The sequence below is a fragment of the Planobispora longispora genome, assembly GCF_016863135.1.
GTDB classification, from domain to species: domain Bacteria; phylum Actinomycetota; class Actinomycetes; order Streptosporangiales; family Streptosporangiaceae; genus Planobispora; species Planobispora longispora.
Genome location: NZ_BOOH01000059.1, coordinates 1 through 42,853, shown reverse-complemented (window position 1 = coordinate 42,853; position 42,853 = coordinate 1). Strand labels below are relative to the sequence as shown.

The following is a 42,853-nucleotide window of genomic DNA, read 5'->3' as shown; positions in this document are numbered from 1 at the left end:
GCGGCCGTCGTCACGTCCTCACCCGTCGCCATGAGCCCGGGGACTCAGGTGCCGGCGGCGTCCTCCACGACCTGGGCCCAGCGTTCGAGGAGGGCCTGGGCGGAGTCCGCGTCGGAGGCCTCCGCCCACAGATGGGTGACGGCCTCGGCGGGGTCGGGCAGCACCAGCGCCCAGCTTCCGTCGTCGGCGACGACCCGCACGCCGTCCGTGGTGTCGATCCGGTAGCCCTCGGCGGCCTCGATGACCGACCGCATCACCGCCCCCTTGGCCGCCCAGGGCGTCGGCACCGTACGGCGCAGCAGCCTGGCCGCCGGGATCCTGGCGTCGATCTGGCTGAGCGAGAGCCTGGTCCTGGCGACCAGCCCCAGCAGGCGCAGGAACACCGCCAGCCCGTCCACCGCGGGCCCGAACTCCGGCACGATGAACCCGCCGCGCCCGTCCCCGGCGAAGACCATGTCCTGCCCCCGCGAGGCGGAGGTGAGCGCGTCGATCGCGGTGGAGGTCCACTCGACCTGGACGCCGTGGAACCGGCAGACCTGCTCGGCCACGCGGGTGGTGGTCACCGGCAGCGCCACCCGGCCGCCCCGGCGCTCGGCCGCGACGAGGTCCAGCACGACCAGCAGGGCGCGTTCCTCGCTGATCAGCTGGCCCGCCTCGTTGACCAGCGCGACCCGCTCCCCCACCGGGTCGAACCGCACCCCGAACGCCGCCCTGGAGGAGCTGACGAGCTCCGACAGGCGCTGCAGGTCGCGGCGGCGCTCGGCGAAGGTCTCGGTGGGCGAGGCCTCGTCCAGGCGGTTGTTGACGGTCAGCACGTCCACCCCGACCCGGCCGAGGAGGCTCGGCAGCACCAGCGCCGAAGTGCCGCCCGCGCAGTCGACCACGACCTTCATGTCGGCGTCGCGCACCCCGCTCATGTTCACGCAGCGCAGCAGCTCGTTCGTGTAGTCCTCGATCACCCGCGGGGGGAAGCTGAGCTCGGCGATCTCACCGGGGAAGGCGCGGCGGAACTCCTGGCGGGAGAAGACCCGCTCCAGCCTCCGCTGGGCGGACTGGGACAGGTCGGCGCCGCTCTCGTCCATGAAGACGATGTCCACGCTCTGCGGGTCGCCGGAGGTGGTGCGCAGGGCGATCCCGCCGACGGCCCTGTCCTTGGCGGTGTGGAAGCGGGAGACCGGCAGCGGGACGGCCTCCAGGTCGAGCACGTCGATGGCGCTGGCGTTCAGGGCGCTGATCACGGCCCGTTTCAGGGCCCGGGCGGCCCGGGAGGAGTCACGGGAGGTGACGACCGAGGTGCCCTTCTTCAGGGTGGTGGCGTAGGCGCTGGCCAGCCGTACGCACAGCTCGGGAGTGATCTCCACGTTGACCAGCCCGGAGACGCCGCGCGGGCCGAACAGGTTGCGCTGCCCCCGGGACTCCCAGATGACGCTGGTGTTGACCAGCGCCCCGGCCTCGACGGTCTTGAACGGGTAGATCTTGACTCCGGAGGAGACGTACGCCTCGGCCTCGATGATGCACTCGTCCCCGACGACGGCGTTCTCCTCGACCCGGGCGCCCGTCATCAGGTCGGTGTTCTTGCCGATCACGCAGCCGCGCAGGTTGGTGCTCGGCCCGACGTAGACGTTGTCGTGGACGACGGCGCGGTGCAGGAAGGCGCCCTCGCGGACCACCACGTTGCTGCCGAGCACGGTGTACTCCCGCAGCTCGGCCCCCGCCTCGACCTTGGCGTAGTCGCCGACGTAGAGGGGGCCCTTGAGGATCGCGTCGGGGTCCACCACGGCGCCCTCGGCCACCCAGACGCCGGGTGAGAGCTCGAAGGCCCCGATGTCCACCTTGACCCGGCCGGACAGCACGTCGGCCTGGACCCTCAGGTAGCTCTCGTGGGTGCCGACGTCCTCCCAGTAGCCGTCGGCCACGTAGCCGAAGAGCGCGGCGCCCCGCTCCAGCAGCTTCGGGAACACGTCCGCCGACCAGTCGACCGGCCCGGCGGCGGTGACCTCGTCGAGGACTTCGGGCTCCATCACGTAGACGCCGGTGTTGACCGTGTCGGAGAAGACCTGGCCCCAGGTGGGCTTCTCCAGGAACCGCTCCACCCGGCCCTGCTCGTCCACGATGACGATGCCGAACTCCAGCGGGTTGGGCACGCGTTTGAGCCCGATGGTGACCAGGGCGCCGTTCTCCCGATGGAAGTCGATCATGTCGGTCAGGTCGATGTCGGTGAGCGCGTCGCCGGAGATGACCAGGAAGGGCTCGTCGCGGAGACGGTCGGCGGCGTTCTTGACGCTCCCGGCGGTGCCGAGCGGCCTCTCCTCCGTGGCGTAGTACAGGTTCATGCCGAGCTCGTCGCCGTCGCCGAAGTAGTTGCGGACCAGGGCGGCCAGGAACTGCACGGTCACCACGGTCTCGGTGAACCCGTGCCGTTTCAGCAGGCGCAGCACATGCTCCATGATCGGCCGGTTGACCACTGGGAGCAGGGGCTTGGGCTGGTTCGCGGTCATCGGCCGGAGCCGCGTCCCCTCACCGCCCGCCATCACGACGGCCTTCACAAATCACCTCTTACGGCGTTTTGGCTCCTTTAAGGAGTTGCCGCACCTGTACCCAATACAGCACCCCGGACCACCAGTACAGCCCGACGCCCCAGATCGCCAGCGACCAGCCGACGATCCGGGCCGGGTCGCCGTACCACGCGTCGTGGTGGGCCAGGAAGAGAAGGGGGAAGGAGTAGAGCAGGTTGGCCGTGGCGGCCTTGCCCATGAAGTGCACCGGGAGCGCCGGGCCGTACCCGAGGCGGCGCAGGATCGGCGGGATGCCGAGGAGCATCACGTCCCGGAGCGGGATGATCAGTGCCAGCCACCAGGGGATGATGTCGCGCAGGGCCAGACCGAGCAGGGTGGCCAGGATGTAGAGCCGGTCGGCCAGCGGGTCGAGCAGCCTGCCGAGCTTGCTGGTCTGGTTCCACGCCCTGGCGAGCTTGCCGTCGAGCCAGTCGGAGAACCCGGCGAGCATCAGCAGCGCGACCGCCCAGCCGTCGGCCTTCGGGCCCAGCACGAGCCAGAGGAAGGCCGGCACGCCGAGAAGCCTGGCCAGGCTCAGCGCGTTGGGAACCGTCCAGATCCGATCCTCGGCCCCCGGCACTTCCACATTCACCCGTTTGTCTCCCTCCCGTACCTGATAGTGACACTACTGCGTTGATGGCGACGCCAACGCGTCGCGGCTCGGGGGGTGGTGATCGGGTGGGGGACGCGCTATGGTTTCCGCCGACCAACGCGGGAGCCCGGAGAACCGGGCTGAGAGGACGGCTGTGACAGCCGCCGACCGCCAGAACCTGCTCCGGATAATGCCGGCGAAGGGAGTTTGCGCGATGTCTGACGCGCGTCCGTCCAGCTCCAAGATCTACCAGGGTGACCTGCGCGTCCCCATGCGCGAAGTGCGGCTGAGCAACGGGGAGTCGGTCACGCTCTACGACACCTCGGGGCCCTACACCGATCCGGCCGTGACCGTCGACATCACCCGCGGCCTGCCGCGCCTGCGCGAGGACTGGATCCTCGACCGCGGCGACGTCGCGCGGTACGGCGGCCGCCCGGCCCGGCCCGCCGACGACGGCTACCGGGACCAGGAGTCGTGGGCGCGCGACCTGCGCTCCCTCGACGCGGTCTTCACCGGCGGCGACCACAGGCCGCTGCGCGCGGCCGGGGCGCCGGTGACCCAGCTCGCCTACGCGCGGCGCGGCCTGGTCACCGCCGAGATGGAGTTCGTCGCGCTCCGCGAGGGCGTGACGCCGGAGTTCGTCCGCGACGAGGTGGCCGCCGGACGGGCGATCATCCCGGCCAACGTCAACCACCCGGAGAGCGAGCCGATGATCATCGGCCGCAACTTCCTCGTGAAGATCAACGCCAACATCGGCAACTCGGCCGTGACCTCCACCATCGAGGAGGAGGTGGACAAGATGACGTGGGCGATCCGGTGGGGCGCCGACACCGTCATGGACCTGTCCACCGGGCGCAACATCCACACCACCCGCGAATGGATCATCCGCAACTCCCCGGTGCCGATCGGGACCGTCCCGATCTATCAGGCGCTGGAGAAGGTGAACGGGCGGCCCGAGGAGTTGTCCTGGGAGGTCTACCGCGACACCCTGATCGAGCAGTGCGAGCAGGGCGTGGACTACTTCACCGTGCACGCCGGGGTGCGCCTGGCGCATGTGCCGCTGACCGCGCGGCGCAGGACGGGCATCGTCTCACGGGGTGGATCGATCATGGCGGCCTGGTGCCTGGCCCACCACCGCGAGAGCTTCCTCTACGAGCACTTCGCCGACATCTGCGAGATCATGGCCGCCTACGACGTGGCCTTCTCCCTCGGCGACGGCCTGCGCCCGGGGTCGATCGCCGACGCCAACGACGAGGCCCAGTTCGCCGAGCTGCGGACGCTGGGCGAGCTGACGAAGATCGCGCACGCGCACGACGTCCAGGTCATGATCGAGGGCCCCGGCCACGTCCCCATGCACAAGATCAAGGAGAACGTGGACCTGCAGCGCGAGCTCTGCGACGACGCGCCGTTCTACACCCTCGGCCCGCTGACGACCGACATCGCCCCCGGCTACGACCACATCACCTCGGCCATCGGCGCGGCGATGATCGGCTGGTACGGCACCGCCATGCTCTGTTACGTCACCCCCAAGGAGCACCTGGGGCTGCCGAACCGGGACGACGTGAAGGCCGGCGTGATCACCTACAAGATCGCGGCGCACGCGGCCGACCTCGCCAAGGGGCACCCGGGCGCGCAGGCCCGGGACGACGCGCTGTCCGACGCCCGGTTCGAGTTCCGCTGGGAGGACCAGTTCGACCTCTCCCTCGACCCGGACACCGCCCGGTCCTTCCACGACGAGACGCTGCCCGCCGCCCCGGCCAAGACCGCGCACTTCTGCTCCATGTGCGGTCCGAAGTTCTGCTCGATGAAGATCAGCAGGGACATCGCCGGCACGTACGGCGCCGCCATGGGCCTGCCCGACGCCGAGTTCGAGGGCGGGATCGAGGCCGGGATCGAGGCGGGCCTGCGGTCCAAGGCGGAGGAGTTCGCCGCCGGCGGCAACCGCATCTACCTGCCCCTGGCCGACTGACCCGGCCGCCGGGCGCCGGGGTCCCTTCCGCGGGCCCCGGCCTCCGGGACTCTCAGGAGCGGCGCACGGCGGCGCGGGGCGACCAGGCCCAGATGAGCACGGCCACGGTGAGCCCGAACAGGGTCAGGCCGCTGGGCACGTGGGTGCCCAGCATCTCCCAGCTGAAGTGCTGGCCCATGCCGATCAGGAACAGGCCCAGGCTGGCGAGCGCGGGCCAGCCCGCGCCGCGGCCCGGCCGCCAGACGAGCACGGCGGCCACGATCTGCAGCAGGGCGATCAGGTGCACCACCATGCCCGCCCACACGTGGGTGTCGGACAGGGACTGATCGCCGTTGACGGCCTGGCCGGCGAACGAGGCCGCGACGATCAGCCCGGCCGCCTGGGCGACGACCAGGATGCGCAGGCCGTACAGGAGCCCGGTGGAGACGGGGCGGCCCTGTCCGGCGGAACCTGCGGAACCTGCGGTGACGACCTCCTGCATGGGACGTGTCCTTCCTTGCGGTGAGCGTTGGGAGCACACATCGTGTCCGCCGGCGGCCCGCCGCGTCGTCAGCCTGCGGGCTGACCCGCCGGTCCGCCCCTCGGGGGATTCCGCACCGGCCGGAACCCCGCGTCGACCAGCCCGATCCGGTGGGCGACCACCGCCGCCTGGATTCGGTTTCGCAGTCCCAGCTTGTCCATGGCGGTGGAGACGTGGGTCTTGACGGTGGTCACGCCGACGTGCAGGGCGTCGGCGATCTCGGCGTTGGACAGCCCCGTCCCGACCAGGGCCAGCACCTCCAGCTCCCGCTCGGTGAGCCGGGCCGGGACGCGCGGGGTCTCCTGCTCCTCCGCCGCCAGGGCCCGCTCCACCACGCGGCGCAGCACCGAGGGGGCGAGCAGCGGCTCCCCGGACGCGGCCCGGCGCACGGCGTCGACCATCCGCTCCGGTTCGTCGTCCTTGACCAGGAAGCCGATCGCCCCGGCGCGCAGGGCGGCGTAGACGTTCTCGTCCTCGGCGAAGGTGGTGAGGATCACGATCCGCGCGGCGGGCCAGGCGCCGAGGATCCGCCGGGACGCCTCCAGCCCGTCCATCACGGGCATGCGCAGGTCCATCAGCAGCACGTCGGGACGGAGCCGTTCCGCCAGCTGCAGGGCCTGCGACCCGTCGACCGCCTCGCCGCACACCTCCATCTCCCCGGCGGCCTCCAGCAGCATCCGCACGCCCGCGCGGACCAGGGCCTGGTCGTCGGCGATGACGACCCGGATCACCGGAGCCCCTCCACCGGCCGCTCGGTCCCCGGCTGGTCGCACGTCCTCACGACGTCTCCTCTCATGTCCCCCTTGTCCCCCTTCTCTTCCTCCCGCCGCCGGGGCAGGATCCTGCGCTGCAGCGTCATGCCGCACGACTGGCCGGCGCGCTCCAGCGGGAGCGTCGCGGCCAGCCGCCAGCCGCCGGCCCCGTCGGGACCGGCGGACAGGTCCCCGCCCAGCGCCCGGGCGCGCTCGCGCATGCCCGCGATGCCCTGTCCCGAGGAGGGCAGCGCGTCGCGGGGCCCGGCCGGGGACGGGGTGCCCGAACCGGACGCGTCGCCGGGCGGCGGGCCGCTGGACACGTCCACCTCGAGCGCGTCCCCGGTCACCCTCAGCTCCACCACCGCGGGGGTGCCCGGCCCTGAGTGCTTGAGCACGTTGGTCAGGCCCTCCTGGACGATCCTGGCGGCCGAGGCGCGGGTCACCAGGGGGACGAGCTCGGCCTCGGGGGCGGCGCGGAGCTCGACGTCGAGACCGGCGGCGTTCATCCGTTCCACCGCGTCGCGGACCACCGCCTCGGGGGCGGCGACGGGCAGGTGGGCCAGTTCCGGGTCGCGGAGCACGTAGAGCAGGCCGCGCAGGTCCTCCAGGACCTGGTGCCCGGTCGTGCGGATGTCGGAGAGCGCCTCGGCGACCGGTCCCGACGGCGCGGCGTACTGGGCGGCGCCGGCCCGCAGCACCATGGCGCCGACGTGGTGGGCGACGATGTCGTGGACGTCGCGGGCGATCCGCTCGCGCTCGGCCAGCAGGTCGGCCCGGGCGCGCTCGGCGGACAGCTGCCTGGCCTCCTCGGCCATGGCCAGTTGCAGGTCGGCCGCGTCCTTGCGGACGCCGACGTAGCGGCCGATGATGATCGGCGCGGCCACCATGGCCAGCAGCGCGGCGACCCGGGTCGGGGTCACCTCCGACAGCTTGTCGCCGACGATGTTCAGCGCGGTCACCCCGACGGCCAGGAGGTAGGCGACGGCGGTCCAGGACCACGAGGCGCGCGTGGCGAACACGCCGAGGGTCACCAGGAAGAGCCCCTGGAGCGAGTTCGCGGCGAAGCCCGCGTCCTGACCGGCCAGGAGCACCAGCACGCCCTGCAGGGCGAACGCCGTGCCCGGCAGCCTGCGGACCAGCCCGGCGGTGAGCCCGCAGCCGATCACGAACCAGCCCACCGCCCAGACGGGCCACGGGCCGTCGTTCCACTTCGTCCAGGTGTCCAGGACCATGAAGGCCACCCCGCCGCCGGCCAGGAGCAGGTCGAGGGCGGGCCAGCGCCCGACGTCGCCCACGGGCTCGATGGGGTTGCGCAGGTAGCGGCCGACGATGACGGGGACGGCGACCATCCCGACCGGGAAGTACCAGAAGCCGGTCGTGAACGCGGTCCCCGGGTCGGCGAGGTTGACGGCGGTGGCGGCCCCCGCCAGCACCGCTCCGGGAACGATCCACCTCCAGGGGCCGCGGTAGGCGAGGATTCCCACGGCGACCGGGAGCAGGGTCTGCACCGTGTCGGCGGCGAAGCTGCCGAACCGGTCGCACAGGAGCAGCAGGCCCGACTGGTAGAGGCAGACCGCCAGGGGCGCGTGCCGGACGAACCCCATCGGGATCCCGGCGAGCAGCGACAGGCCCAGCACGAGCGGCCAGGGCGCGGACCCGCCGGTCTTCCCCGAGATGACCAGGCCGAGGCCGATCCCGGCGAACGCCAGGAAACCCCCGGGCACCGGACGCGATCTCGTCCCCCGGTCCGCGGTCCCCGCCGAGCTCCGGTCGTCGGACCGTGCCGGTGCCTCCGGGCGCTCCCGGCCGGAGGGCGGCAGGGGGGACCGTAATTGACCGGAAGGCGGCACGGGCGGCGCGCCCGACGCCGGATCGCGGGACTTCATAGGCGAAAGGTATCCCGGCTCGCGTGGGCCTCCCTCCTTCCCCGGGAGGGGTCGGCCTCCTCCTAGTGGCCGGAAGATCGGCCATACGGCTGGGTCATAACCAGGAAAAGAGACCTTAACCTTCACTCCATGACCAACGACACCACGCTCTTCCTGGGGCAATGGATGCGCGCCCCCGGGACCATCGGGGCGGTGGCGCCGAGCTCGCGCAAGCTCGCCGAGATGGTGACCGCTCCGATCCCCCAGCGGGGCGAGCCCGTGATCGTGGAGCTCGGTCCCGGCACGGGAGCGTTCACCGCCGAGATCCAGCGGCGCCTGCGCGGGCGGGGGCGCCATCTCGCGGTCGAGATCAACCCGAAGCTGGCGGACTTCCTGTCCGCCCGCCACCCGCGGGTGGACGTCACGGTCGCCGACGCGGTGAAACTGCCGCAGCTGCTCTGGGAGCGCGGCCTCGACCGGGCCGACGTGATCGTGAGCGGGCTCCCCTGGGCCGCTTTCTCCGGCGAGACGCAGACCTCCCTGCTGGACGCGGTGACCGCGGTCCTGGGCCCGAACGCCGCGTTCACCACCTTCGCCTACAGCTTCGCCAAGCCGTTCCCCCCGGCGCGGCGCTTCCGGCAGCGCATGCGCGACACCTTCGAGGAGGTCGTCACGGGCCGCACGGTGTGGGGCAACCTTCCCCCGGCCTTCGTCTACCACGCGCGCCGGCCCCGCCCGTAGGCCCGCCGGGCGGGATCCCCGGGAGGGACGGGCGGAGCCCGGCGGAAACCCCGCCCGAACCCTCGCCCCGCGACCGAACTTCATTCTATTATTGCGCACGCAACGAGAATGGAGTTGATCACGGTGGACTTCACGCTTCCGGAGAGCGCCCTCGCCGTCCAGCGCGGCATAGCTGATATCTGTTCACGCTACGACCTGGACTACTGGCAGCGTTGCGAGACCGACAAGCGCTGGCCGGAAGAGGTGTGGGCGGAGCTGGCCAAGGGGGGCTGGCTGGGCCTGGCCGTCCCCGAGGAGTACGGCGGCGGCGGGCAGGGGCTGCTCGAACTGGCCGTGGCCACCGAGACCCTCTCCGCCTCCGGCTCCGCCGGAGGATCGGCGTTCACCTACGTCCTCACCCCCGGTTTCGGCGCGATGACCCTGGCCCGGCACGGGAGCGACCGCCAGCGCGCGGAGCTGCTGCCCAAGCTCGCCACCGGCGAGGTCGAGACCTGCTTCGCCCTGACCGAGCCGGACGCCGGCTCCAACGCGCTGGGCATCTCCACCTCCGCCCGGCGCGACGGCGACGAGTACGTCGTCAAGGGCCAGAAGATCTGGATCACCGGCGTGCAGCGCGCCACCTGGATGCTCCTGGTCACCCGCACCGTCCCGGCCGCCGAGGCCAAGCCCCGCACCCACGGCATGACCGTCTTCCTGGTGAACGTGCCCGAGGCGGTGGCCGCCGGCCGGCTCTCCTTCCAGCCGATCCCCAAGATGGGCGCCAACACCACCCCGTCGAACATGGTCTTCATCGACGACCTGCGCGTGCCGGCCGCCAACGTCGTCGGCGAGGTCGACGGGGGCGCCGCGGTGCTGTGGGACATCCTCAACCCCGAGCGCATCCTGCTGGCCGCCTCCGCCCTCGGCGGCGCCGAGGTGGCGCTGAAGGTGGCCGTGCAGTACGCCAAGGAGCGCGAGGTCTTCGGCCGCCCGATCGGCGCCAACCAGGCCATCGCCTTCCCCCTCGCCCAGGTCAAGGCCAAGATCGAGCTGGCCAGGCTGATGCTCTACAAGGCCGCCTGGCTCTTCGACAACCAGCGGCCGTGCGGCACCGAGGCCAACATCGCCAAGCTGACCGCCTCCCAGGCGGCCTGGGAGGCGGCCGACCACGCCTTCCAGACCCACGGCGGCATGGCCTACTCGCTGGAGTATCCGGTCGCCCGCCTGCTGGCCGACGCCCGCATCGGCAAGGTCGCCCCGGTCACCGAGGAACTGCTGCTCAACTATCTCGCCACCCAGGTGCTCGGGCTGCCCCGGAGCTTCTGAGCCGATTGCGTCGCGGACCCGGCGGGCGGACCATGGGCTGGTCCGGAAGCGAATGCGAAGGAGCGTCCATGTCCGCCTACGCCAGCACCGTGATCAACGCACCGGCCGACGAGGTCTGGGACTACCTGCGGGACTTCGGCAACCTCGCGGAGTGGCTGCCCGGCCTCACCAGCTGCGAGATCGAGGGGGGCGGGACCGCCGAGCCCGGCGCGATCCGCCGCGTCGAGGGCGCCGGCGGCCTGTTCCGGGAACGGCTGCTCGTCCTCGACGACTCCTCCCGGACGGCGACCTACGAGATCCTCGAGTGCCCGCTGCCGGTCCGCAACTACCGGGCCACCTACCGGGTCGCGCCGGTCACCGACAGCGGGCAGTCCTTCGTCGAGTGGTCGGCCGCCTTCGAGACCGACGACGAGGCGAGGATGACCAAGATCTTCACTCGCGGCATCTTCGAGCCCGGCCTGGCGGCCCTGCGCAAACTCTTCTGACGTTCCCGCCGGTCACCTCCGTCCCCCGCGGGAGATCAGCATGCCGCCCGCCGCCAGCCCGGCGGGCACCAGCAGGTACGGCCCGCAGGCGGCGAGCAGCACCGCGGTGAAGGCCGTGGCCACGACGGCGATCCGGCGTCCGGTCCCGGACAGCAGCCGGGCCGCCGCGGCGACGCCCACCGCGGTGACCGCCGCCAGGCAGGCCGAGGTGGCCCGCATGAGCGGGTCCAGCCCGATCCCGGAGGTCACCGCCGCAACGGTCAGGGCGCCGGAGAGCACGGCCAGCAGGGCGAGGCTGCGGTGCGGCACCTGGCCGGGGGCCGCGCCCCGGGCCAGGGGGGCGGGCAGGGCCCCGTCGCGCGCCAGCGCGGCGCCGAGCCGGGCGCCCCCGGCGATGTAGGTGTTGATCGCGCCGAAGCTCAGCAGCACCGCCGCCCCGGCGGTGACCGGCCCGGCCAGGCTCCCCGCGCCCTCCTGGAGGAGCAGCGCCAGCGGGACCGGCGAGGTGGCCGCCCGGGGACCGAGCACGCCGACGGTGGCCACGGCCAGCCCCAGGTAGAGCACGCCGACGACCGCCAGGGTGAGGACCGTGGCGCGGACCAGGTGACGGCGGGGGTCGGCGAACTCGGCCGACAGGTGGCTGGCCGCCTCCCAGCCGACGAAGGCGAAGAACAGCACCCCGGCGGCCCGGGCGACGCCTTCCCAGCCGTGCGGGGCGAACGGCGTGAAGTTGCCGGGCCGTACGGCGGGCAGGGCCGCCGCGACGGCGGCGACCAGGAGCGCGGCGAGCAGGGCGGCCAGGAGCAGTTGCGCCCCTCCGGAGAAGCGCAGCCCGGCGTGGTTGGCGGCGAACGCCGCGGCCAGCAGCCCGCAGGTGAGCGCCACCGCCCCGGTGCCGCCCAGCCCCAGGGCGGAGGCGACGTACCCGGCTCCGATCATGGCTCCGGCCGGCACCCCGACCGGGATGGCGAAGTAGAACCACCAGCCGGTCACCGCCGCCGTCCGGGGGCCGAAGGCCCGCGCGGCGAACGTCGCCGCCCCGCCGCCGTCGGGGAAGCGCCCGCCCATCGCGGCGAAGGTCAGCCCGACCGGCACGCTGAGCGCCAGCAGCGCGGCCCACGCCACGATCGAGGCCGGTCCGGCGGCGGCCGCGGCCAGGTGCGGCAGGGCGAGGACGCCGGGTCCGAGCACCCCTCCCAGCAGCAGCGCCGTCCCCTGCCCCGTCCCGAGCCGGGCGCCCGGCGCGGGGGATCCTCCGGTGCCCGCTCCCCCGCTCCCGGCCCCGGACTCCGCGGCCCCCGATCCCGTGGCGGCCCCGCCCTCGGCTCCCCCCCGGCACTCCCCGGGGGAGGCCGTCCCGGACCACCCGGTTCCCTGACCGCTCACTGCCCTCGGCATCGGCTACCCGCTCTCACATCGATCGGTGACACGGGCAGAAGGTAGCCAGCTGATCGCTTCATTGGGCGGTCAGCCGAACGAATGATTAGAATCAGGGCAGAATGGCCGCCGTGGATGAACTTGATGCGGAAATCATCCGGCTTCTCCAGACGGATGCGCGGCAGTCGAACCGCGAGCTCGCCCGCACCCTGGGCGTCGCCCCATCGACCTGCCTGGAGCGGGTCCGCGCGCTCACCCGGCGGGGCGTGATCCGCGGCTATCACGCCGACATCGACCACGCCGCGCTCAACCGGAGCGTCCAGGCCATGGTCTCGGTCCAGGTCCGCCCGCTGAGCCGGACCGTGATCGAGACGTTCAAGGACTCCGTCAGCCGCCTGCCCCAGGTGCTGAGCGTCTTCGTGCTGGCCGGCGGCGACGACTTCCTGCTCCACGTCGCCGTGCAGGACCTGGACCACCTGCACGGCTTCCTGCTCGACGAGCTCAGCCAGCGCCGCGAGATCTCCGGGTTCCGCACCTCCGTGATCTTCCAGAGGGTGCAGAACTCGGTGATCGACCGCCTGCCCGACCCCTGAGGCGCGGCCCGGCCGCCGTCAGGTGAAGCGCGGGGGACGCTTCTCCCGTACGGCCCGCACGCCCTCGGTCACGTCCGGGCCGGTGAAGCCGAGGAACTCCATCGCCAGGGAGGCGTCGAAGGACGGCCCGGCCATCCGGAGCCAGTTGTTCAGGGAGTATTTGGTCAGGCGGATCGCCTCGGCCGACCCCGCCGCCAGGCGGGAGGCGATCTCCAGGGCCCTCTCGTGCACCTGGTCGTCGTCGACGCAGAGACTGACCAGGCCCATCGCCTCGGCCTGCGCGCCGGTGACCGGCTCGCACAGCAGCAGGTGGTACTTGGCCTTGGCCAGGCCGCACAGGAGCGGCCAGACGATCGCCGCGTGGTCGCCCGCCGCGACGCCGAGCCGGGTGTGCCCGTCGATGATCTTCGCGTTCCGCCCGGCGACCGAGATGTCGGCCAGCAGCGCGACCGCGAGCCCGGCGCCGACCGCCGGGCCCTGGATCGCCGAGACGATCGGCTTGGAGCAGTTGAGCACGTTGTAGACGATGTCGCGGGCCTCGGTGAAGACGCGCATGCGCGTGGCGTGGTCGCGCATCATCTCCTCGATCATCGACAGGTCGCCGCCCGCGGAGAACGCCTCCCCCTCCCCCCGGATGACGACGGCGCGCACGGCGTCGTCGCGGTCCGCTTCGCGCCAGATCTCGGCCAGTTCGCGGTGGCCGGTCATGTCCACCGCGTTCAGCCTGCGCGGCTCGCTGATCACGATCCGGAGCACCCCGTCGGCCGCCCAGTCGACCTTCAGCTTCTCGTAGCCCTTCACCTGAGCCCGCCCTTCGTCCGATGAACGCCGTCCGCCCGGACACCCTTCACTTGAACGCCTCCTTCAGCCGCGCGGCGGCGTACTCGCGCGCCTCGACCGCCTGGTCGAAGAAGCCGGGCAGGCCGAAGAAGCCGTGGATGGCCCCGGCGTAGCGCCGCAGTTCCACCGGGACCCCGGCCGCGGCGAGCTGGGCGGCGTAGCTCTCGCCCTCGTCGCACAGCGGGTCGCACTCGGCGGTGATCACCGTCGCGGGGGCGAGGCCCGCCTTGTCGGCCAGGCGGAGCGGGGCCAGCCGGGGATCGGCGGGATCCCCGCCGTACTGCGCGGCGAACCAGGCCATCTCGTCGGCGCCGAGGCCGAACCCGGTGGCGTAGGCGCGGTAGCTCGGGGTGTCCATCGCCACGTCGAGCACCGGGTAGACCAGCAGCTGGTGGGCCAGGCGGAGCCCGGCGTCCCTGGCCAGCCAGGCGGCGACGGCCGCGACGTTCCCGCCGGCGCTGTCGCCGCAGACCGCGATCCGCCGCGGGTCGGCGCCGTACGCCTCGGGCCGGGCGAAGACGTCCCGCACCGCGCTCCACGCGTCGTCGGCCGCGGCCGGAAAGGGGTGCTCGGGGGCGAGCCGGTAGTCCACCGAGACCACCACCGCCCCGTTGCGCGCGGCCAGGTCGCGGGCGAGGGCGTCGTTGCGGGCGACGCTGCCGAAGACCCACCCGCCGCCGTGGAAGTAGACGATCGCGGGCAGGGGACGGCCGTCCTCCTCGGGCCGGTAGATCCGGACCGGCACGCCGCCGGCGGTGTCGTCCCGCACGACCGGCAGCGGCACGGCCGGGCCGCGCTGCTCGGCGAACCCGTCCAGGGTCCGCATCTCGGCGATCATCCGGGGGGTGAGCTCGGACAGCGGGGTGCCGAGATCGGTGGGGAAGAGCTTCAGGTAGGCCTCGGCCTGGGGGTGCAGAGCCATGATCGCACCATACCCGTCACGAGCGCCCGGGACGGCGGGCGCCCCCGCGCCGACGCCCGCCGGACGTCCCGCCGCCGACGCCCGGCGGACACCTCCGCCCGGTCGCCGCGGTCAGCGGGCCGCCTCGACCAGCGCCTCGACGAGCCGGTTGTCCGCACCGCGCTCGGGATGCCACTGGACGCCCACGCAGAACCGGTGGCCCTGGAGCTCGATGCCCTCCACGATCTGGTCGTCGGCCCAGGCCACGGCGAGCAGGCCGGTGCCGAGCCGCTTGACGGCCTGCCGGTGCGGCGCGGTCACCTCGGCCTGGTCGCCGAGCGCCTTGCCCAGCTTGCTGGAGACGCTGATCTGGACGGTGTGGACGCGGCCGCCCTCCGCGTGCCGGTCGTGGTCGACCACGTCGGGCAGCCAGGGGATCAGCGAGCCGCCCTGGGAGACGTTGAGGACGTGCATGCCCCGGGCGACGGCCAGCAGCGGCAGGTCGGCCTCCACGGCCGCGCGGGCCAGGGCCAGCTCGAAGCGGTCGCGGTGGTGCTGGGGCTCCTCGGCCCGCTCCTCGGGGGCCGCGCCGTACAGGCCGGGATCGAGCTCGACGCCGCCGGCCAGGATGAGGCCGGACAGGCCGCGCGCGTAGTCGCCGGTCGCGGACAGGCCGAGCGGCGGCAGCAGGACCGGGGCGCCGCCCGCCTTCTCGACCGCGCGGGCGTACGCCGGAGGGGACAGAACGGCCTCCCGGACCCAGGTGCCCCATCGGGCGGCTTCGAGGTAGGAGGTGATACCGATCAGGGGTCGGGACATGCGATCTCCAGGGGCCGTGCGCAAGGTCGTGCCACCGGTGCCGGCGGCACCCCTCCCTCCAATAGCAATCCCATCATGGCGTACGCCATTTCCCCCATGTCACGTAACCCAAGTATCAGTGTCATCTCGTCGGGAACCGACCCCGATCGGCAGCGGGACGAGGTTGCGCCCCCGGACGCCGATTCCCGGCCGGGATTCCCGGCCGGGCGGCGATCGGAGCGGGAGCGGGCGACGGGCGGACGGCGACCGACAATGCTGACAATGGTTTTCAAAACTAAGTAAATCCAACCATTAGCCCGAATGTGATTTCTATTCACTTATCAAGCACCCGCCGCTAGAGCCTTGATTACCAAAAATAACTGCCCGACTACAGAGAGTTTGATCTCGCACCATATTGGAGGGAATCGGTTGTGACGCTCAGATAGTGATGGAAGACTCAAATTCGAGCGTTCCGGTGAGCCGGGGCTACCGGATGCTTATCACCCGGAGCTGTCAGGGAGGTGGATCTGCGAGGCTGGGCATCAATCCAGCCAATTAGGTGGGTTCTGGTACATGTCTTTGAATCCGCATCTCGTCAAGGAGAGCTTCGCCGTCATCGAGCCCGTCGCGGACAAGGCCGCGGCATACTTCTACGGCCGTCTGTTCGCGGAGAGCCCCCATCTGCGGGGGATGTTCCCGCCGGCCATGGACGTCCAGCGCGACCGCCTGTTCAGCGCGCTCACCAGGATCGTCTGGAGCCTCGACAGCCCGGACAGCCTGGAGGCGTTCCTCGGGCAGCTCGGCCGCGACCACCGCAAGTACGGAGTGATCGCCGAACACTACACCGCCGTCGGGAACGCGCTGCTGGCGACGGTCAGACGCTTCGCCGCCGAGGTCTGGAGCTCTGAGATCGAGTCGGCGTGGGTCGCCGCCTACACCGCCGCCGCCAACGCCATGATCGAGTCGGCCGAGGCCGACGCGGGGGTCTCCCCCGCCTGGTGGCTGGCCGAGGTGATCGACCACGAACGCCGCACCAGGGACATCGCGGTGATCACCTTGCGTCCCAGCCAGCGGATGCCGTTCCTGCCGGGGCAGTACGTCAACGTGCAGACCGCGCGCTGGCCCCGCGTCTGGCGGACGTTCTCCATCGCCAACGCGCCCCGCGAGGACAACACCATCCGCCTGCACGTCCGGTCCGTCCCGGGCGGCTGGGTCTCGACCGCGCTGGTCGACCACACCCGGATCGGCGACACCGTCATGCTCGGCCCCCCGGTCGGCATGATGACCCCCGCCGACACCGGCCGCGACATGTTGTGCGTGGCGGGCGGCACCGGGCTGGCCCCGCTCAAGGCGATCATCGAGCACGTGATCTCCTCGGGCCGGCGGCCCAACGTCCACCTGCTGTTCGGGGTCCGCCACACGCACGAGCTCTACGACCTTCCGGACCTGATCCGGATGGAGTCGAGCTTCCCCTGGCTGCGGGTCCTGCCCGTCGTCTCCGACGACCCGGGGTACGACGGGATGCGCGGCCGGGTCCCCGAGGTCATGGAGCGCTTCCACTCGTGGGCCGAGCACGACGTCTACGTCTGCGGCCCGCCCCCCATGGTCAACGAGACGGTCCGCCGGCTCCTGTGGAGCGGGGTCCCGCTGGCCAACATCCGCAGGGACATCGCATTGGGCGAGTTCTGACACCTCTCGGGGCCCCCTCCCCCGACCCCCTCCCGAAGAATCGTTCGAACACACGCCGCGTATCAGGTAATGCGTGCGAACCGCACGCCGGCGTGGAAGCATGGGAAGCCGGATTGAAGGGAGAAGAGCATGCGCGACGCACTCCTGGCAGTCGGCACCCGCAAAGGCCTGTTCCTTGCCCGCTCCACCGGAGGCGGCCCGTTCGAGGTCGAGCCGGTCCATTTCTCCACCATCGGGGTCCCCTCGGTGGCCATCGACACCCGCGGGCCCGTCCCCCGCCTCCTGGCCGGAATCGAATACGGCCACTTCGGCCCGTCCGTGATGTGGTCGGACGACCTCGGCGCGACCTGGCAGGAGGCCGAGGCGCCTCCCATCGCCTTCCCCGAGGAGACCGGCGCGGCACTGACCCGGGTCTGGCAGCTGACGCCCTCCCCGAGCGAGCCGGACGTGGTCTGGGCCGGCACCGAGCCGGGCGCGCTGTTCCGCTCCGAGGACGGCGGCGTCACCTACTCCCTCGTCGAGGGGTTGTGGAACCACCCGCACCGCGCCCAGTGGCAGCCCGGCGGCGGCGGGCTCTGCATGCACACCGTGCTGCCCCACCCGACCGACCCGAAGAGCATCGGCGTGGCCGTCTCCACCGGCGGCTTCTACCGCAGCACCGACGCGGGCGCCTCCTGGGAGGCCGCCAACCAGGGGATCCGCGCGCTGTTCCTGCCCGAGGGGTCGCAGTACCCGGAGTTCGGCCAGTGCGTGCACAAGGTCGCCGTGCACCCGTCCCGGCCTGAGCGCCTCTTCCTCCAGCACCACTTCGGCGTCTACCGCAGCGACGACTTCGGCGGCTCCTGGACCTCCATCGGCGACTCGCTCCCCTCCGACTTCGGCTTCCCCATCGTCGTCCACCCCGACCGGCCCGACACGGTCTACGTCTTCCCGCTCCAGGCCGACATGGACCGCACCCCCGTCGAGCACCGCTGCCGGGTCTTCCGCAGCGACGACGCGGGCGGGTCCTGGCAGCCGCTGAGCAAGGGCCTGCCGGAGGACCCGGTCCACGCCAGCGTGCTGCGCGACGCGATGACCGCCTCTTCCGCGGGCGTCTTCTTCGGCACCCGCGACGGCGAGGTGTACGGCTCCCGCGACGACGGCGAGACCTGGTCCCTGATCGCCCGGCACCTGCCCGACGTGCTGAGCGTCCGCGCGGCGCTGCTCTGACCCCACCGCCCCGGCCGGGGATCGGGCGCGCCTCCCACCCCCGGGGACCGGAGATCATCCGGTCCCCGGGGCTCCCGCACGGGGAAGGCGTCCGGCGGCCGTGGAGTCCGGGGCCGCAGGGCCCGAGGCCGCGGATTCCACGGCCGCGCGCCGGATGACCGGGTGACCGTCAGGGGGCGACGCGGCCGTTGGCCACGAACGCCGCGTGGGTGAGCGGCATCAGCCCCGCCCAGGCGGCCTCCATCTTCTCGGCCACCATCTCGATCTCCCGCTGCGGGAACGACGGCACCTTCGCCTGCTCGTTCTTGGTCCGCAGGGACAGGAAGTGCATCAGCGAGCGGGCGTTGCAGGTGGCGTACATCGACGAGAACAGCCCGACCGGCAGTACGGCCCTGGCCACCTCGCGGGCGATCCCGGCCTCCAGCATCTCCTGGTAGGCGGCGTACGACTGCCGGTAGGCCGCCTCCATCGCCTCGGTCACCGTCTTGTGCTGCTCCTCGGTGCCCTCGACGAAGACGTACTTGCCCGGCCGCCCCTCCTGGACGAGCTTCCGCTCCTCGCCCGGAATGTAGAAATTAGGCTGAAGCTCGCGGTATCTCCCACTTTCCTCGTTGTACGAGTTGTGGACCACGATCCCGTTGGCGAGGAAGTTGTGCCACGGACCTTCGACCGACAGGTCGTAGGTCATCTCCTCGCCGTCCTCTTCGACCGAGACGATCGGATCGGGCTTCGCGACCGAGACTTTTCCGCCCCGTTTCGCCAGGGCCTGCTCGGAATCCGTCCTCTTTCGGTGACACGGCCGGCACGCGGGTGCCAGGTTGCGCTCATCGAGCGCTTTCAGCAGATCGGCAGCCACCGGAATGACATGATCAAGAGTAAGGTCTTCCCGCTGGAAACTACCGGAGCACAGATAGCAGGTGTCGGTCTCCTTGATGAGCCGCCCCCGTTGCATGGAAGTCCAGACGCCGATGCCGCGTCGCAGCGACGGAGGAACCAGAGCCTCAGACGGGCGCGGGGCGGTTCCGGCGACCATGAGAGCGTCCCCGGCTCTCAGTTCACCGGCCTTGCGCCAGCCATCCGGAGTGAGCACCGCATGGTCGACGGAGCACCTCAGGGACTTACCGCCGGCTGTGGTCAGGCGGATCAGCCGTTTGGCACCGGACTCCATGACGTCCACGATTTTCGCCCGTGACGCCAGCAGAGTCGTCTCGTCATAGCAACGCACATGGTTGCGGCGGACTGAGTCGAGTTTTCTCAACCTCTTGGAGGGATTCGCCGCCCTGAACGCGGCCACCGCCCTCTCGGCCGACTCTCTTGTCTCATGCGATCCCAGGTAGTGCATCCGACCCGCACACTTAACCTGAGCATTCCACTTCCCCGCCTTCGCGTGCCACGTCACGCCTCCGCCGGACCGGGGAATCGTGTCCTCTACACCGTGGTGCCAGAGCCGATACAACTCGGCGATCGTCCGCCTGCGGACGTGACCTCTCTCGCTCACGAGAGTGATCTCCGAGTCACCCGCCAGACACCACCCCACCCGGTGCCGGTGGAACTCGCGGAAGACGAAGATCGGGGCGCTGACGAAGAAGGTCATCGAGTTGTGCTCGAACGGGCTGCCGTGCCGGTCGCGCATCAGGTAGTTGATCAGCCCCTTGGACCGCTCGGGGTCCTTGCCGATCTCGTCCAGGGACTGCTCCCCCGCGGTGGACACCCGGGCCGCCCAGAGCACGTCGGTGTCCGAGGCGCTGTGCTTGACCAGTTCCACGGTCACGTCGTCGAGAAAACGCGGCTGACTTTCGTCCACGGCGGGAAACCTTCCGGTGTCGGGATCGGGGCCGCAGCAAAGCCTAGCGCCGATCACCGGCAACCATCAGTGATAAAGGCTAAGCAAAGAGTCACTTCCGCTGTGCCGGGACATATCTGTCGGCAGGTGCCTTACCTCGGCGACGTCGCCGTACGGCCCGTTCAGGTGATGTCGCGCCGGACCGTGGTGAGCGAGGCGACGACGGCGAAGACCAGGGCGTAGGCCACGAGCACCGAGGCGCCCGCCCAGGCGGGCAGCAGGTCGGCCTGGCCGAACCCGGTGTCGATCTGGACGGCGATCAGGCTCTGCGCCGCCCCGGACGGAGTGAACTTGCCCACTCCCTGCAGCGCGGGGATCGCCGTGAGCAGCGCCTCGATGACGAAGACCCAGACGATCGCGCCGACGATGGCCGCGATCTGGTTGCGGACCAGCGCGCCCAGGCCGATCCCGAACAGCGCGTACAGCGCCGAGGTGGCCACCACGCCGAGCATGATCCGGGGGATCCCGCCGTCGAGCAGGGCGACCTCACCCCCGGCGATCAGCACGGCCGGGATCACCGCCGCGGCGGTGAGCAGCAGGGAGGCGAGGCCGAACAGCACGCCCACCAGCAGCCCGGCGATCAGCTTCGCTGTCACGACCCGGCCGCGCCGGGGCGTGGTGAGGAAGGTGGTGGTGATCGTCTGGTAGCGGTACTCGCCGGTCATCATGATGATGCCGAGGACCATCACGAAGATCGACGATCCGGCGCCGGCGGTCCAGGCCGCCTGCTGGAACTCCAGGGTCTCCCTGCCCGGCAGGGCCGGGGCGCCCTGGCCGCCCTCCACCCCGGCGAACCCGATCGTCACGGCCAGGGTGATCCCGGTGAACAGGAGCATGACGAGGAGCATGATCCACCACAGCCGGGTGGTGAACAGCTTCTGCAGCTCGGAACGGACCAGTGCCACCGCTCACGCCTCTCTGGTCAGTTCCATGAAGATCTCCTGCAGGTCCGAGCGCTCCCGCACCAGCTCGGTGACCAGCACCCGCTCGTCCAGCACGGTCTGGCCGACGGCCTCGGCGTCGACGCCGTACACCCGCAGCACCCCGTCGCCGGGCCGCTCCACCCGGGCGCCCTTGGCCTCCAGCGCCGGCACGAGGCGGTCGGCCTCGGCGGCGTGGACCCGGACCGGACGCTCGCCGTTGCCGGTCAGCTCGGCCAGGGAGCCCTGGTGGACGAGCCGGCCGCGGGCGATGATGACCACGTTGTCGACGGTCTGCTGGACCTCGGCGAGCACGTGGCTGGAGACCAGCACGGCCACGCCCCGCTCGTGCGCGAGGTTGCGCAGGAATCCGCGGAGCCACTCGATCCCGGCGGGGTCGAGGCCGTTTGCCGGCTCGTCGAGGATGAGCACGCGCGGGTGGCCGAGCGTCGCGGTGCCCAGGGCCAGGCGCTGGCGCATGCCGAGGGAGAAGCCGCCGACGCGCTTGCGGGCCGCGTCGGCCAGCCCGACCTGTTCCAGCGCCTCGTCCGCGCGGCTCGCGGGCAGCCCGGCGGCGGTGCAGATCACCCGCAGGTGGTCGCGGGCGGTGCGGCCGGGATGGAAGCTGGTGGCTTCGAGCACCGCGCCGACCTCGGTGAGCGGCCGCTCCAGGGCGGTGTACGGCCGGCCGTCGACGAGGGCGGTGCCGCCGTCGGCGGTGACGAGCCCGAGCAGGCAGCGCAGCGTGGTGGTCTTGCCCGCCCCGTTCGGCCCGAGGTAGCCGGTGATCGTGCCGGCCGCGACGGAGAAGGAGACATCGTCGACGGCTCTCACCGGACCGAACGCCTTGGCCAGATTTCGGATCTCGATGGCAGTCATCACTTGGATTATCCGAACGCCCCGCAGCTCACGCCTCCTCCTGGAGGAGGAGATCCGATCACAGCCGGTAGAGGCGCCGGGCGTTGCCGGACCCGATCATGTGGGCCACCCGCGCCGCGTCGGAGGCGTTCCACTCTCCGGCGGCCAGCCGCTCCGCGAGGACCCCGGCCAGGGCGCGCCGGTGGTAGAGCGCGCCCAGGTGACAGGTCTCGGCGACCCCGCGGGCGCCGGAGCCGAACAGCTGCTTGTGGAAGGGGACGAGCTCCAGCAGCTCCGCCATGACGGCGGCCGACCCGGCCGCGGTGACCGGGAGCGCGGGACCGGCGTCCACGTAGACGTGCGGGAAGACGGCGGCGAGGCGGGCCGCCTGGCGGTGGAACGGGTAGCAGCCCAGCAGCACGACCGGCACGCCGATCGGCTGGAGCGCCCGGACGAAGCCCGCCAGCAGCGCCGGGTCGGCGCGGTGCGGGTCGCCGACGGGCCCGCCCTGGCCGGTGTGGAACCGCAGCGGCAGGCTCCGCTCCCGGGCCGCGTCCACGGCCGTCCAGAGCAGGTGGCGCAGGAGCACCGGGTCGGTGAGGAGTTCCTTGGGATCGGCCAGCCGCCGGTTGGCCGCCGCGATCACCGAGCCCCGGCTCGGCCGGGCCGGGTCGAGGTCCAGGCCGCACCGGTGGGCGACGACCGAGGCGAGGCCGGCGGCCCGGGCGGCCCGGGCGGCGAGCTCGGTCTCCAGGTCCGCGATGTAGGAGACCCCGGAGGAGGCGGCCCCGGCCACGTCCTCCTCGATCTGCTCGATCCGGGCGATCTCGTCGGCCGCCGTCCCGCCCAGCCTGCCCAGCTCGGCGGCCGAGAGCAGCTCGGCCCCGCCGCGCCCGGCGTCCGCCCCCGCGTCCACCAGGAAGGCCGCGACCCCGGCCGCGCCCAGCAGCCGCCGGTTGACCTCCGCCGGCCCCAGCTCGGAGCGGCGGGCCAGGTAGACCGCGGCGGGCGCGTGCGGGGCCAGGTCGAGGACCGGGGCGCACCAGCGGCGGATCGCCATGCCGAGAGGGGTGTCGAAATGGGTGGTCCCGGGCGGGGCGGGAGCGCCCGACTCGCTGATCAGCGGCTCGAACTGGGCCCGCACCAGGTCGTCACGGCGCACGCCGTGGCAGTGGTGGTCCACCAGCGGCGCCAGCAGGGCCTCCCGGACGGGATCGGGCAGCTGCTCCGGGAGGCCGGCGGACAGAGTGTCGTCCGGTCGCATCGGGGCTCCTCTCACACGTCTCACACGACCGCGGGCGGGCCGGCGAACCGGCCCGCCCGCGATCTCACGGCAGGAGCACTCTACGGCTACGGAACGTGATCACACTGTCGTTTCGCCCCGGGAGAGCCGCAGGACGTTGGCGATGATCTTCGCTCCGGCGCCGCCCTCGGCGGTGAGGATGGACTCGGGGTGGAACTGCACGGCGAAGCGGCGCCGTTCCACGTCCTCGATCGCCATGACCGCGCCGTCCGGGGTGAGGGCGGTGGAGGCGAAGCCGACGACCCCGGGCTGCTTGGCGTGGAGCGAGTGGTAGCGGGCGGCGGTGAACTCGTCGGGGAGCCCCTCCAGCAGCGCGCTGTCGCCCATCCGCTTGACCTGCCCGCGCTTGCCGTGCTCGGGGTAGGACAGCAGCTCCAGCGCGCCGCCCGCCTGCTCGACCATGCCCTGCAGGCCCAGGCAGACGCCGAAGACCGGCAGGCGCCGGGCGTAGAGCTCGCCGACCAGGGCGGGCAGGCCGAAGTCCGACGGCCAGCCGGGACCGGGCGAGAGCACCACGAGCGACGGCGCGATCTCGTCGAGCATCCCGATCGGGAAGCCGTGCCGGAGGGTGACGACCTCGGCGCCCTGCTGGCGGAAGTAGTCGGCCAGGGTGTTGACGAAGGAGTCCTCGTGGTCGACGAGGAGGACCTTCATGCCCTCGCCCGGCAGCTCTCCCGGGGACGCGGGCTCCGCCGCCTCCTCGGCCGCGGCCTCGTTCCTCCCCACCGCGGCCAGCGCGCCGAGCAGGGCGCTGGCCTTGAGCTCGGTCTCGCGCTCCTCGGCGTCGGGGTCGGAGTCGAACAGCAGCGTGGCTCCGGCCCGCACGGTGGCGACGCCGTTCCTGATCTGCGCGGTGCGCAGGGTCAGGCCGGTGTTCATCGAGCCGTCGAAGCCGATGTAGCCGACCGCGCCGCCGTACCAGCGGCGGGTGGTGGCCTCGTGGTCCTCGATGAACTGCATCGCCCAGCTCTTGGGCGCCCCGGTGACCGTGACGGCCCACATGTGGGTGAGGAAGGCGTCCAGCGCGTCGAACTCCGGCCGCAGGCGGCCCTCGATGTGGTCCACGGTGTGGATCAGCCGGGAGTACATCTCGATCTGTCGGCGGCCGATGACCTGGACGCTGCCGGGCACGCAGATGCGGGACTTGTCGTTGCGGTCCACGTCGGTGCACATGGTCAGCTCCGACTCCTCCTTGACGCTGGACAGGAGGGTGCGGATCGCATCGGCGTCCTCGACGGGGTTGCCGCCGCGGGCGATGGTGCCCGAGATCGGGCAGGTCTCGACCCGGTCGCCGCTGACCCGGACGTACATCTCCGGGGAGGCGCCGACCAGGTGCTCGCCCTCGCCGAGGTTGAACAGGAACTCGTAGGGCGCCGGATTGGCCTTGCGCAGGCCCCGGTAGAAGGCGGCCGGGTCGGTGCAGGCGGCGTGGAAGACCTGGCCGGGGACGACCTCGAACAGGTCGCCGCGGACGAACTTCTCCTTGGCCGCGGCCACGACCTTGGCGTAGGCGCCCCTGACCGGGTCGGCCGGGATCTCGGCGGGGGCCGCGGGCAGCGGGACGCTCTCGCCCTCGCGGGGCAGGCCGTGCGTGGAGGCGCCGCCCACGGTGAACTCGTAGCGGTACTCCTTGCTGGTCTCCCGCTTGCGGTCGATCACCATGATCCGGTCGGGCAGGTGCAGCACCAGGTCGCGCTGGTCGCCGGGCCGGGTCAGCACCTGCCGGATCGGCTCGAACTGGAAGGCCAGGTCGTAGCCGAAGGAGCCGTACAGGCCCAGGTGGTCGTCGACGCCCTTGAACGCGGCGATCACCTCGCGGATCGCGGTGAAGACCGTGGGGCGGCGGCTGCGCATCTCCTCGGGGAGGATCTCGCCGGACTCGGCGACGTGCACCTCGACGTGGTCGGCCGTCGGCTCCCCGGTGGGCTCGCCGGCGGCGAGCAGGCAGGAGGCGACGGCGGGCAGCACGACCCGGCCCCGGGCGTTCAGCGCGCGGGCGGAGATCCGGCGCCCCCGGGCCACGATCTCCAGGCAGGGGTCGACGTAGGCGAGATGCCATCGGCTGTAGCGGCCGGGATATTCCATCCCGGAGGAGAGGACCCCGCCGCGCCGCTCGCCCAGCGCGCTGACGACGTCGTCGAGGATGGTCTCCGGCACATCGGCCGTGGCGACCTCGACCCCGATGCCACCGGCGGTGGTATATCCGCTCGTCTCCACTGCTGTCTCGCCCCTTGTCGATTCCCTGACGCCCAGGGGGGCGGACGCAGAAAAGGCCGCCTCCCGGGGCGGCCGTCCGTCTGATCGCGTATGCGAAACCCGCGCCGCCTAGAAGCGGCGCCACCACTGAAGGGTATCGGAGGATCGCATGTGCGTCAGCGTACCGGTGCCCGACGTGATCAGGCAACGTGAACCGGCCGGGAGCGGCGCGCGGTCAGGTCCGCCCGATCAGTACGGCCAGGCCGTCGAGGAGGCCGCGCAGCCCGAACGAGAAGAGCGTGTCCAGGTCGAAGTCGAGGCCGGGCTGGGTGAAGGCGTGGGCCAGCACGGGGAACCGGCCGGAGGCGAACACCTCCGCGAAGGACGGTTCCTGTGTCCTGATCCACTCGTCCTCGTCGACGCCCGTGTCCTGCCGGGCCTCGGCCTCGGGTTCCAGATTGACGGCGATGCCCCGGACGTAGGCGGTCAGGACGGTGCCGATGTGCAGCGTCGTGTTCGCGTCGAGGCCGAGCCCGGAGACCGCGCGCATCGCCCACTCGGTGTGGGCCATCGCGTTGGGCACCAACATCGGGCGGGTGAAGGAGGCGACCTGCGCCAGCCAGGGGTGGCGGCGGTAGAGCTCCCACTGCAGGCGGGCGAGGAACTCCAGCTGGGCGCGCCAGCCCGGGGGCGGCGGGTCGGGCAGTTCGTCCTCGCCGTAGGCCAGGTCGGTCATGAGCAGGACCAGCTCGTCCTTGTCACGCACGTGCCGGTAGAGCGACATGGTGGCGACACCGAGTTCGGTGGCGAGGCGGCGCATCGACAGCGCCGCGATCCCCTCGGCGTCGGCGATCCGCACGGCGGCGCGGACGACACCCTCCCGTTCGTCCTCGTCCCCGCCGTTCCGCGCCGTCACGGGCCCGCCGGACCGGTCCCGGCGGGCGGTGGGAGCGGGAACGGGAACGGAAGGGACCGCCGGGGCGGCCACCACGGTGCCGACGCCGGGCACGGCCCGCACCAGTTCCCGGCGGCGCAGCTCGGCCAGGACCTTGCTGGCGGTGGCCATCGCCACCCCCCACCGCTGGGTGATCTGCCGGGTGGAGGGCACGCGGTCGCCGGGCCGCAGCTCCCCGGAGTCGATCCGGCGCCGGATGTCGGCCACGATGCGCAGGTAGGGCGGGGTCACACTAGTGCACTATAGCAGTGCACTAGTCAACCAATTCAAATATCCCTATTCATCTGCGGGTCTTCAGTGCGTACTCTGTACATCAGTACACCGTACAGTCGTATCGAGGGAGTCGCGATGGACGCGCTCATCTCCGGCGGCGGCATCGCCGGTCCCGCCCTGGCCCGCTGGCTGTGCCGTACCGGCTGCCGCGTCACCGTGGTCGAGCGGGCCCCCGCCCTCCGTCCGGGCGGCCAGGCCGTCGACTTCCGGGGCCGCGCCCACCTGGGCGTGCTGGAGCGGATGGGACTGCTGGAGGAGATCCGCCGCCGGCGGACCCGCATCGACGGGGTCACCTTCGTCGACGCCGCCGGGAGACCCCGGGCGCACATGTCCGCCGCGTTCATGAGCGGCGAGCTCGAGATCTTCCGCGGCGACCTGAGCCGCATCCTCTACGAGGCGACCCGGGACGACGTCGAGTACGTCTTCGACGACTCGATCACCTCCCTGGCCCAGACCTCCGAGAGGGTACGGGTGACCTTCGAGCGCGGCGCCTCCCGCGGCTTCGACCTGGTCGTCGGCGCCGACGGCATCCGCTCCGCCGTGCGCGGGCTGGCGTTCGGCCCGGACGGCGCGGGCGAGCTGCGCCACCTGGGGCTGTACGGCGCGAGCTTCTCCGTCCCGGCCCGCCCCGGCCTGCGCGGCCGCGGGCTGATGTTCAGCGTCCCCGGCAAGTGCGCGGGCGTCTACGACTACGGCGACCGGACCGTGGGCACCCTCGACTTCGCCTCCCCGGTCCTCGACGTCGACCACCGCGACCCCGCCGCGCAGCGCCGCCTGCTCTCCGGCGTCTTCGCCGGAGAGGGCTGGCACGTCCCCGAGCTGCTGGAGGCTATGGAGCGGGCCCCCGACTTCTTCTTCGACTCCGCCGCCCAGCTCCGCCTGGAGCGCTACTCCGCCGGCCGGGTCGTGCTGCTCGGCGACGCCGCCCACGGTCCCGGCCCCGGCGGCATGGGCACCGGCCTGGCCGTCGTCGGCGCCTACGTCCTGGCCGGCGAGCTGGCCGCGGCCCGCGGCGATCACCGGACCGCCTTCGCCCGCTACGAGCGGCGGATGCGGCCCTACGCCGCCGCCTGCCAGAAGCAGGCCGAGGGAGCCGACAGGTTCCTGGTGCCGCGGAAGCGCTCCCAGATCCGGATGCGCGACCTGAGCTTCCGGATGCTCTCCCACCTGTCGGGCAAGGGGATCATCAACCGGATGACCACCAAGGTCGCCGACTCCATCGCCCTCGAGGACTACCCGCTGGGCCTCGTCCGCGGGTGAGGGGTCGCCACGCGGGCGGCCCCGCCGCGGCCGGGTCCTCGCCGCCGGAGCCTCAGCCCAGGGGGGTCAGGTCGGGCCGCTTGGCGTTGAGGCCGTCGCCGGAGGAACGGCCGTGCAGGCGCCGGTTGATCCAGGGCCCCAGGAAGGTCCGCGCCCAGCGCAGGTCCTCCTTGCGCGCCTCGGTCCACACCGCCGGGACCAGCGGCGGGTACGGCTCCCGCCAGTCCTCCTCCGCCGCCAGCCCGAGGGCCTCGGCGGCGCGCAGCGCGATCCTGCGGTGGCCGTCGGCCGACAGGTGGAGCCGGTCGTCGCTCCACGCCCGGCGGTCGCGCAGCACGCCCATCGCCCACAGGTCCACGAGCGTGCACCCGTGGCGGCGCGCGATGTCGTGGATGTGCAGGTTGTAGATCGCGATCTTCTGGTGGACCAGGCGCATCACCGGGACCTGCCGGAGGTCGAAGCCGGTGAAGACCATGACCCGGGCGCCGGTGCCGCGCAGCCGGCCCACGGCGGTGTCCAGCAGCCCGGCGATCGCGTCGGGGTCGCCGCCCGGGCGCAGGATGTCGTTGCCTCCGGCGCACAACGAGATCAGGTCGGGCGCGAGTTCCTCGGCCTGCGGAACCTGCTCGTCCAGGATCTGCCGGATGAGGCGGCCCCGGACCGCGAGGTTGGCGTAGCGCAGCTCCGGCGCGTCGGCGGCCAGCCGCTCCGCCAGCCGGTCGGCCCAGCCCCGGTAGCGGTCGCCGGAGATGTGGTCGTTCAAGCCCTCGGTGAAGCTGTCCCCAAGAGCGACATACGAGGTGATCACTGACATGTCGCGACAGTCTGCCGCGCCGACCGCCCCCTACGCGACCGTAATAAGCCCGCGGACCGCGCGCGGCCGGAACCCGGGACGCCGGGCGGCGCTTGACGGTAATGGCCTAACTAAAAGCGAAAAATGACACTCATCACACCGCGGGCGCTGGCCAAAGCGAGCATGATTCTGTTACCAGTAAGTAGGAAGCGCGCGAGGAGGAGACATGGCGATCGCGTGGCCGCGGACCGCCCACCGGGTGACGGTCCAGCGGGACCTGCCGGTCCCGATGCCGGACGGGGTCACCCTCCTGGCCGACCGCTACGTCCCGGCCGGCGCCGTGCGCCCGCCCACCATCCTGGTCCGCTCGCCGTACGGCAGGCGCGGGGTGTTCGGCTACATGTACGGCCGCGCGTTCGCCCGCCGGGGCTTCCAGGTCGTGATGCAGAGCTGCCGGGGCGGCTTCGGCTCGGGCGGCGTGCTCGACCCGCTCGGCGACGAGCACGAGGACGGCATGGCCACGCTCACCTGGCTGCGCAAGCAGCCCTGGTACGGCGGGAGCCTGGCCATGCAGGGCCCCTCCTACCTCGGCTACACCCAGTGGGCGGTCGCCCCGTTCGCCGGGCCGGACCTGAAGGCCATGGCCACCTCGGTGACCGCGTCCCAGTTCCGCGACGCCGCCTACGTCGGCGGGGCGTTCGCGCTGGAGTCCTCTCTGATCTGGACCACGCTGACCGCCTCGATGGGCAGCCCGCTCGGCGGCGCCGGAGCGCTGCTGGCCCCGCGCCGGACCCGGCGGGCCGCGCTGTCCGGGCGGCCCCTGACGGAGCTGGACGTCCTGTCGGCGGGCCGGGGCATGCCGTTCTTCCAGGACCTGCTGGCCCACCACGCCGAACCCGCCGCCTACTGGGGCCGGCGCGACTTCTCCGCCTCGGTGGGCGAGGTCGGCGCCGAGGTCACCATGGTCGGCGGCTGGTACGACATCTTCCTGCCGTGGCAGGTCAAGGACTACGTGGCGATGCGGGCCGCGGGGCGGCGTCCGCACCTGACGATCGGGCCGTGGTACCACGCGGACATGCGGCAGATGCGGGCGGCCGGCGCCGACGCGCTCGCGTGGTTCCGGGCCCACCTGATGGGCGACCCGTCGGGCCTGCGGGAGCAGCCGGTCCGGATCTACGTCACCGGCGCCGGGGAGTGGCGCGACTACCCGGACTGGCCGGTGCCCGGCATGCGGGAGCAGCGCTGGCACCTGCGACCGGATTCCGGGCTCGCCCCGGAGAACCCGGTGGAGTCGGAGCCGGACCGCTACCGCTACGACCCCGCGCACCCGACCCCGTCGCTGGGCGGGCCGGTGCTGCTGGGCAACTCCGAGCCGCGCGACAACAGGCGGCTGGAGGCCAGGCGCGACGTGCTCGTCTACACCGGTCCCGAGCTGCGCCGGGACACCGAGATGATCGGGCCGGTCCGCGCGGAGATCTACCTGCGCTCCAGCACCGAGCACGCCGACGTGGTCGTGCGGGTCTGCGACGTGCACCCGGACGGGGCGTCCTACAACGTGTGCGAGGGGGTGCGGCGGCTCACCCCGGGGGCGCCCGTGGCCGGCGCCGACGGGGTGCGCCGGGTCGAGGTGGACCTGTGGCCGATCGGCCACCGCTTCCGCCGCGGCCACCGCATCCGGGTCCACGTGGCCGGCGGGGCCTATCCCCGCATCGCCCGCAATCTCGGCACCGGCGACCCGCTCGGCACGGGCAGCGCGATGGTCGCCGCCCGGCAGGAGGTCTTCCACGACCCGTCGCGGCCCTCGGCGGTCATCCTGCCCCTGGTCTCGCCCTGACCCCGCTCCGGACGGGCCCGGGCGCTAGGGTCGACGGGTGCGCGCGGCCAGGTTGATGTCGTTGATCCTGCTGCTGCAGTCACGCGGCGGCATGACCGCCGCCGAGCTGGCGCGGGAGCTGGAGGTCTCCGAGCGGACCGTGCACCGGGACGTGCTCGCCCTGTCGGAGGCGGGCGTCCCGGTCTACGCCGACCGGGGGCGCGGCGGCGGCTACCGGCTGCTGGACGGCTACCGCACGCGCCTGACCGGCCTGGACCGGGCCGAGGCGGAGGCGCTGTTCCTGTCCGGGGTGCCCGGCGCGCTGCGCGAGATGGGCCTGGGCGAGGTCGCGGCCACCGCCAGGCTGAAGGCCGCCGCGGCGCTCTCCCCCAGCCTGCGCGACGCCCCCGCCACGGCCGCGCAGCGCTTCCACCTCGACGCCCCCGGCTGGTTCGCCAGCGAGAACCCCCCGCCGGCGGCCCTGACCCCGCTGGCCAGGGCGGTGTGGGGCGACCACCCGGTGACCGCCCGCTACCGCGAGGCCGAGCGCACGCTGGAGCCGTACGGGCTGGTGCTCAAGGGCGGGGTCTGGTACCTCGCCACCCGCACGGCGATCTACCGGGTGGACCGCTTCGGCGACGTCGTCCCCCATCTCGACCGGCGCTTCGAGCGCGACCGGGACTTCGACCTGGCGGCCTTCTGGGCCGAGCGGGCCGCGGAGTTCATCCGCTCGCTGCTGAGGGAGCGCGTCACCCTGCGGCTCAGCCCGTACGGGCAGCGCATGCTGCGCTTCGTCGCCGACCCGGCGGCCCTCGACGACGCGCTCGCCTCCGCGGGGGCGCCCGACGGGCAGGGCTGGGTCACCGTCCGGCTGCCCGTCGAGTCCTGGCAGGTCGCCCACGGCCAGGTGCTGCGCTTCGGCCCGGACGCGGAGGTCCTGGACCCGCCCGAGCTGCGCGCCCTCATGGCCGAGGCCGCCGCCCGCATGAACGCCCTGTACGGCTGACCTCCGCTCGCCCGGCCGGGCCGGTGACCCGGCCGGGCCCCGGTGTCAGCGGTAGTCGTCGGCGTCGACGGGACCGGCCGCGCCCTCCTTGGCCGCGATGTAGCCCCAGGCGTCCGGCCGGCTGCCGTCGACGTCGGTGAAGCCGTACTCCTTGGCGAGCTGCCCGCTGGAGAGCGACTGCCCCGACCAGCGGTCCCGTTCCGGATCGGCGGCCAGCGCGGCCACCGCGCGGCCGGTGAAGGCCGGCGACTCCGAGATCACGAAGTCCGGCTGCTTGGCGATGGCGTCGCGCCAGTTCTCCTCCGTGACGCCGAAGCCCTCCAGCATCGACTCCGAGCGGAGCCATCCGGGCGTCAGGGAGACCGCGGTGCAGCCGTGCGGGCGCAGTTCGTGGGCCATGGAGAACCCCAGCCGGTTCACCGCGACCTTGACCAGGTCGAAGAAGGCGCACAGCCGGTAGTTGCCGGCGTTGTACTCCAGGGTCCCGTCGGTGATCTCGACGAGCAGGCCGCCCGGCTCCCTGGTCAGCAGGGGCAGGGCGTGGTGGCTGGTGATGAGGTGGGTGTCGATCCCCAGCCGGAGCATGCGCAGGCCGTCGTCCAGGGGGTGCTTCCAGACCGGGGTGTTCCAGGCGGTGAGATGGTCGCCGCCCCAGATGTCGTTGACCAGGACGTCGAGCCGGCCGTGCTCGTGGTCGATCCGCTCCACCAGCGTCCTGACCTGTTCGGGGTCCAGGTGGTCCACCCGGACGGCGATGCCCTCTCCGCCGGCCTCCGTCACCCGCTCGGCGGTCTCCTCGATGGTCTCCGGCCGGTCCATCTCCGAGCGCCCCTCGCGCGTGCTGCGGCCGGTGCAGTAGACCGTGGCGCCGGCCGCGCCCAGTTCCACGGCGATGGCCCGTCCCGTTCCCCGTGTCGCCCCGGCGACCAGGGCGACCTTTCCCTTCAGCGTCGTTTCCATGACCACGATGCTTCCGGGAAAAGAGGACATCCAGTGTCATGTTTTCGATGGAATCCGGTTCACCCTGCCCGCGCCCTGAGCCGCCCCGTTTTCTGACCTCGCGGCCCATGGGGCCCGTCCGCCCCGTGTGATAAGTAATTCATTACTTCGATGAATGGGGAGACCGTGGCCGACAACACCGAATTCGAGCTGCGAGGGGTCAACCACCTCGCGCTGGTGTGCTCCGACATGAAGCAGACCGTCGACTTCTACTCCGGCGTCCTGGGCATGCCGCTGATCAAGACGATCGAGCTGCCGATGGGCTGGGGCCAGCACTTCTTCTTCGACTGCGGCGGCGGCAACGCGCTGGCGTTCTTCTGGTTCCCCGACGCCCCCGAGCCGGTCCCCGGCGTCTCGGCGCCCAAGAACCTGCCCGACCGGGGCGAGCTGCTGTCGGCGGTCGGGTCGATGAACCACATCGCCTTCGACGTCGCGCCCGAGAAGATCGAGGAGTACCGGGACAAGCTCATCGCCAAGGGCGTGGACGTCGGGGTGATCCTCAACCACGACGACAGCGAGTTCGGCGTGGCGCCGAAGATGCAGGAGGGCGTGTTCGTCCGGTCGATCTACTTCAAGGACCCCGACGGGATCCTGGTGGAGTTCGCGGCGTGGACGCGGGCGCTCGACCGTCCCGAGGACGTACGGCACGAGCCGAAGACCGCCGCCGAGCGGACCGTGTGATGCCGCGACTGCGCCAGGTCCCCCGCGACCAGGTCACCGACCCGCTGACCCTGTTCTTCTACGACCGCCTCTTCGGCCCGGACCGCGACCCGGTCGCCGAGCCCGGCACCGCGACGGGCTCCCCCGGCGACTGGTGGACGGTCTTCGCGCTGCACCCGGTGATCCTCAAGCACTGCGTGAAGGGCTTCCAGCTCTACCGCGAGGCCGGGCTCGACCCGGTCCTGCGCGAGCTGGGCCAGGCGCGGGCCGGATGGGCGCGGGGCAGCCAGTTCGTCTTCTCCCAGCACTGCAAGCAGCTGCGGGCGATCGGGGTCCCCGACGAGAAGGTCCAGGCGGTCGCGCACTGGCAGGTCAGCGCGTGCTTCAACGAGCTGGAGCGGGCCGTGCTCGCCTACACCGACGGGCTGGTGCTGGACGGCGGCCGGGTGCACGACGAGATCTTCGCGGTGCTGAGGGTCCACCTGACCGACGAGGAGATCCTGGAGCTCACCTACATCACCTGCCTGTACGAGATGCACGCCACCATGTCGAGAGCGCTCCGCCTGGAGTTCGACGACCGGCCCGAACCGGTCGTCGAAGTGGCCGCTCCCGAGGGGTACGGCAGCCGCGACATCGTCGACGACATCTCCGGGAGCGGCTGAGGACCGGCCGCGTCTCCGGAGGCGGCTGAGGACCGGCCGCCCGGGGACGTCACCCCGACCGCAGCCGCCACGCGGCCAGGGCGTCGGTCCCGGCCAGCGCCAGCGTCGCCTCCGGGGTGAGCGGGTGGAACGGTCCGCCCCGGACGTCACGGTAGGCCCGCTCCAGCGGGGAGGCGCGGAAGAAGGCGGGCCCGCCCACGGTGTCGAGGGCGAGATCGACGACCGCCTTCGCCTCGCGTACGGCGTGCCGCTTGGCCACCATCAGCGTGACCAGGGTCCGCTCGTCCGCCGGAGGGTCCTCGCCCGTCTCCTCGACGGCGGCCAGCAGCGCCCACCGGGCCACCCGCAGCCGGGCGGTCATCTCCCCGATCTGCCGGACCGCCGCGGGGTCCGGATCCTGCCCGCGCGCGGCCAGGGCCCGCAGCGCCTCGTCGCAGGCGCCCCGCGCGATGCCCAGGTAGACCGCGCCCACCACGGGCGCGAAGTGGATCGCCGCGACCAGCAGCGGCCCGGTGAGCCTGCCGTACGGCCGCCGGCCGACGACCTTCTCCGCCGGGACGAACACGTCGTCGAACACGACGTCGTGGCTGGCGGTGCCGCGCATGCCGAGGGTGTCCCAGGTCTCGACCAGCGACACGCCCGGGCTGGACAGCGGCACCGTCGCGTGCAGCACCTCGGCGTCCGGGCCGGGCTCGCCGAGCACGGCGGAGGTCGACAGGACCGTGGCGACCGGAGCCTGCGAGCAGAATCTCTTGCGTCCGGTGAACCGGAAGCCCCCGTCGGCCTCGACGGCCGTCGTGGTCGGGCACACCCAGTCCGATCCGCCGCTGGTGGCCATGATCAGCCCGTCCGCGGCGACGCGGCGCAGCGCCCCCTCGGCGTCGGGCGCGCCCCGGCGGTGCCGCCAGCACTGCACGAGGGTGAGGTAGAGGTGCATCGCCGCGGCGAGCGCGGCCGACCCCGCCCGGCGGGCCAGCTCGCCCTCGGCCAGCACGACCTGGCGCAGGCCGGCGCCCAGGCCGCCGAACTCGGCGGGGACCGCCAGCTTCAGATATCCGGATTCGCGCATCTCCGCGTAGGCCTCGGTCACGAACGTCGCCTCGCGGTCGTGCCGCGCCTCGCTCGGCGCGCAGCGCAGGCCGACCTCGGCGGCCAGTGCGATGATGTCGTCGTCGGTGGGAACCGCGTTCACTGTGATGGTCATGAAGCCACGGTAGAAACGCCAGGTCACCCTCTCCTAGTACAAGATGTGTATCTGCCCGGAGCGCCGGAGCGCGGCTAGCCTGACGGCATGGGATCTTCCTACGGACAGTTCTGCCCCGTCGCCAAGGCGATGGAGCTGCTCGACGAGCGCTGGACGCTGCTCGTCGTCCGTGAGCTGGTCACCGGGAGCCGCCACTTCAACGAGCTGCGCCGGGGGGTGCCGAAGATGTCCCCGTCCCTGCTGTCGAAGCGGCTGAACCGGCTGGTGCGGGCGGGCATCCTGGAACGACGCCCCGACGGCGGCCGGGTGCTCTACACGCTCACCCCCGCCGGCCGCGAACTGCAGCCGATCGTCGAGGCGCTGGGCGCCTGGGGCATCCGCTGGATCCCCGAGATCGGCGAGGAGGACCTCGACCCGCAGCTGCTGCTGTGGGACATGCACCGCAACGTCGATCACGACGCCCTGCCGCCGGGCCGCACGGTGGTGCAGTTCAGCTTCCCGGACGTCGACCCCCAGACCCGCGACTGGTGGCTGGTCATCGCCTCCGGCGACGCCGACGTCTGCGACGACGACCCCGGCTACCCGCCGACGGTGACGATCACCGCGGGACTGCGCCGGATGATCCAGGTCTGGCGCGGCGACCTCGGCTGGCCCGAGGCCCTGCGCTCGCACGCGGTGCGGGTGCACGGCCCTCAGCAGCTGCGCCGGGCCGTGCCCGCCTGGTTCAGGCTGTCGTCCTTCGCCCGGATCCCCCGGCCGTAGCGGGCAGCGGCCGCCGGCGAGCCCGTCCTTCGCCCGGACGCCGCCCGACCGGGAAGTCCCGGGAGCCCCGGCGGGCGGCCGGGCGACCGTTCGCCGCATCAACCGGCCCGCTCGGCGATCGGTGACCACAACGCAATCGACCCCTGATTACTCTGCCGGTCAATCCGCACGGGCCGACCCGCCCGGTCGGCCCCTTCCATACCCGGGAGACCGCGTTGACCATACCGAATGGGGACCGGAGCGACCGCAGCCCGTGGAACTGGCTGCTCCTCGTTCCGATCGTCCTGCCCCTGCTGCCCTTCCTGTTCAACTCCGACGAGCCCCGGCTGTTCGGTTTCCCGATGTTCTACTGGCTCCAGCTGGTCTTCATCGCGGTCGGCGTCACCTGCACCACGATCGTCTACCAGATGACCAAGCGGAGGCGCTGACGCCATGGAACAGCACCTCACCGAGATCATCATCTTCACCGCCCTGTTCCTGCTGGTCAGCGGCATGGGATTCGTCGCCGCGCGCTGGCGGCGCCCGACCGACCTGGCCAGCCTGGACGAGTGGGGCCTGGGCGGGCGCAACTTCGGCTCGTGGATCACCTGGTTCCTGGTCGGCGGCGACCTCTACACCGCCTACACCTTCGTCGCCGTGCCCGCCCTGCTCTGGAGCGCGGGCGCGATGGGCTTCTTCGCGGTGCCGTACACCATCGTGATCTACCCGATGGTGTTCCTGGTGCTCATCCGGCTCTGGTCGGTCTCGCACATCCACGGCTTCGTCACCCCGGCCGACTTCGTCCGCGCCCGCTTCGGCTCGCCCACGCTGGCGCTGCTGGTGGCGATCACCGGCATCGTGGCGACCATGCCGTACATCGCGCTGCAGCTGGTCGGCATCGAGGCGGTGCTGAAGTCGATGGGCGTGACCGGCACCGGCATGGCCGGCCACCTGCCGATCATCATCGCGTTCGCGATCCTGGCCGCCTACACCTACCAGTCGGGCCTGCGCGCCCCGGCGCTGATCGCCTTCGTCAAGGACACGCTGATCTACATCGTGATCCTGGCCGCGATCATCATCATCCCGGCGAAGCTGGGCGGCTGGGACGTCATCTTCGACAAGGCCCAGGAGAAGTTCGCCGCGTCCCCCGCGCCGGGCGACGGCATCCTGCTCAACGCCAACAACCAGCTGCAGTACATCACGCTGGCCTTCGGCTCGGCGCTGGCGCTGTTCCTCTACCCGCACAGCATCACCGGCGTGCTGGCCTCCCGGAACCGGGACGTGATCAAGCGGAACATGTCCGCGCTCCCGGCCTACAGCCTGCTGCTCGGCCTGATCGCGCTGCTGGGCTACATGGCCATCGCAGCCGGGACCACGCCGATCGGCAAGGACAACAACACGATCGTGCCGCGGCTGTTCGACCAGATGTTCCCCGACTGGTTCACCGGCGTGGCCTACGCCGCGGTCGGCATCGGCGCGCTGGTCCCCGCCGCGATCATGTCGATCGCCGCGGCGAACCTGTTCACCCGCAACATCTACAAGGAGTACATCAACCGGAACGCGAACGACGCCGACGAGGCCCGCGTCTCCAAGATCACTTCCCTGCTGGTCAAGGTCGGCGCGGTGGCCTGCATCCTGTTCCTGGACACCGGCTTCTCCATCGACCTGCAGCTCATCGGCGGCGTCATCATCCTGCAGACGCTCCCGGCGGTGGCGCTGGGCCTGTACACCCGCTGGTTCCACCGCGGCGGCCTGATCGCCGGCTGGATCGCGGGCATGACCGCGGGCATGGTCCTGCTCTACAACATCGGCAACCCGGTCACCGGCAAGCTGCACTTCGCCGGATCGGCGTTCCCGCTGGAGAAGCTGGGCCTGGACACCAAGATGACCATCTACGCGGGCATCCTGGCCCTGGCCGTGAACCTGGCCGTCGCCGCGCTCGGCACGGTGATCGCCCGGGCGATGAAGATGGCCGACGGCGACGACGCCACCCACCCCGACCACTACCTCGCCGACGAGGGCGACCCCCGGATCAAGGACCTCGATCTCACCCCGGGATCACCCAAGACCCACTGACCCTCCGCACCGGCACCGGGTACGGCCCGCGTCTCCCGCTCCGCGGCGGAGGACGCGGGCCGTACCGCGTGACGCGGGGCCGTACCGCGTGACGCGGGGCCGTACCGCGTGACGCGGGGTCGCACCGGCAGGCGGGGTCGCACCGGCGGGCGGGAGACTTCCGGCGCCGCCGTCCGCCCGCCGCGGCTCACTCGCGGTCGAGGTAGGCCGGGTTCGCCACCGCGAGCTTGTCCCGGACGGCCTCGGTCAGGGCGGCGACGAGCGCGGGATGGTCCAGGCCCCCGCGGACGGCGGCGGCGAGCTCGGCGTCGGAGGCGAAGCCGAGCCCGCCGAGGCGGGCCGCGTGCGCGGCCGCCTGCTCCGGCCCGAGGTCGAGCTCCCGCTCGACCATGCCGAGCACGTTGACGGCGACCCGGGTGTGGAAGCGGACCCTGCCCTCGACGGCGGGAAGCACATCGCTCTCCAGGAAGTCGCGGACCGCGGCGACGAGCCGCGCCGCCGACGGGACGTCATGCGGGCCGGCCGGCAATGGGTCAGAAGGCGCGGACGACGGCGACGGGCCGGGTGGCGTGGGCGGCGGCGCGCTCTGCGGCATAAGTGACTCCTTACCCGTTGACTCGGCAACGAATCTCGGATGAGATCCTTGCATGACCTTCGCCGTTCCCGACAGCGTGCGTCCGCTCCGCGACGCCGTCCACGCGTTCATGACCGAGCGGGTCGAGCCCGCCGAAGATGTCCTGCACCGGGGCGGAGCCGAGGCCCAGGCGGCCCTGCGCGGGCTTCAGGAGGAGGCCAAGAAGGAGGGTCTGTGGGCTCTGGGCCACCCCGCGGAGCTGGGCGGCGGGGGCCTGCCGTTCCTCGACTACGTCTACGTCAACGAGGTCCAGGGGCGCAGCGAGTTCGGCCAGCTGGCGCTGGGCACGTTCACGCTGCAGGACTCGCTGATGCTCCACCGGTTCGCCGGGCCCGAGCAGCGCGAGCGGTTCCTCGAGCCCCTGGTCCGGGCGGAGATCTGGCCGAGCTTCGCGATGACCGAACCCGGCGTCTCCAGCAGCGACCCCACCCAGCTGCAGACCTCTGCGGTGCTGGACGGCGGCGAATGGGTGATCAACGGCCACAAGTGGTTCACCACCGGCGCGAACCGGGCCGCGTACACGACCGTCATGTGCCGCACCGAGCCGGACGCCCCGCCGCACCTGGCCTTCTCCATGATCCTGGTGCCGACCGACACGCCCGGCTACACGATCGTCCGGGACACGCCGGTGCTCGGCCTCGACGGCGGCCACTGCGAGGTCCTCTACCAGGACGTCCGCGTCCCCGCCGGCAACCTGCTCGGCCCGCGCGGCCAGGGGTTCGTCATCGCCCAGCGGCGGCTGGGCCCGGGCCGGATCTTCCACTGCATGCGCTGGCTCGGGCAGGCCCAGCGCGCCTTCGACCTGATGTGCCGGCGCCTGCACGAGCGCACCGCGTTCGGCCGCCCGCTGGCGGACAAGCAGCTGATGCGCCAGCACGTGTTCGACTCCTACGCCGAGATCCAGTCGGCCCGGCTGCTGACCCTGCACGCGGCCCAGGCGATCGACCGGGGCGAGCAGGCGCGGGTGGAGATCGGCGCCATCAAGGTCGTCGGCGCGCGGATGCTGCACAACGTGATCGACCGGGCCATCCAGGTGTACGGCGCCGCGGGCCTGACGCCCGACACCCCCCTGGACCGGATGTACCGGCACGCCCGCGCCGGGCGCATCTACGACGGTCCGGACGAGGTGCACATCGACACGGTGGGCCGCCGGATCCTCGGCCGGTACGCCGCCGGCGGCAACTGGGAGTTCGGCCTCCGGTAGGGCGGGCCCGACGGGAACCGGTGACGAGGGACGGCGGGCGGACGCCGCACGGCAGAGAGGCCCCATGGGCAGCGACGAGACGGACAGAGACGAGATCCTCGCCCGGGCGCTCGGCCCGGGGACGACGGTCACGGCGGGCGCCCGCCTGCCGGGCGGGGCGTCCCGGGAGACGTGGGCCCTCGACGCGGTGGATCCCTCCGGCGCCGCCCACGAGCTGATCCTGCGCCTCGACCCTCCCGGCTCCTCGCCGGGGGCCGGGATCGGGCTGGCCGGAGAGGCCGCGCTGATGCGGGCCGCCGCCGCGGGCGGCGTGCCGGTGCCCCGGATCCTGGCGGCCGGGGACGCGCACATCCTGATGACCAGGGTGGCCGGGGAGACGATTCCCAGGAAGATCCTCCGCGACGAGGCGTTCGCCGCCGCGCGCCCCCGGCTGGCGGCCCAGTGCGGGGAGATCCTGGCCGCGATCCACCGGATGCCGCTCTCCTGCCTGCCCCAGGCTCCGGGGCCGGGCGGGCCGCAGGCCGTACCGGATGATCCGCTGGCGGCCTGGCGCGACCTGCTGGACCTGACCGGGCAGCCGCATCCGGTCTTCGAACTGGCCTTGCGCCGCCTGGCCGCCTCCCGGCCCGCGAGCCACCGGACCGCCGTCGTGCACGGCGACTTCCGCAACGGGAACCTCGTCATCGGGCCCGGCGGCGTCGAGGCGGTGCTCGACTGGGAGCTGGCCCACGCGGGGGACCCCCTGGAGGACCTCGGGTGGTTGTGCGTGAAGGCGTGGCGGTTCGGCTCGCCCCTGCCGGTCGGCGGGTTCGGGGGGTACGGAGAACTCGTCGAGTCCTACGAGAAGGCCTCCGGGCACCGGGTGGACCCGGACGCGCTGCGCTGGTGGGAGACCTTCGGCGTGCTCAAATGGGGGGTCATCTGCATCATGCAGGCCATGCGGCACCTGAACGGCGGCTCCCGGTCGGTCGAGCTCGCCGCGATCGGCCGCCGCGTCTGCGAGACCGAGTGGGACCTGCTGCGGCTGCTCCGGTGAGCCCCGGCCGGGGCCGTTCAGCGCGGGAGCTCGACCGACAGGTGCGGGGCCAGCGCCCGGAGGAAGTCCGCCGCGTCGAACACGGCGCCGGCCGAGGCCACACCCGTCGTCAGCGTGCGCCCCGCCAGGATCCGCTGGACGGCCTCCACCGCCAGTGGCGCGGTGATCGCGTAGATGTCCCGGCCGCGGGCCGTGGCACGGCGCTCGACGCCGTCCGCGCAGACCACGACGTCGACGACGAATGTCTGGTCCGAACGCCCCAGGGCGTCGACCGCCTCCGGCGCGGGCGTGTCCTTCCCCGACAGGTCCCTCGCGGCCTCGACGGTCATGTAGGTGCGGACCTCGGGCACGGCCACGTGACTGGGGACGGTGACGACGTCCGCCATGGTGAACTCCGCGATCACCGTTCGCCGGCCCAGTGGTTCGGGGAAGAGCCAGTCCTGCTCCGACACCTTGTCGTCGTGGTACTCCAGCGCGCCGCCGGCGAACCGCACCCGGCGGCCCGAACGGCGCCGGTGGGACACCTCACCGGCCGCCCGGGTGCCCTCCGTGGGATGCCAGCTGCTCAACCCGTACGCGACGTGCACGACGTCCGCGGCGGCCCACTCCCCCATGGCGGCGGTCACCAGCAGATCGCCCAGCCCACCGTAGAAGGCCATCGCCGGAACCACGGGGACGCCCGCCTCCCGGGCCGCTTCGGCGTAGTCGGCGAACATCGCGGCGTTCGCCTCGATCTCCGCCGCGACGTCGACGTACGGAATCCCCGCACGCAAGGCCGCCTCCACCACGGGGCCTCCCGTCACCGCGAACGGCCCGGCGCAGTTGACGACGGCCGCCGCTCCGGCGAGGGCCCGATCCAGGGAGGCCGGGTCGTCCACCGTGGCCGGCCGCGCCGCCGCACCTCCCGGCTCCTTGGCCAGCATCTCCAGGCGAGCCGCGTCACGGCCGACGAGGACGGGGACGAAGCCCCGGCGGAGCAGTTCGGCGACGACGAACCGCCCCGTGTGCCCGGTCGCCCCGTAGACCGCCACCGTTTCCGCTGCACCCATGGTCTCTCCGATCTCGCTGTTCTGACGAGTTCACTCTCTCCGATCGGGAAGCCTCATGGTGAGAGTCTGGAACGACATCATGCGTACACTTTCGGACATGCATACCGTCGCACTGGCGACCGCCGGCCACCTGCTGCACTTCGAACTGGCGGTGGCCTGCGAGATCTTCGGCACGCCCCCGCGCGAAGCCACGGCGGGCTGGTACGACGTGCTGCTCTGCGGTCCCGGACCGGCGCGGGTCGGCCCGTTCACGGTCGAGCCCGAGCACGGGCTGGAGCGCCTGGTCAACGCCGACACCGTGATCGTGCCCGCGTGCGCGGACATCGACGTCCCGCCGCCGCCGGAACTGATCGGAGCCGTACGGGCGGCCCACGAGTCGGGCGCCCGGATCGCCTCCCTCTGCACCGGGGCGTTCACGCTCGGCGCCGCCGGCCTCCTGGACGGGCGGCGAGCCACCACCCACTGGGCTCACACCGCGGAGCTGTCCGCCCGCCATCCGCTGGCCGTCGTGGACCCGGACGTGCTGTACACGGACAACGGCAGCGTGCTCACCGCCGCGGGGAAGGCCGCCGCCGTCGACCTCTGCATACACCTGATCCACCTCGACCACGGCGCCGCCGTCGCCAACGCGGTCGCCCGCCGCCTCGTCACGCCGCCGCACCGGCTCGGCGGCCAGGCCCAGTTCGTGGCCACGCCGATCCAGGTCACCGGCGACCACCTGCTCGCCGACCTGCTCACGTGGGTCCGGCAACGGCTGGACCAGCCGCTGACGGTGACGGACATGGCGCGGAAGGCGAACATGAGCCCCCGCCACCTCGGAAGGCAGTTCCGGGCGGTGACCGGGCAGACACCGCTCCGCTGGCTCCTGACCCAGCGCGTACGCCACGCCCAGGAGCTGCTGGAGACCACGGACGAGAGCATCGAGGCGGTCGCCCTCGCCACCGGCATGGGCACCGCCACGACGCTCCGGCGCCAGTTCAAACGGATCGTCGGAGTCGCGCCTGACAGCTACCGGCGCTCCTTCCGCAGCGCGAAGCCCTCTGATCGGTAGGAGCAGAGCCTGACGGGCGCCGGGAACCCGTCCCGGAAAAGCCTCCAGAAAAGACTCCGAAGAAACACACCGAGAAAACAAAAAAAGGGGCCGCCCCAACGGGGCGACCCCTTTTCAAAAAAA

The 42,853-nt window shown here is 72.3% G+C and carries 38 protein-coding genes and 1 riboswitch; of the genes, 18 read left to right on the top strand and 20 right to left on the bottom strand.

Annotated features, from left to right (window positions below; all coding sequences use genetic code 11):
• Positions 1 to 44: 44 nt before the first annotated feature.
• Together Plo01_RS34210 and clsA are read right to left on the bottom strand one after the other, a co-directional pair.
• Positions 45 to 2,546, bottom strand: a complete 2,502-nt coding sequence (locus Plo01_RS34210) for a mannose-1-phosphate guanyltransferase (protein ID WP_203894906.1) — start codon at positions 2,544 to 2,546, stop codon at positions 45 to 47.
• A 10-nt stretch (positions 2,547 to 2,556) separates the two neighbouring features.
• Positions 2,557 to 3,147, bottom strand: coding sequence for a cardiolipin synthase ClsA (gene clsA, locus Plo01_RS34205; protein WP_203894905.1), 591 nt, complete (start codon positions 3,145 to 3,147; stop codon positions 2,557 to 2,559).
• Between the two features lie 109 nt (positions 3,148 to 3,256).
• Positions 3,257 to 3,369, top strand: a riboswitch (TPP riboswitch).
• On the opposite strand from clsA, the gene thiC reads away from it, so the two are divergent.
• The gene (gene thiC / locus Plo01_RS34200; protein WP_203894904.1) at positions 3,362 to 5,116 is read left to right on the top strand and encodes a phosphomethylpyrimidine synthase ThiC; all 1,755 of its coding nucleotides are present in this window, start codon (positions 3,362 to 3,364) and stop codon (positions 5,114 to 5,116) included. It overlaps the preceding riboswitch by 8 nt.
• 52 nt (positions 5,117 to 5,168) lie before the next feature.
• Here thiC and Plo01_RS34195 read toward each other — a convergent pair whose 3' ends face one another.
• The 3 genes from Plo01_RS34195 to Plo01_RS34185 all read right to left on the bottom strand — a co-directional run bounded on the left by Plo01_RS34195 (position 5,169) and on the right by Plo01_RS34185 (position 8,115).
• A complete protein-coding gene (locus Plo01_RS34195) occupies positions 5,169 to 5,597 on the bottom strand; it encodes a hypothetical protein (protein WP_203894903.1) in 429 nt (142 codons plus the stop codon).
• Between the two features lie 68 nt (positions 5,598 to 5,665).
• Positions 5,666 to 6,367, bottom strand: coding sequence for a response regulator (locus Plo01_RS34190; protein WP_203894902.1), 702 nt, complete (start codon positions 6,365 to 6,367; stop codon positions 5,666 to 5,668).
• On the bottom strand, positions 6,364 to 8,115 hold the full coding sequence (locus Plo01_RS34185; protein ID WP_239317621.1) for a sensor histidine kinase: 1,752 nt from the start codon (positions 8,113 to 8,115) through the stop codon (positions 6,364 to 6,366). Before Plo01_RS34185 ends, Plo01_RS34190 begins: the two co-directional genes overlap by 4 nt.
• Before the next feature lie 291 nt (positions 8,116 to 8,406).
• Between Plo01_RS34185 and Plo01_RS34180 the strand changes: the two genes are divergently transcribed.
• The 3 genes from Plo01_RS34180 (at position 8,407) to Plo01_RS34170 (ending at position 10,787) form a co-directional block, all read left to right on the top strand.
• On the top strand, positions 8,407 to 8,997 hold the full coding sequence (locus Plo01_RS34180; RefSeq protein WP_203894900.1) for a class I SAM-dependent methyltransferase: 591 nt from the start codon (positions 8,407 to 8,409) through the stop codon (positions 8,995 to 8,997).
• Positions 8,998 to 9,105: 108 nt separating this feature from the next.
• Complete coding sequence (locus tag Plo01_RS34175) at positions 9,106 to 10,302, top strand: acyl-CoA dehydrogenase family protein (RefSeq protein ID WP_239317619.1); 1,197 nt, start codon at positions 9,106 to 9,108, stop codon at positions 10,300 to 10,302.
• Positions 10,303 to 10,370: 68 nt separating this feature from the next.
• Positions 10,371 to 10,787 (top strand): SRPBCC family protein, encoded by a 417-nt coding sequence (locus Plo01_RS34170; protein ID WP_203894899.1) that lies wholly within the window; start codon positions 10,371 to 10,373, stop codon positions 10,785 to 10,787.
• Between the two features lie 12 nt (positions 10,788 to 10,799).
• On the opposite strand, the gene Plo01_RS34165 is transcribed toward Plo01_RS34170, so the two are convergent.
• A complete protein-coding gene (locus Plo01_RS34165; RefSeq protein ID WP_203894898.1) occupies positions 10,800 to 12,173 on the bottom strand; it encodes an APC family permease in 1,374 nt (457 codons plus the stop codon).
• Positions 12,174 to 12,286: 113 nt separating this feature from the next.
• Here Plo01_RS34165 and Plo01_RS34160 point away from each other — a divergent pair, with 113 nt between their 5' ends.
• On the top strand, positions 12,287 to 12,757 hold the full coding sequence (locus Plo01_RS34160; protein ID WP_203894897.1) for an Lrp/AsnC family transcriptional regulator: 471 nt from the start codon (positions 12,287 to 12,289) through the stop codon (positions 12,755 to 12,757).
• Positions 12,758 to 12,775: 18 nt separating this feature from the next.
• Here Plo01_RS34160 and Plo01_RS34155 read toward each other — a convergent pair whose 3' ends face one another.
• From Plo01_RS34155 to Plo01_RS34145, 3 genes are all read right to left on the bottom strand, one after another.
• Positions 12,776 to 13,558 (bottom strand): enoyl-CoA hydratase/isomerase family protein, encoded by a 783-nt coding sequence (locus Plo01_RS34155; RefSeq protein ID WP_203894896.1) that lies wholly within the window; start codon positions 13,556 to 13,558, stop codon positions 12,776 to 12,778.
• A 46-nt stretch (positions 13,559 to 13,604) separates the two neighbouring features.
• Positions 13,605 to 14,519 (bottom strand): alpha/beta hydrolase, encoded by a 915-nt coding sequence (locus tag Plo01_RS34150; protein WP_203894895.1) that lies wholly within the window; start codon positions 14,517 to 14,519, stop codon positions 13,605 to 13,607.
• A gap of 111 nt (positions 14,520 to 14,630) precedes the next feature.
• Positions 14,631 to 15,317, bottom strand: a complete 687-nt coding sequence (locus tag Plo01_RS34145; protein ID WP_203894894.1) for a gamma-glutamyl-gamma-aminobutyrate hydrolase family protein — start codon at positions 15,315 to 15,317, stop codon at positions 14,631 to 14,633.
• Between the two features lie 552 nt (positions 15,318 to 15,869).
• On the opposite strand from Plo01_RS34145, the gene Plo01_RS34140 reads away from it, so the two are divergent.
• Positions 15,870 to 16,985 (top strand): globin domain-containing protein, encoded by a 1,116-nt coding sequence (locus tag Plo01_RS34140; protein ID WP_203894893.1) that lies wholly within the window; start codon positions 15,870 to 15,872, stop codon positions 16,983 to 16,985.
• 129 nt (positions 16,986 to 17,114) lie between these two features.
• Positions 17,115 to 18,194 (top strand): WD40/YVTN/BNR-like repeat-containing protein, encoded by a 1,080-nt coding sequence (locus tag Plo01_RS34135; protein ID WP_203894892.1) that lies wholly within the window; start codon positions 17,115 to 17,117, stop codon positions 18,192 to 18,194.
• A gap of 169 nt (positions 18,195 to 18,363) precedes the next feature.
• On the opposite strand, the gene thyX is transcribed toward Plo01_RS34135, so the two are convergent.
• The 6 genes from thyX to Plo01_RS34105 form a co-directional block, all read right to left on the bottom strand.
• A complete protein-coding gene (thyX, locus tag Plo01_RS34130; protein WP_239317623.1) occupies positions 18,364 to 20,055 on the bottom strand; it encodes an FAD-dependent thymidylate synthase in 1,692 nt (563 codons plus the stop codon).
• 104 nt (positions 20,056 to 20,159) lie between these two features.
• A complete protein-coding gene (locus Plo01_RS34125; protein WP_203894890.1) occupies positions 20,160 to 20,942 on the bottom strand; it encodes an ABC transporter permease in 783 nt (260 codons plus the stop codon).
• A gap of 3 nt (positions 20,943 to 20,945) precedes the next feature.
• The gene (locus Plo01_RS34120; RefSeq protein WP_239317617.1) at positions 20,946 to 21,836 is read right to left on the bottom strand and encodes an ATP-binding cassette domain-containing protein; all 891 of its coding nucleotides are present in this window, start codon (positions 21,834 to 21,836) and stop codon (positions 20,946 to 20,948) included.
• A 58-nt stretch (positions 21,837 to 21,894) separates the two neighbouring features.
• Positions 21,895 to 23,079 (bottom strand): amidohydrolase family protein, encoded by a 1,185-nt coding sequence (locus tag Plo01_RS34115; protein ID WP_203894889.1) that lies wholly within the window; start codon positions 23,077 to 23,079, stop codon positions 21,895 to 21,897.
• Positions 23,080 to 23,178: 99 nt separating this feature from the next.
• Positions 23,179 to 25,335 (bottom strand): anthranilate synthase component I, encoded by a 2,157-nt coding sequence (locus Plo01_RS34110; RefSeq protein ID WP_203894888.1) that lies wholly within the window; start codon positions 25,333 to 25,335, stop codon positions 23,179 to 23,181.
• A gap of 214 nt (positions 25,336 to 25,549) precedes the next feature.
• A complete protein-coding gene (locus tag Plo01_RS34105) occupies positions 25,550 to 26,500 on the bottom strand; it encodes a TetR/AcrR family transcriptional regulator C-terminal domain-containing protein (protein WP_203894887.1) in 951 nt (316 codons plus the stop codon).
• A 117-nt stretch (positions 26,501 to 26,617) separates the two neighbouring features.
• Here Plo01_RS34105 and Plo01_RS34100 point away from each other — a divergent pair, with 117 nt between their 5' ends.
• Complete coding sequence (locus tag Plo01_RS34100) at positions 26,618 to 27,802, top strand: FAD-dependent monooxygenase (RefSeq protein WP_203894886.1); 1,185 nt, start codon at positions 26,618 to 26,620, stop codon at positions 27,800 to 27,802.
• A 52-nt stretch (positions 27,803 to 27,854) separates the two neighbouring features.
• On the opposite strand, the gene Plo01_RS34095 is transcribed toward Plo01_RS34100, so the two are convergent.
• Positions 27,855 to 28,616 (bottom strand): SGNH/GDSL hydrolase family protein, encoded by a 762-nt coding sequence (locus Plo01_RS34095; protein ID WP_203894885.1) that lies wholly within the window; start codon positions 28,614 to 28,616, stop codon positions 27,855 to 27,857.
• A 205-nt stretch (positions 28,617 to 28,821) separates the two neighbouring features.
• On the opposite strand from Plo01_RS34095, the gene Plo01_RS34090 reads away from it, so the two are divergent.
• Both Plo01_RS34090 and Plo01_RS34085 read left to right on the top strand, forming a co-directional pair.
• On the top strand, positions 28,822 to 30,429 hold the full coding sequence (locus Plo01_RS34090) for a CocE/NonD family hydrolase (protein WP_203894884.1): 1,608 nt from the start codon (positions 28,822 to 28,824) through the stop codon (positions 30,427 to 30,429).
• Between the two features lie 37 nt (positions 30,430 to 30,466).
• On the top strand, positions 30,467 to 31,414 hold the full coding sequence (locus tag Plo01_RS34085; protein WP_203894883.1) for a helix-turn-helix transcriptional regulator: 948 nt from the start codon (positions 30,467 to 30,469) through the stop codon (positions 31,412 to 31,414).
• Between the two features lie 45 nt (positions 31,415 to 31,459).
• Here Plo01_RS34085 and Plo01_RS34080 read toward each other — a convergent pair whose 3' ends face one another.
• Complete coding sequence (locus Plo01_RS34080; RefSeq protein ID WP_203894882.1) at positions 31,460 to 32,374, bottom strand: SDR family oxidoreductase; 915 nt, start codon at positions 32,372 to 32,374, stop codon at positions 31,460 to 31,462.
• Between the two features lie 150 nt (positions 32,375 to 32,524).
• Between Plo01_RS34080 and Plo01_RS34075 the strand changes: the two genes are divergently transcribed.
• Positions 32,525 to 33,094, top strand: coding sequence for a VOC family protein (locus Plo01_RS34075; protein ID WP_203894881.1), 570 nt, complete (start codon positions 32,525 to 32,527; stop codon positions 33,092 to 33,094).
• Positions 33,094 to 33,735, top strand: a complete 642-nt coding sequence (locus tag Plo01_RS34070) for a carboxymuconolactone decarboxylase family protein (protein ID WP_203894880.1) — start codon at positions 33,094 to 33,096, stop codon at positions 33,733 to 33,735. Before Plo01_RS34075 ends, Plo01_RS34070 begins: the two co-directional genes overlap by 1 nt.
• Positions 33,736 to 33,784: 49 nt before the next feature.
• On the opposite strand, the gene Plo01_RS34065 is transcribed toward Plo01_RS34070, so the two are convergent.
• Positions 33,785 to 34,939, bottom strand: a complete 1,155-nt coding sequence (locus Plo01_RS34065; protein ID WP_203894879.1) for an acyl-CoA dehydrogenase family protein — start codon at positions 34,937 to 34,939, stop codon at positions 33,785 to 33,787.
• Between the two features lie 87 nt (positions 34,940 to 35,026).
• Between Plo01_RS34065 and Plo01_RS34060 the strand changes: the two genes are divergently transcribed.
• The 3 genes from Plo01_RS34060 to mctP all read left to right on the top strand — a co-directional run bounded on the left by Plo01_RS34060 (position 35,027) and on the right by mctP (position 37,756).
• On the top strand, positions 35,027 to 35,701 hold the full coding sequence (locus tag Plo01_RS34060) for a winged helix-turn-helix transcriptional regulator (protein WP_203894878.1): 675 nt from the start codon (positions 35,027 to 35,029) through the stop codon (positions 35,699 to 35,701).
• Between the two features lie 215 nt (positions 35,702 to 35,916).
• Complete coding sequence (locus Plo01_RS34055) at positions 35,917 to 36,129, top strand: DUF3311 domain-containing protein (protein ID WP_203894877.1); 213 nt, start codon at positions 35,917 to 35,919, stop codon at positions 36,127 to 36,129.
• Between the two features lie 4 nt (positions 36,130 to 36,133).
• Positions 36,134 to 37,756, top strand: coding sequence for a monocarboxylate uptake permease MctP (gene mctP, locus Plo01_RS34050; RefSeq protein ID WP_203894876.1), 1,623 nt, complete (start codon positions 36,134 to 36,136; stop codon positions 37,754 to 37,756).
• Between the two features lie 187 nt (positions 37,757 to 37,943).
• On the opposite strand, the gene Plo01_RS34045 is transcribed toward mctP, so the two are convergent.
• Positions 37,944 to 38,285: a DUF6285 domain-containing protein gene (locus tag Plo01_RS34045; RefSeq protein WP_203894875.1), complete on the bottom strand. Its 342-nt coding sequence runs from the start codon at positions 38,283 to 38,285 to the stop codon at positions 37,944 to 37,946.
• Between the two features lie 118 nt (positions 38,286 to 38,403).
• On the opposite strand from Plo01_RS34045, the gene Plo01_RS34040 reads away from it, so the two are divergent.
• The gene (locus Plo01_RS34040) at positions 38,404 to 39,594 is read left to right on the top strand and encodes an acyl-CoA dehydrogenase family protein (RefSeq protein WP_203894874.1); all 1,191 of its coding nucleotides are present in this window, start codon (positions 38,404 to 38,406) and stop codon (positions 39,592 to 39,594) included.
• A gap of 64 nt (positions 39,595 to 39,658) precedes the next feature.
• Positions 39,659 to 40,630, top strand: coding sequence for a phosphotransferase family protein (locus tag Plo01_RS34035; protein ID WP_203894873.1), 972 nt, complete (start codon positions 39,659 to 39,661; stop codon positions 40,628 to 40,630).
• 17 nt (positions 40,631 to 40,647) lie between these two features.
• Here Plo01_RS34035 and Plo01_RS34030 read toward each other — a convergent pair whose 3' ends face one another.
• Positions 40,648 to 41,679 (bottom strand): saccharopine dehydrogenase family protein, encoded by a 1,032-nt coding sequence (locus Plo01_RS34030; RefSeq protein ID WP_203894872.1) that lies wholly within the window; start codon positions 41,677 to 41,679, stop codon positions 40,648 to 40,650.
• A gap of 97 nt (positions 41,680 to 41,776) precedes the next feature.
• Between Plo01_RS34030 and Plo01_RS34025 the strand changes: the two genes are divergently transcribed.
• Positions 41,777 to 42,730 (top strand): helix-turn-helix domain-containing protein, encoded by a 954-nt coding sequence (locus Plo01_RS34025; protein ID WP_203894871.1) that lies wholly within the window; start codon positions 41,777 to 41,779, stop codon positions 42,728 to 42,730.
• Positions 42,731 to 42,853 lie beyond the last annotated feature (123 nt).

What these genes read in the sequence shown, in the direction of transcription:
- Plo01_RS34080 (WP_203894882.1), bottom strand. Translation starts at nt 32,374, where the DNA reads ATGGAAACGACGCTGAAGGGAAAGGTCGCCCTGGTCGCCGGGGCGACA.
- Plo01_RS34030 (WP_203894872.1), bottom strand. Translation starts at nt 41,679, where the DNA reads ATGGGTGCAGCGGAAACGGTGGCGGTCTACGGGGCGACCGGGCACACG.
- Plo01_RS34150 (WP_203894895.1), bottom strand. Translation starts at nt 14,519, where the DNA reads ATGGCTCTGCACCCCCAGGCCGAGGCCTACCTGAAGCTCTTCCCCACC.
- Plo01_RS34070 (WP_203894880.1), top strand. Translation starts at nt 33,094, where the DNA reads ATGCCGCGACTGCGCCAGGTCCCCCGCGACCAGGTCACCGACCCGCTG.
- Plo01_RS34090 (WP_203894884.1), top strand. Translation starts at nt 28,822, where the DNA reads ATGGCGATCGCGTGGCCGCGGACCGCCCACCGGGTGACGGTCCAGCGG.
- Plo01_RS34040 (WP_203894874.1), top strand. Translation starts at nt 38,404, where the DNA reads ATGACCTTCGCCGTTCCCGACAGCGTGCGTCCGCTCCGCGACGCCGTC.
- Plo01_RS34135 (WP_203894892.1), top strand. Translation starts at nt 17,115, where the DNA reads ATGCGCGACGCACTCCTGGCAGTCGGCACCCGCAAAGGCCTGTTCCTT.
- Plo01_RS34160 (WP_203894897.1), top strand. Translation starts at nt 12,287, where the DNA reads ATGGCCGCCGTGGATGAACTTGATGCGGAAATCATCCGGCTTCTCCAG.
- Plo01_RS34175 (WP_239317619.1), top strand. Translation starts at nt 9,106, where the DNA reads ATGGAGTTGATCACGGTGGACTTCACGCTTCCGGAGAGCGCCCTCGCC.
- Plo01_RS34065 (WP_203894879.1), bottom strand. Translation starts at nt 34,939, where the DNA reads ATGACCATCACAGTGAACGCGGTTCCCACCGACGACGACATCATCGCA.
- Plo01_RS34095 (WP_203894885.1), bottom strand. Translation starts at nt 28,616, where the DNA reads ATGTCAGTGATCACCTCGTATGTCGCTCTTGGGGACAGCTTCACCGAG.
- mctP (WP_203894876.1), top strand. Translation starts at nt 36,134, where the DNA reads ATGGAACAGCACCTCACCGAGATCATCATCTTCACCGCCCTGTTCCTG.
- Plo01_RS34075 (WP_203894881.1), top strand. Translation starts at nt 32,525, where the DNA reads ATGAATGGGGAGACCGTGGCCGACAACACCGAATTCGAGCTGCGAGGG.
- thiC (WP_203894904.1), top strand. Translation starts at nt 3,362, where the DNA reads ATGTCTGACGCGCGTCCGTCCAGCTCCAAGATCTACCAGGGTGACCTG.
- Plo01_RS34140 (WP_203894893.1), top strand. Translation starts at nt 15,870, where the DNA reads ATGTCTTTGAATCCGCATCTCGTCAAGGAGAGCTTCGCCGTCATCGAG.
- Plo01_RS34145 (WP_203894894.1), bottom strand. Translation starts at nt 15,317, where the DNA reads ATGTCCCGACCCCTGATCGGTATCACCTCCTACCTCGAAGCCGCCCGA.
- Plo01_RS34035 (WP_203894873.1), top strand. Translation starts at nt 39,659, where the DNA reads ATGGGCAGCGACGAGACGGACAGAGACGAGATCCTCGCCCGGGCGCTC.
- Plo01_RS34195 (WP_203894903.1), bottom strand. Translation starts at nt 5,597, where the DNA reads ATGCAGGAGGTCGTCACCGCAGGTTCCGCAGGTTCCGCCGGACAGGGC.
- Plo01_RS34100 (WP_203894886.1), top strand. Translation starts at nt 26,618, where the DNA reads ATGGACGCGCTCATCTCCGGCGGCGGCATCGCCGGTCCCGCCCTGGCC.
- Plo01_RS34180 (WP_203894900.1), top strand. Translation starts at nt 8,407, where the DNA reads ATGACCAACGACACCACGCTCTTCCTGGGGCAATGGATGCGCGCCCCC.
- Plo01_RS34025 (WP_203894871.1), top strand. Translation starts at nt 41,777, where the DNA reads ATGCATACCGTCGCACTGGCGACCGCCGGCCACCTGCTGCACTTCGAA.
- Plo01_RS34060 (WP_203894878.1), top strand. Translation starts at nt 35,027, where the DNA reads ATGGGATCTTCCTACGGACAGTTCTGCCCCGTCGCCAAGGCGATGGAG.
- Plo01_RS34170 (WP_203894899.1), top strand. Translation starts at nt 10,371, where the DNA reads ATGTCCGCCTACGCCAGCACCGTGATCAACGCACCGGCCGACGAGGTC.
- Plo01_RS34115 (WP_203894889.1), bottom strand. Translation starts at nt 23,079, where the DNA reads ATGCGACCGGACGACACTCTGTCCGCCGGCCTCCCGGAGCAGCTGCCC.
- Plo01_RS34120 (WP_239317617.1), bottom strand. Translation starts at nt 21,836, where the DNA reads ATGACTGCCATCGAGATCCGAAATCTGGCCAAGGCGTTCGGTCCGGTG.